At 69.3% G+C, this 56,093-nt stretch carries 54 protein-coding genes (2 of these 54 cut by a window edge); 32 read left to right on the plus strand and 22 right to left on the minus strand.

All coding sequences use genetic code 11. The features are described 5' to 3' along the window. Together CQ042_RS10230 and CQ042_RS10235 are read left to right on the plus strand one after the other, a co-directional pair. Positions 1-654 carry the end of a chitobiase/beta-hexosaminidase C-terminal domain-containing protein gene (locus CQ042_RS10230; protein ID WP_146115378.1) on the plus strand. 1,563 nt of this gene lie to the left of the window's left edge, so only the last 654 of its 2,217 coding nucleotides appear in the window; its start codon lies beyond the left edge, outside the window; it ends in the stop codon at positions 652-654. A 189-nt stretch (positions 655-843) separates the two neighbouring features. Continuing rightward, positions 844-2,142 carry a hypothetical protein gene (locus tag CQ042_RS10235; RefSeq protein WP_105670379.1) on the plus strand — a complete coding sequence of 433 codons (1,299 nt, stop codon included), beginning with the start codon at positions 844-846 and terminating at the stop codon, positions 2,140-2,142. A gap of 14 nt (positions 2,143-2,156) precedes the next feature. Here the strand turns inward: CQ042_RS10235 and CQ042_RS10240 are convergent, their stop codons facing one another. The 4 genes from CQ042_RS10240 to CQ042_RS10255 form a co-directional block, all read right to left on the minus strand. Next, complete coding sequence (locus tag CQ042_RS10240) at positions 2,157-2,384, minus strand: helix-turn-helix transcriptional regulator (protein ID WP_105670380.1); 228 nt, start codon at positions 2,382-2,384, stop codon at positions 2,157-2,159. Then, on the minus strand, positions 2,384-2,872 hold the full coding sequence (locus tag CQ042_RS10245) for a DUF2975 domain-containing protein (protein ID WP_105670381.1): 489 nt from the start codon (positions 2,870-2,872) through the stop codon (positions 2,384-2,386). Before CQ042_RS10245 ends, CQ042_RS10240 begins: the two co-directional genes overlap by 1 nt. 181 nt (positions 2,873-3,053) lie before the next feature. Beyond that, on the minus strand, positions 3,054-4,676 hold the full coding sequence (locus CQ042_RS10250) for a glycosyltransferase (RefSeq protein WP_181157528.1): 1,623 nt from the start codon (positions 4,674-4,676) through the stop codon (positions 3,054-3,056). Between the two features lie 172 nt (positions 4,677-4,848). Continuing rightward, positions 4,849-5,127, minus strand: coding sequence for a helix-turn-helix domain-containing protein (locus CQ042_RS10255; protein WP_105670477.1), 279 nt, complete (start codon positions 5,125-5,127; stop codon positions 4,849-4,851). A gap of 68 nt (positions 5,128-5,195) precedes the next feature. On the opposite strand from CQ042_RS10255, the gene map reads away from it, so the two are divergent. The 5 genes from map to CQ042_RS10280 all read left to right on the plus strand — a co-directional run bounded on the left by map (position 5,196) and on the right by CQ042_RS10280 (position 11,289). Continuing rightward, on the plus strand, positions 5,196-5,969 hold the full coding sequence (map, locus tag CQ042_RS10260; protein WP_105670383.1) for a type I methionyl aminopeptidase: 774 nt from the start codon (positions 5,196-5,198) through the stop codon (positions 5,967-5,969). Between the two features lie 27 nt (positions 5,970-5,996). Continuing rightward, positions 5,997-6,491, plus strand: a complete 495-nt coding sequence (locus CQ042_RS10265) for a hypothetical protein (RefSeq protein ID WP_105670384.1) — start codon at positions 5,997-5,999, stop codon at positions 6,489-6,491. Positions 6,492-6,571: 80 nt separating this feature from the next. Continuing rightward, positions 6,572-7,207 carry a PadR family transcriptional regulator gene (locus CQ042_RS10270; protein WP_105670385.1) on the plus strand — a complete coding sequence of 212 codons (636 nt, stop codon included), beginning with the start codon at positions 6,572-6,574 and terminating at the stop codon, positions 7,205-7,207. A gap of 45 nt (positions 7,208-7,252) precedes the next feature. Beyond that, complete coding sequence (locus CQ042_RS10275) at positions 7,253-8,953, plus strand: AarF/ABC1/UbiB kinase family protein (RefSeq protein ID WP_105670386.1); 1,701 nt, start codon at positions 7,253-7,255, stop codon at positions 8,951-8,953. A 317-nt stretch (positions 8,954-9,270) separates the two neighbouring features. Then, complete coding sequence (locus CQ042_RS10280) at positions 9,271-11,289, plus strand: BCCT family transporter (protein ID WP_105670387.1); 2,019 nt, start codon at positions 9,271-9,273, stop codon at positions 11,287-11,289. Between the two features lie 38 nt (positions 11,290-11,327). On the opposite strand, the gene CQ042_RS10285 is transcribed toward CQ042_RS10280, so the two are convergent. Beyond that, positions 11,328-13,001 carry an SDR family oxidoreductase gene (locus CQ042_RS10285; protein ID WP_105670388.1) on the minus strand — a complete coding sequence of 558 codons (1,674 nt, stop codon included), beginning with the start codon at positions 12,999-13,001 and terminating at the stop codon, positions 11,328-11,330. 161 nt (positions 13,002-13,162) lie between these two features. On the opposite strand from CQ042_RS10285, the gene CQ042_RS10290 reads away from it, so the two are divergent. From CQ042_RS10290 to CQ042_RS10300, 3 genes are all read left to right on the plus strand, one after another. Beyond that, positions 13,163-14,383, plus strand: coding sequence for an MFS transporter (locus CQ042_RS10290; protein WP_105670389.1), 1,221 nt, complete (start codon positions 13,163-13,165; stop codon positions 14,381-14,383). Positions 14,384-14,505: 122 nt separating this feature from the next. Further along, complete coding sequence (locus CQ042_RS10295; RefSeq protein WP_258132215.1) at positions 14,506-14,979, plus strand: SRPBCC domain-containing protein; 474 nt, start codon at positions 14,506-14,508, stop codon at positions 14,977-14,979. After that, the gene (locus CQ042_RS10300; protein ID WP_308736980.1) at positions 14,976-15,293 is read left to right on the plus strand and encodes a metalloregulator ArsR/SmtB family transcription factor; all 318 of its coding nucleotides are present in this window, start codon (positions 14,976-14,978) and stop codon (positions 15,291-15,293) included. The genes CQ042_RS10295 and CQ042_RS10300 overlap by 4 nt, the downstream gene beginning before the upstream one ends. 3 nt (positions 15,294-15,296) lie before the next feature. Here the strand turns inward: CQ042_RS10300 and CQ042_RS10305 are convergent, their stop codons facing one another. Continuing rightward, complete coding sequence (locus tag CQ042_RS10305; RefSeq protein ID WP_105670392.1) at positions 15,297-16,049, minus strand: SDR family NAD(P)-dependent oxidoreductase; 753 nt, start codon at positions 16,047-16,049, stop codon at positions 15,297-15,299. 125 nt (positions 16,050-16,174) lie between these two features. Further along, the gene (locus tag CQ042_RS10310; protein ID WP_105670478.1) at positions 16,175-16,660 is read right to left on the minus strand and encodes a MarR family winged helix-turn-helix transcriptional regulator; all 486 of its coding nucleotides are present in this window, start codon (positions 16,658-16,660) and stop codon (positions 16,175-16,177) included. Positions 16,661-16,787: 127 nt separating this feature from the next. Here CQ042_RS10310 and CQ042_RS10315 point away from each other — a divergent pair, with 127 nt between their 5' ends. Continuing rightward, on the plus strand, positions 16,788-17,579 hold the full coding sequence (locus CQ042_RS10315) for an SDR family NAD(P)-dependent oxidoreductase (RefSeq protein ID WP_105670393.1): 792 nt from the start codon (positions 16,788-16,790) through the stop codon (positions 17,577-17,579). A gap of 72 nt (positions 17,580-17,651) precedes the next feature. On the opposite strand, the gene CQ042_RS10320 is transcribed toward CQ042_RS10315, so the two are convergent. Then, positions 17,652-19,145 carry a hypothetical protein gene (locus CQ042_RS10320; RefSeq protein ID WP_181157529.1) on the minus strand — a complete coding sequence of 498 codons (1,494 nt, stop codon included), beginning with the start codon at positions 19,143-19,145 and terminating at the stop codon, positions 17,652-17,654. A gap of 83 nt (positions 19,146-19,228) precedes the next feature. On the opposite strand from CQ042_RS10320, the gene CQ042_RS10325 reads away from it, so the two are divergent. Continuing rightward, positions 19,229-19,822, plus strand: coding sequence for a TetR/AcrR family transcriptional regulator (locus CQ042_RS10325; protein WP_105670394.1), 594 nt, complete (start codon positions 19,229-19,231; stop codon positions 19,820-19,822). Between the two features lie 104 nt (positions 19,823-19,926). On the opposite strand, the gene CQ042_RS10330 is transcribed toward CQ042_RS10325, so the two are convergent. From CQ042_RS10330 to CQ042_RS10345, 4 genes are read right to left on the minus strand one after another with little or no spacing between them, the layout of a single operon-like run. Continuing rightward, positions 19,927-21,291 (minus strand): sulfatase, encoded by a 1,365-nt coding sequence (locus CQ042_RS10330; protein ID WP_105670395.1) that lies wholly within the window; start codon positions 21,289-21,291, stop codon positions 19,927-19,929. After that, positions 21,288-22,220: a carbohydrate ABC transporter permease gene (locus tag CQ042_RS10335; protein WP_258132216.1), complete on the minus strand. Its 933-nt coding sequence runs from the start codon at positions 22,218-22,220 to the stop codon at positions 21,288-21,290. The genes CQ042_RS10330 and CQ042_RS10335 overlap by 4 nt, the downstream gene beginning before the upstream one ends. 8 nt (positions 22,221-22,228) lie before the next feature. Next, positions 22,229-23,194: a carbohydrate ABC transporter permease gene (locus CQ042_RS10340; protein WP_105670396.1), complete on the minus strand. Its 966-nt coding sequence runs from the start codon at positions 23,192-23,194 to the stop codon at positions 22,229-22,231. After that, entirely contained in the window at positions 23,191-24,486 is a 1,296-nt protein-coding gene (locus tag CQ042_RS10345) for an ABC transporter substrate-binding protein (RefSeq protein WP_105670397.1), read from the minus strand. Before CQ042_RS10345 ends, CQ042_RS10340 begins: the two co-directional genes overlap by 4 nt. Before the next feature lie 236 nt (positions 24,487-24,722). Here CQ042_RS10345 and CQ042_RS10350 point away from each other — a divergent pair, with 236 nt between their 5' ends. From CQ042_RS10350 to CQ042_RS10365, 4 genes are read left to right on the plus strand one after another with little or no spacing between them, the layout of a single operon-like run. Next, positions 24,723-25,823: a substrate-binding domain-containing protein gene (locus CQ042_RS10350; protein WP_258132217.1), complete on the plus strand. Its 1,101-nt coding sequence runs from the start codon at positions 24,723-24,725 to the stop codon at positions 25,821-25,823. A gap of 15 nt (positions 25,824-25,838) precedes the next feature. Then, on the plus strand, positions 25,839-26,837 hold the full coding sequence (locus tag CQ042_RS10355) for a Gfo/Idh/MocA family protein (protein ID WP_105670399.1): 999 nt from the start codon (positions 25,839-25,841) through the stop codon (positions 26,835-26,837). Further along, complete coding sequence (locus tag CQ042_RS10360) at positions 26,834-28,273, plus strand: sulfatase-like hydrolase/transferase (RefSeq protein ID WP_105670400.1); 1,440 nt, start codon at positions 26,834-26,836, stop codon at positions 28,271-28,273. Before CQ042_RS10355 ends, CQ042_RS10360 begins: the two co-directional genes overlap by 4 nt. Then, on the plus strand, positions 28,270-29,658 hold the full coding sequence (locus CQ042_RS10365; RefSeq protein WP_105670480.1) for a sulfatase: 1,389 nt from the start codon (positions 28,270-28,272) through the stop codon (positions 29,656-29,658). Before CQ042_RS10360 ends, CQ042_RS10365 begins: the two co-directional genes overlap by 4 nt. Before the next feature lie 4 nt (positions 29,659-29,662). Here CQ042_RS10365 and CQ042_RS10370 read toward each other — a convergent pair whose 3' ends face one another. Then, entirely contained in the window at positions 29,663-31,096 is a 1,434-nt protein-coding gene (locus tag CQ042_RS10370) for a sulfatase (RefSeq protein WP_105670401.1), read from the minus strand. Positions 31,097-31,204: 108 nt separating this feature from the next. Here CQ042_RS10370 and CQ042_RS10375 point away from each other — a divergent pair, with 108 nt between their 5' ends. The 5 genes from CQ042_RS10375 to CQ042_RS10395 all read left to right on the plus strand — a co-directional run bounded on the left by CQ042_RS10375 (position 31,205) and on the right by CQ042_RS10395 (position 36,859). Continuing rightward, a complete protein-coding gene (locus CQ042_RS10375; protein ID WP_105670402.1) occupies positions 31,205-33,139 on the plus strand; it encodes a DUF2264 domain-containing protein in 1,935 nt (644 codons plus the stop codon). 152 nt (positions 33,140-33,291) lie between these two features. Then, a complete protein-coding gene (locus tag CQ042_RS10380) occupies positions 33,292-33,891 on the plus strand; it encodes a dihydrofolate reductase family protein (RefSeq protein ID WP_105670403.1) in 600 nt (199 codons plus the stop codon). Between the two features lie 94 nt (positions 33,892-33,985). Continuing rightward, positions 33,986-34,375 (plus strand): helix-turn-helix domain-containing protein, encoded by a 390-nt coding sequence (locus tag CQ042_RS10385; RefSeq protein WP_105670404.1) that lies wholly within the window; start codon positions 33,986-33,988, stop codon positions 34,373-34,375. Between the two features lies 1 nt (position 34,376). Next, entirely contained in the window at positions 34,377-35,354 is a 978-nt protein-coding gene (locus CQ042_RS10390; RefSeq protein WP_105670405.1) for an SRPBCC family protein, read from the plus strand. Positions 35,355-35,506: 152 nt separating this feature from the next. Further along, the gene (locus CQ042_RS10395) at positions 35,507-36,859 is read left to right on the plus strand and encodes an FAD-dependent oxidoreductase (RefSeq protein ID WP_105670406.1); all 1,353 of its coding nucleotides are present in this window, start codon (positions 35,507-35,509) and stop codon (positions 36,857-36,859) included. On the opposite strand, the gene CQ042_RS10400 is transcribed toward CQ042_RS10395, so the two are convergent. After that, entirely contained in the window at positions 36,850-37,569 is a 720-nt protein-coding gene (locus CQ042_RS10400; RefSeq protein WP_105670407.1) for a Pr6Pr family membrane protein, read from the minus strand. The two genes, CQ042_RS10395 and CQ042_RS10400, sit on opposite strands and share 10 nt — an antisense overlap. A gap of 65 nt (positions 37,570-37,634) precedes the next feature. Then, a complete protein-coding gene (locus CQ042_RS10405; protein WP_181157530.1) occupies positions 37,635-38,198 on the minus strand; it encodes a TetR/AcrR family transcriptional regulator in 564 nt (187 codons plus the stop codon). Positions 38,199-38,235: 37 nt separating this feature from the next. Here CQ042_RS10405 and CQ042_RS10410 point away from each other — a divergent pair, with 37 nt between their 5' ends. Further along, complete coding sequence (locus CQ042_RS10410; RefSeq protein WP_258132220.1) at positions 38,236-39,420, plus strand: FAD-dependent oxidoreductase; 1,185 nt, start codon at positions 38,236-38,238, stop codon at positions 39,418-39,420. A 21-nt stretch (positions 39,421-39,441) separates the two neighbouring features. Here CQ042_RS10410 and CQ042_RS10415 read toward each other — a convergent pair whose 3' ends face one another. The 3 genes from CQ042_RS10415 to CQ042_RS10425 form a co-directional block, all read right to left on the minus strand. Next, positions 39,442-40,248 (minus strand): ribonuclease H, encoded by an 807-nt coding sequence (locus tag CQ042_RS10415; protein WP_105670409.1) that lies wholly within the window; start codon positions 40,246-40,248, stop codon positions 39,442-39,444. Positions 40,249-40,282: 34 nt separating this feature from the next. Then, positions 40,283-41,065 carry an ABC transporter ATP-binding protein gene (locus CQ042_RS10420; protein WP_105670410.1) on the minus strand — a complete coding sequence of 261 codons (783 nt, stop codon included), beginning with the start codon at positions 41,063-41,065 and terminating at the stop codon, positions 40,283-40,285. A gap of 77 nt (positions 41,066-41,142) precedes the next feature. After that, positions 41,143-42,099: an ABC transporter substrate-binding protein gene (locus CQ042_RS10425; protein WP_105670482.1), complete on the minus strand. Its 957-nt coding sequence runs from the start codon at positions 42,097-42,099 to the stop codon at positions 41,143-41,145. A gap of 40 nt (positions 42,100-42,139) precedes the next feature. On the opposite strand from CQ042_RS10425, the gene CQ042_RS10430 reads away from it, so the two are divergent. Genes CQ042_RS10430 through CQ042_RS10440 form a run of 3 tightly spaced genes read left to right on the plus strand, consistent with a single transcriptional unit; the run spans position 42,140 to position 45,034 of the window. After that, complete coding sequence (locus CQ042_RS10430) at positions 42,140-43,189, plus strand: iron ABC transporter permease (protein WP_105670411.1); 1,050 nt, start codon at positions 42,140-42,142, stop codon at positions 43,187-43,189. Then, on the plus strand, positions 43,186-44,235 hold the full coding sequence (locus CQ042_RS10435; RefSeq protein WP_105670412.1) for an iron chelate uptake ABC transporter family permease subunit: 1,050 nt from the start codon (positions 43,186-43,188) through the stop codon (positions 44,233-44,235). The genes CQ042_RS10430 and CQ042_RS10435 overlap by 4 nt, the downstream gene beginning before the upstream one ends. Further along, the gene (locus tag CQ042_RS10440) at positions 44,228-45,034 is read left to right on the plus strand and encodes a siderophore-interacting protein (protein ID WP_105670413.1); all 807 of its coding nucleotides are present in this window, start codon (positions 44,228-44,230) and stop codon (positions 45,032-45,034) included. The genes CQ042_RS10435 and CQ042_RS10440 overlap by 8 nt, the downstream gene beginning before the upstream one ends. A 23-nt stretch (positions 45,035-45,057) precedes the next feature. Here the strand turns inward: CQ042_RS10440 and CQ042_RS10445 are convergent, their stop codons facing one another. The 3 genes from CQ042_RS10445 to CQ042_RS10455 all read right to left on the minus strand — a co-directional run bounded on the left by CQ042_RS10445 (position 45,058) and on the right by CQ042_RS10455 (position 46,738). Continuing rightward, a complete protein-coding gene (locus CQ042_RS10445) occupies positions 45,058-45,303 on the minus strand; it encodes a hypothetical protein (RefSeq protein ID WP_105670414.1) in 246 nt (81 codons plus the stop codon). A gap of 84 nt (positions 45,304-45,387) precedes the next feature. After that, positions 45,388-45,693 (minus strand): protealysin inhibitor emfourin, encoded by a 306-nt coding sequence (locus CQ042_RS10450; RefSeq protein WP_105670415.1) that lies wholly within the window; start codon positions 45,691-45,693, stop codon positions 45,388-45,390. Further along, positions 45,668-46,738, minus strand: coding sequence for a M4 family metallopeptidase (locus CQ042_RS10455; protein WP_105670416.1), 1,071 nt, complete (start codon positions 46,736-46,738; stop codon positions 45,668-45,670). The genes CQ042_RS10450 and CQ042_RS10455 overlap by 26 nt, the downstream gene beginning before the upstream one ends. 139 nt (positions 46,739-46,877) lie before the next feature. On the opposite strand from CQ042_RS10455, the gene CQ042_RS10460 reads away from it, so the two are divergent. Then, on the plus strand, positions 46,878-48,110 hold the full coding sequence (locus CQ042_RS10460; protein ID WP_105670417.1) for a hypothetical protein: 1,233 nt from the start codon (positions 46,878-46,880) through the stop codon (positions 48,108-48,110). A gap of 67 nt (positions 48,111-48,177) precedes the next feature. Beyond that, a complete protein-coding gene (locus CQ042_RS10465; RefSeq protein WP_105670418.1) occupies positions 48,178-49,386 on the plus strand; it encodes a hypothetical protein in 1,209 nt (402 codons plus the stop codon). A 58-nt stretch (positions 49,387-49,444) separates the two neighbouring features. Here the strand turns inward: CQ042_RS10465 and CQ042_RS10470 are convergent, their stop codons facing one another. Continuing rightward, positions 49,445-49,888, minus strand: coding sequence for a hypothetical protein (locus CQ042_RS10470; RefSeq protein ID WP_105670419.1), 444 nt, complete (start codon positions 49,886-49,888; stop codon positions 49,445-49,447). A gap of 161 nt (positions 49,889-50,049) precedes the next feature. Here CQ042_RS10470 and CQ042_RS10475 point away from each other — a divergent pair, with 161 nt between their 5' ends. From CQ042_RS10475 to CQ042_RS10495, 5 genes are all read left to right on the plus strand, one after another. Further along, complete coding sequence (locus CQ042_RS10475) at positions 50,050-51,360, plus strand: sugar ABC transporter substrate-binding protein (protein WP_105670420.1); 1,311 nt, start codon at positions 50,050-50,052, stop codon at positions 51,358-51,360. Between the two features lie 2 nt (positions 51,361-51,362). Continuing rightward, positions 51,363-52,325 carry a carbohydrate ABC transporter permease gene (locus tag CQ042_RS10480; protein ID WP_105670421.1) on the plus strand — a complete coding sequence of 321 codons (963 nt, stop codon included), beginning with the start codon at positions 51,363-51,365 and terminating at the stop codon, positions 52,323-52,325. Further along, positions 52,322-53,269 (plus strand): carbohydrate ABC transporter permease, encoded by a 948-nt coding sequence (locus tag CQ042_RS10485; protein WP_105670422.1) that lies wholly within the window; start codon positions 52,322-52,324, stop codon positions 53,267-53,269. The genes CQ042_RS10480 and CQ042_RS10485 overlap by 4 nt, the downstream gene beginning before the upstream one ends. After that, the gene (locus CQ042_RS10490; RefSeq protein ID WP_146115379.1) at positions 53,266-54,981 is read left to right on the plus strand and encodes an amylo-alpha-1,6-glucosidase; all 1,716 of its coding nucleotides are present in this window, start codon (positions 53,266-53,268) and stop codon (positions 54,979-54,981) included. Before CQ042_RS10485 ends, CQ042_RS10490 begins: the two co-directional genes overlap by 4 nt. 119 nt (positions 54,982-55,100) lie before the next feature. Beyond that, positions 55,101-56,093: the 5' portion of an ABC transporter substrate-binding protein gene (locus CQ042_RS10495; protein WP_105670424.1), read on the plus strand. 327 nt of this gene lie beyond the right edge of the window; the window shows 993 of its 1,320 coding nt (coding positions 1-993); the start codon lies at positions 55,101-55,103; the stop codon falls past the right edge of the window.

A 56,093-nucleotide genomic window follows, 5' to 3' on the forward strand; every position in this document is an offset into this window, starting at 1 on the left:
AAGGGCACGAGCTACATCGCCGAGGTCACCGCCGTCGACATGTACGGCAACCGCTCCGAGCCGACCTCGGTCGCGTTCGTCGCCGGACAGGTGCCGGACACCACCCGTCCGCAGGTCACGCTCGTCAGCCCTTCGACGGCAGGCCCGTCGAAGGTCATCGACATCCGGGTCGACGCGACCGACGAGGTGGCCCTCGCGCGCATCGTCGCGAACATCTACCAGGGCGGGAAGCTCGTCAAGAGCACGCAGTCCCCTGCCACCGGCGCGAGCGGCTCGCACGTGGCGACGGTGACGCTCCCCGATGGCGCGTACACGGTCAAGTACAACGCGCAGGATGCTGCCGGAAACATCTCGAAGACCTCGACGTTCGATGTGACGGTCGACGCCACGGCTCCCACCGTGACTGTCAAGACCGGCGATTCGTTCACGGTCGGCGATGCGGCGGGCTACGACAGGGTCAGCTACAAGCTCCACGATGCGGGCAAGATCGACCGGGTCGAGCTCAACGGCGTCGTGAAGGATCTGACGGACAACGCCTGGTCCGACCTCAACTTCGTGAAGCCGGGGGTGTTCGGGGGAGTGCAGGGCGAGAACACGCTCCTCGTCCACGACGTCGCCGGCAACGTCACGACGGTCGAGTTCGTGCTGCGCTGATCGGAGAACACGAGGAACCCGTGGTGCGGGGAGTGGGCCCTCTCCGCGCTGCGGGGCTCCGCGCACGGAAGGTCCGTGCGCTCCTTCTGCGCGCGACTGCTCCTGCACGAACGGTCACCTCGACGAGTTCTCGACGGCCCGTGGATCAGTGGTTCAGGAGGGATCCGGTGGCGATCTAGCCTTGCCGGCATGAACCTCTCAGAGCACGTCCACCTCGCCTCGGCCCTGCACGTCGAGATGTCGGTGGAGGGTCGCCCGGAGCTGACGCGGATCATCGGGGTTCCGCGGGATGCGCCGTCTTACTGGATCGTCGAGGCCTATCGCCTGAGCCTCGGCATCGAACCCGAGGGTCCGGAGCTCGATGCCGGGGAGGAACCGGCGCGTCTCATCGATCTCGCACCCTGGAGGCCGAGGGCGCAGCGGGTGGCGATACCGGGGGTCTCGGACGCCGTCGACGTGGTGGTCCGCGGGCCGTTCGAGGCCAGGATGGGCGACCCGCGGGTCACCGTGGTTCCCCGTGGAGGAGTGGATGCCGACGATCCGTCCGGCGATCGAATCGGCGATCGAATCGGTGATCGGATCGGTGATCGGATCGGTGATCGGATCGGTGCGCCGGTGGAGGCCGAAGGGTGGCAGGTGCGCAGGCCTCCCTTCCGTGCGGACCATGTGACGTTCGAACTCGCGCAGCGCTTCGGCCTGGTGCAGCCGCACTTCGACCCGTCCGCCATGGACCGCGCGTACGCCCTCCTCGCCGTTCCGCCGCTCGCGCGCCTGTGCGAGGAGCTTCCCCCGGCGCGTCGGCTGTCCCTCGTCGCGCATCTCGAGGAATCCGGAGTCCTCCGCGAGCCTCGCCTGGAGGACACTGTTGCGGAATCGGCGACCGCGGGATTGCAGGCGCTGATCGCGCGGATCGGCACCGACGGCGTCGAGCAGGATCCGGCCGACGGCTGGATGCCCCGCGTCTTCGTGGCGGAAGTCGCCGGTGCCCTCGGCTGGCCGGAGGCGACGCCGCCGGGACTCGCCGACCCCGTCGACGCGCTCCTCCTTCTCGCACGCCGGACGAGGGCGATACGTCGACTGCGGGGCCGCGTCGTCGTCACGAACCTCGGGCAGTCGTTGGCCGACGGAGAGACGCGGGCGCTCCCGCGTCTCATCGCGGTGGTGCGCGACATCGGTCGAGCGGGGTTCTTCCACGCTGCCCAGCCGCGCGAAGTCACCCTCGCCCTGCTCGCCCTCGCCGATGGAACGGCCGCGACCTTCGCCGACCTCCCCGCACTGGTCGCCCTCGGCGAGGGGGCGGCCACCGTCGGCACCGTTGGCGTGCCGGAGTTCACGGAGTGGTCGCCGCGGTCGCACGGGGCGCGCGGGTCGGACGCCCCGTACGCGGTGCGGCATGTGGTCGAGGGTCTGTGCGCACTCTCGTCGCCGGGGGCGTTCGGCGAGATCACCCCGGCGATGCGCACAATCGCCGCGGCGGCGCTGCGGTGATCAGGAAGGGGCCGTCAGCTCGTGCCCTCGACGGAGGTCCCAGGCTCCCACCGCAGCAGGTCGCCCGGCTGGCACTCGAGCGCTGCGCAGAGCGCATCGAGCGTCGTGAACCGGACGGCCTTGGCTCGACCGTTCTTCAGCACCGCGAGGTTCGTCGGCGTGATGCCTATCCGATCGGCGAGCTCTCCGACGCTCATCTTCCGTCGCGCCATCATCACGTCGATGTCGACCACGACGGGCATCAGATCACCTCGTTGTCGAGCTCGGAGCGCAGGGACCGCGCCTCGGCGTCGCGATCGATCGCCTGGCGCAGCAGCGCCTTCATCACGACGACGAGCAGCGCCATCCCGGCCAGCACGACCCCGGCCCCGCCGGTCAGCGCCACGACACCGGGGGCCATCGACCCGGGTGCGAGGAGTGCCGCCAGTATCCACGTGAGAATCGCGGCGACGATGATCGCGCCGATGATCACGTCGACATATCGGAAGGAGGACTCGGAGAAGATCGATCCGCGCCGCACCTTCGTCAGAAGCATCCACACGCACACCCCGAAGACCTGGAGCGTGCCGACGCCGAGCACGACGAGAGACACGAGGGTGATCCGGCCCCACAGCTCCTCCTCGGCGAGGTCCAGCCAGAGCAGCGGCACGATGAGTGCCTGCACCGCCAGCGAGCCGAGCAGCGCCACCGCGATCACGATGCGCAGGACGACGATCGTCACCTTTCCCATGATGCAACCCTTCATCGAAGAACAATGGAAATCTATCGTTATTCGTTCGATGGGGCAAGCCGTGACACGGCGTGCGTGCCGCGGCGGCGCGTCGTCGGGGTGTCTCGGATCGGGGTGTCTCGGATCGGGGTGTCCCGGGTCGGCGGTGTCTCGGATCGGCGGTGTCTCGGCTCCGGGGAGATCAGTGTCGGCGCGCGAAGCTGCGGAGCCGTCGAGCCGTGCGGCCGGCGAAGTCCTGGGCTGCGCCACCCGGCCACTCGCGGTGCAGCTCCACCGCTCCGCCTCGAGTCGCGGATAGGGTGCACGGGCGGCCCGCCAGGATCGGCGACCGGCCGACGCGGTCGAGAACGGCCGAGCTGGCTTCGAGGGGGACCTCGAAGGTCCAGCCGGCCCGCCGGACCTTCACGGTGAGAGGGCCGCCGTGCGACTCGTCGTCCGGGCCGAACACCTTCAGGGGGTCGATCGCGATACCGACCGCGTCGAGGCGACCGGGACGCCGACCGGCGAGGGAGCGCTCCTCGCCGGTTGCCGCCTCGCGGAGGGCGAGATCAACACGGTCGTTGCGCAGCTCGCGGTCGGCGATCAGGAGGTCGGCGGGCAGGCCCTCGGTCGACGACAGGGGCAGCGAGGTAAGTCGGGTCGACTTCTTCGCCCCCGAGCCTGACGGGACGGTCGAGGTCGCCCCCGAGCCTGACGGGGTGGTCGAGGCCGAGGGGGCGGTCGAGGTCGAAGGTGACGACTCGAACACCAAGGCGTCCTCACCGTCACGGGTGATCGTGATGCGGAGCGTGAGGTGCAGCCCGCCTCCGCGCGACCAGCGGGCCGAGGTCACCACGGCCCGACAGGTGAGACCGGTCTCGAACTCCGCCAGGCGGAGGAGGTCGTCGCGACGATCGGCGCGAAGCAAGGCGGCGCGGACCCGATGCGGGAGGCCGAGGCCGGCATCGACACCGGGACCGAACCTCTTCTGCACCAGCGGTGTCACCACGTCGAGCAGGCGGTCGCGGTACTCGTCGGGGTACTTCACCAGGCGCCGACCTGCCACGCGCTTCAGGATCTTGCCGCGGAACCAGTGCCGCAGGAGCCGATCGCGCAGTCGACCGGGTTCCGTGTGCGCCTCGACGAGGTCGAGCACCGTCTCGAGATGCGGGAAGTAGGTTTCCGGATCGATGCGGGAGGAGCTCGCGCTCCCGGGCTGTTTCACCCACGCGTAGCAGGGTTCACTCGCCAGGATCGAGATCGTCGACGCGGCGAAATACGCCTGCATGACGAAGAGGTGATCCTCCAGCCGCACGCGCCCCTCGGGGAAGCGGATGCCGTTCTCCCGCAGGAACGACGTGCGGAACATCTTGTGCGGCGTGAGCATCTCGAGAAGCGGATCGGTCCCGAGAGTGGCGCGAGGGATGTCCTGCCGGAAGATCCGGCGCGGAAGGGCGCGCTCGATACCCACCTCCTTGCCGACGACGACATCGGAGTCATGCAGATCGGCGTAGTCGCAGAGGCTCTCGAGAGCGCCGTCGAACAGGTAGTCGTCCTGGTCGACGAACTGCACGTACGTCCCGCGCGCAGCATCGATCCCGTGGTTGCGGGGCATGCCCGGCCATCCGGAGTGCGCCAGCGAGAGCACCCGCACATTCGGCCGGGTGCGGGCGACGTCGGCAAGACGCTCGCCGGTCGGCTCGCCCGACCCGTCGTCGCACAGGAGGACCTCGAATGCCGTGGACTCCAGGGTCTGTCGATCGAGCGACGCGATGAGATCGTCGAACGACGGTCCTGGCTGGAACACCGGAACGACCACGCTCACGCGAATGGTTCCCGAGGTGTTGCTGCTCTCCGGCTGAATGCTCTGCGACAAACGTCTCACTCCCCCAAGTCGACAATCCGCAGAGCTAAACATGACTTCCTGTGCGGGGTCACCAGGCTTGCGCTCCGCCCGGGTGTGTGCAGCGGCCGCGGCGAAGCAGCGTCGGCGGCGCTCAGGAGGCGATGCGTCGCGTTCCGGCCTCGCCGGCGCGTGAACCGATCTCAGACCACACCGCATCGAGTGAGATGCCCAGCACGTCCGCGATCGCGGCGATCGTCGAGAACGCGGGGGTGGCCACGCGGCCGGACTCGATCTTCCGCAGGGTCTCCGGCGAGATGCCGGCGTCGAGTGCGACGCTCAGCATCGACCTCTCGCCGCGTGCCTGTCGCAGCAGGGCACCGAGGCGCTCGCCGCGTTCGACTTCCGCCGGGGTCAGCGGCATCCGGACCATCATGGTGCCCATTCTAATACCGGGATAGTATTACCGGGATAGTTATTGGTCCATCACGGAAGAAACTCATGATCGAGATCCTGAATACCGACGAGCTCGCTCGCGCCCGAGCGGCCGGAGCGCTCGTCGGCGACATCCTGCACGCGCTGAAGGCTCGCGCCGTGGTCGGAGTGAATCTGCTCGACCTCGACCGTCAGGCCCGTCGGATGATCGAGGATGCCGGAGCGGAATCCTGCTACGTCGACTACGCGCCCTCCTTCGGGCGGGGCCCGTTCGGTCACTACGTCTGCACCGCGGTGAACGACGCCGTGCTGCACGGGATGCCGCACGACTACCGGCTCGCCGACGGCGACCTGCTCACGCTCGACCTCGCGGTCACCCTGCGCGGCGTCTCCGCCGATGCGGCCCTCAGCTTCGTGATCGGCGCAACGCCGGCGCCGGAGGATCTCGCCATGATCGCAGCGACCGAGCGGGCGCTCGCCGCAGGTATCGCCGCCGCGCGTCCGGGCGCGCGCATCGGCGACCTCTCGCACGCGATCGGTTCGGTCCTTTCCGCCGCGGGGTATCCGATCAACCTCGAGTTCGGCGGCCACGGCATCGGCTCCACCATGCATCAGGATCCTCACGTCGCGAACGACGGGCGTCCGGGGCGCGGATACAAGCTCCGTCCGGGACTCCTGCTCGCGCTCGAGCCGTGGGTCATGGCCGACACCGACGAACTCCGCACCGACGCAGACGGCTGGACCCTGCGCAGCGCGACCGGGTGTCGAACCGCCCACAGCGAGCACACGATCGCGATCACCGCCGACGGCGCCGAGATCCTCACCCTGCTGACCCCCTGAAGGTGGCGCGGGCCTACAGTGGGTGCCATGCCCGGTGCCGTGCCTCCCGAGTGGACCCAGATCGACCTGACGAGCCGTCGGGGAGCAGTAGGACAGCGCATCACGGCGGGTCTCCTGGTCGCCTCGGGGGTGATCGGCTTCGCGGTGAGCGTTCCCGCCCTGTTCGGCTGGTGGTGGTCGTTGGTGCTGCTCGGGTTCGCCTGCCTGCTCATCGTGCTGCTGGGGATCGGGCTCTGGATCAACGCGGGCGTCAGTGCGCACGCGACGATCACGCTGAAGGAGACGGGAGTGCCCGTCGACCTCCCCGTGGTCGCGGCGTTCGAGACGACGGACGAGAGCGTCCGATACCAACTGCAGCTGCGCCTTCCGGAGCCCGCGGGCGGGCAGGAGTATCTGGTGCATTCCTGCGGCTATCACGGGTGCGTCGCCGCCGGACGTGCCGCGCCCCACGCGGAGCTGCCCGTTCTGCTGGATGCGACCAGGAAGACGTGGGGCGTCATCCACGGTTCCAACGTCTCCTGAAACTCCCGCCCGAACTCCCACCCAACCTTCAGCCTGAACGATATATCGTTGAGTATCGTTCACCACAGCAGGAGGTCATCATGAACAACGCATTCCCCTCCAACCCGTTCGGCGGCGACGGCGGCCCCGGGAGCACCGGCGGACCCGGCGGACTCTTCGGCGGATCCGGCTTCGGCACGGGCCCCGGCGGCCCGGCATCCGCGATCTTCGAGGCGATGGACCAGCTCCGCAAGTCTTTCGAATCCCGCCCCTCCGGCGGCTCGCGCATGGCCCGCGGCGACGTCCGCACCGCCGTGCTCTCGCTGCTCGCCGAGAAGCCGATGCACGGCTACCAGATCATCAACGAGATCGCCGAGCGCAGCGGCGGCACCTGGAAGCCGAGCGCCGGCTCCGTGTACCCGACGCTGCAGCTGCTCGCCGATGAAGGACTCATCGAGGCCGAGGAGCAGAACGGTCGCAAGACCTACTCGCTCACCGAGGCCGGTCGCGCCATCGCCGAGGAGAGCTCCGAGAGCCCTGCCCCGTGGGAGACGTCGTCGAACAAGGACGGCAACCGCGACAGCGCCCGCTTCCACGCCCTGCCCAAGGCCGGTGTCGACCTCGCCGCCGCTGCGGCCCAGGTGGGACGCAGCGGTTCGCCCGAGCAGGTGCAGCAGACGATCGAGGTCCTCGACGAGGCCCGCCGTAGGCTGTACTCGATCCTCGCGCAGGACTGACCGCGCAGTGCGGCATCGAGTGAGGACCCGCGAAGGGATCACACGATGACGGATGCTGCGGCACAGGGCGCCCACCGCGCCAGGTACCGCCGCATCCTGTCGTTCGCGGGTCGGGAATTCCTCAAGATCTGGTGGTTCGAACTCGTCCTCCCGCGCTTCGGCATGGGGGGGATCGCGGAGCGCACGCGCGGTCAGCGGATGCAGAAGTTCGCGCGGCGCTTCCACGCCCTCGCGGTCGAGCTCGGCGGCCTCATGATCAAGGTCGGACAGTTCATGTCCTCGCGCCTCGACGTGCTGCCCCCGGAGATCACGAAGGAACTCGAAGGGCTGCAGGACGAGGTCCCCGCCGTGCCGACCCCGGCGATCCGCGCGCTCGCCGAGGCCGAGTTGGGCATCCCGCTCGACCGCGCCTACGCCTGGTTCGACGACACCCCGGTCGCGGCGGCATCCCTCGGACAGGTGCACCGCGCCAGGCTCTCCGCCCTCGATGCCGCTGACACCGGACTCGAAGACGTCGTGGTGAAGGTGCAGCGCCCCGGCATCGACGGGATCGTGGCGGTCGACCTCGCCGCGCTCCGCCGCGTCGGCCGCTGGCTCACCCGTGTGCGCCTGGTCGCCGACCGGGTCGACGCCCCCGCGCTCGTCGAGGAGTTCGCCGCCACCAGCCTCGAGGAGATCGACTACCTGCACGAGGCCGCGAGCGCCGAGCGCTTCCGCGAGAACTTCGCCGACGATCCCCGCGTCGACACCCCGGAGATCGTGTGGGAACGCTCGACACGTCGGGTGCTCACGCTGTCCGACGTCACGGCGATCAAGATCAACGACACCGACGCGCTGCGCGCCGCCGGCATCGACCCGTCGGAGGTCGCCGCGGTGTTCGCCGAGGTCATGTTCGACCAGGTGTTCACGCACAGCTTCGTGCACGCCGACCCGCACCCCGGCAACATCTTCGTGACGCCGGTCCCTTCGGCGCCGGGGGAGTCGGGGCGGGCGTTCCGCCTTACCTTCATCGACTTCGGGATGATGGCCGAGATCCCTGCGAGCCTCCGCGACGGCCTGCGCACCCTTCTGATCGCGGTCGCCGGTCGCGACAGCCGTGGCCTCGTCGCCGCCGCACAGGAGATCGGCGTGCTGCTGCCCTCCGCCGACACCAACGAGCTCGAACGCGCGCTGACCGCGCTGTTCGCCCGCTTCGGCGGTATGGGGTTCGCCGAGCTGAGCAAGGTCGATCCGCGGGAGTTCCGCGACTTCGCCGAGGAGTTCGGCGACATGGTGCGTTCGCTCCCCCTGCAGCTGCCCGAGAACATGCTGCTGCTCATCCGCGCCGTGTCGCTGACGTCGGGCATGTGCAGCGGACTCGATCCCGCCTTCAACGTGTGGGATGCGGCCGAGCCCTACGCCGGGCGTCTACTGCGCGACGAGAGCGGCAACATCGTGCAGGCGTTCGCGAGCCAGGCGATGAGCACCATGAGCACGACCTGGCGTCTGCCCGGTCGCATCGACAGGATCATCACCCGCATCGACGAGGGCAACGTCTCGTTCGACACCTCGCGGCTGGAACGCCGGCTCGACCGCCTCGAGGGCATCGCCCGTCGCATCGCCTCGGGGGTGCTCTTCGCCGCGCTGCTCATCGGCGGGGCGCTGCTGGTTCCCGCCGTGCCGCCGCTGGGCATCACCCTGCTCTGCGTCTCGGTGCTCCCGCTGCTGCACTCCCTGTTCGCGGGCGTCGGTCGACGCCCGCGCTAGTCGCCTTCCGGGTGGGACCCGCTCGGGAGCCTGCTCCCGCCGTTTCCCGTCGTCGTGCGTGGGCGCATGAGGTCAGGCCATCACGCCGGATCAGGCACGTGGCGCGGAAATCGGCCTGTTCTCGCGTGACGGCCCGTTCTCGAGTGACGGCCTGAACCCGACGCGCGAGCGGCCATGGTCGAAGCGGCACGCCCGGGAAACCCGGACCATCCGGCATCCGTCCGGCGCGTCGCGCCCCGATCCGCCGGGGATCGCACGGATCGTCGGGGTTCTCGCACCCCTGCGGGCAGACACCTCACATGACAGGATGGGATGCCATGGAGACCCCTGACGAGAAGCCCCACGCACGCTCCGCAGGAAAGAACCCTCCGCGCCCCCGGACGGACGCCGTCGGCACGGGTACCAACCGCGTCCCGACCAAGGCCGGCGAGACCGCGCGAAAGATCGTGCGCGACATCGTGGCGGTCCCGCCGCGCAGCGTCCATCCGGCACTCGTTCCCGGCGTCTCGGTCGAGGAGACCGGCCGCACCTACCGCACCGACCCGCTCGTGTTCGGTGTCGCACTCACGCTCGTCGTCGCCTTCATCGCCTGGGGTGTGTTCGCCGGCGACAACCTCGCGGGCACCACTTCGGCAGTGCTCGCCTGGGTCGTCGACTACTTCGGCTTCTTCTTCACCACCGTCGCCACGATCGTCCTGGTGTTCATGCTGTTCGTCGGCTTCAGCCGCTACGGCCGCATCCCCCTCGGTCGCGACGACGAAGAACCGCAGTTCTCGATGTTCTCCTGGATCTCGATGCTGTTCGCCGCCGGAATGGGCATCGGGCTCGTCTTCTGGGGCGCCGCCGAACCGCTGACGTTCTTCGAGAACCCGCCGCCCGGAACCGTCGAGGCGAACACCCTCGAGGCGATGCACACGGCGCAGGCGCAGGTGCTCTATCACTGGGGTCCGCAGGCGTGGTCGTTCTACGCGCTCGTCGGCGGGGCGATCGCCTACGGCGCCTTCCGCCGCGGACGTGCGCCGCTGATCTCCTCGATCTTCGCGCCGCTCCTGGGCGAGGGCCGTACTGCCGGGCCGATCGGCCGCACGATCGACATCTTCGCCATCATCGTCACGCTCTTCGGCACCGCGGCCTCGCTCGGTCTGGGTGCGCTGCAGATCGGACACGGCGTCGAGCTCGTCAGCGGGATCGGCGAACTCGGCAACGGGGTGCTGATCGCGGTCATCGCCCTGCTCACCGCGTGCTTCATCGCGTCGGCGGTCTCCGGCGTCTCCAAGGGCATCCGCGCGCTGTCGAACATCAACGCGGTCATGGCGCTCGTCCTCGCCTTCTTCGTGTTCTTCGTGGGTCCGACGATGCTGATCCTGAACGTGATCCCCTCCGTCGCGGTGCAGTTCGTCGGGGATCTGCCGCAGATGATCGCGCGCTCGGCATCTCAGGGTGACGAGGCTCAGGCATTCCTGTCGGGCTGGACGATCTTCTACTGGGCATGGTGGATCTCGTGGTCGCCGTTCGTTGGCATGTTCATCGCCAAGATCTCGCGCGGACGGACGCTGCGCCAGTTCGTGTCGGTCGTGATCCTCGTGCCGTCGGCCATCTCCCTCGTGTGGTTCGCGATCTTCGGATCCACCGCCATCCAGCAGCAGATGGACGGAGCGGGGCTCACGGTCGACCCGCCGGAGGAAGTGCTCTTCGGCGTGCTGGAGAACCTGCCGTTCCCGCTGATCACCAGCATCCTGCTCATCCTGCTGATCTCGATCTTCTTCATCACCGGTGCGGACTCGTCGTCACTGGTGATGGGCACCCTGTCGCAGCAGGGGCGGCCGGAGCCGACCCGCTGGGTGACGATCGTCTGGGGCTCGCTCGTCGGCGTCATCGCCGCGGTCCTGCTCGTCTCCGGTGAGGAGGGGAGCGGCCTGAAGTCGCTGCAGAACGTGACGATCATCGCGGCGCTGCCGTTCGCGATCATCATGGCGTTCATGATGATCACCTTCATGAAGGACCTGCGGCGTGATCCGCTGATCCTGCGTGAGCGCTATGCCAAGGCGGCCGTGCGGCACAGCGTCATGTCGGGGCTCGAAGAGTACGGCGACGACTTCGCGCTGGTGCCCGTCGAGTACGACCATTCCGAGGACGACCTCGCCTGGATCGATGAGTCGACCGTCGACGACACGCTCGCCGAGGTCTACGAGGCCGCCACCGAAGCGATCGACATCATCCCGCCGGCCGAGGTGGATGCCGTCGTGGATGCGGCGCTCGACGATGGCGCCGCCGCCCGGGATGCCGCCGGTGCCGCGGACACCACGGGTGCGACGGAACGGCCGCGCGCGGACTGACTCGACCGCTCCGTGCGGCCGCTCGTGGGATCAGGCGATCACGCGGGATCAGGCAGCGTGCCCGTGGATCGGCCTGAATCGGCGGGACGGCCTGAATCGGCAGGACGGCCTGAGCCCGCGCTGCCGGTGACGCTCGGGGCCGCCTCCGCGTCGGGCGCCGAGGGGGCCATGCCCTCGGCGGCGGCCGTGATGCGCGCCGCCATGCCCGCGAAGATCAGTCCGTGGAAGGGCAGCACGGCCAGCCAGTAGAGCCGGCCGGTGAGTCCTCGGGGGAAGAAGATCGCGCGCTGCTCAAACCGGGCGCCACCGCGGTCGGAAGCGTCGTCGGGCACCGCGCGCAGCTCGAGCCACGCCTCGCCGGGCACCTTCATCTCGGCGCGGAGACGCAGCAGTGATCCGGCATCCGTCGTCTCCACGGCCTCGACGCGCCAGAAGTCGATCGCATCGCCCACGCGTGCGGCGGTGCGGCTGCGCCGCCCGCGGCTGAGCCCGACGCCGCCGACGAGCCGGTCCATCCACCCGCGCACCGCCCACAGCAGCGGGGAGGAGTACCAGCCGTTCTCCCCGCCGATGCCGAGGATCACGCGCCACAGCTCCGCGGGCGAAGCGCTCGTGGTCACCGAGCGCGAGTCGGTGAACACGGTGCGACCCGCCCATTCCGGGTCGCTCGGCAGCGGATCGCTCGGGGCGCCGGAGACCTCGGAGTCCTGCCAGCTCGTCTCGATGGTGTCGCCCCGCACCCGACCGAGGGCGAGGTCGACAGCGCGTCGGTACGGGGTCAGGCCGTCTTCGGGGCGGGGGATCAGCTCGTCGACCGCGTGGTCCTTCATGATGCACTCGTTCTGCAGCGACGCGACGAGCGGTCGGGCGATCGACCGCGGCACCGGGGTCACCAGGTTCACCCAGTGCGAGGCGAGTCCCGGGGTCAGCACGGGCAGGGCCGCGATGGCGCGCTGGGGCAGTCCCGCCTCGACCGCATACCCGTTCATCATCTGGCCGTACCGCAGCACGTCGGGCCCGCCGATGTCGACGGCCCGGTTCACGTCGGCATCCACCCGTGCGGCGCCGAGCAGGTAGTGCAGCACGTCGCGCACGGCGATCGGCTGGATGCGGTTGCGCACCCACTTCGGCGCCGGCATGTAGGGCAGTACGTCGGTGAGATGTCGGATCATCTCGAACGACGCCGACCCCGATCCGATCACGACGCCCGCCTGCAGCACGAGGGTCGGCACGCCCGAGCGCAGGAAGATCTCGCCCACGCGCACCCGCGAACGCAGATGCGGGGAGAGCTCGGCGTCATCAGGATGCAGTCCGCCGAGATAGACGATGCGCCGGACGCCCGCTTCCGCGGCAGCATCCGCCACCGTCGTCGCCGCCCGTTCGTCGCTCTCCTCGAAGCTCTTGCCCGCCGACATCGAGTGGATGAGGTAGTACACGACGTCGACGTCTTCCATGGCCTCGGCGACGGCATCCGCATCGTCCGCCGAGCCCTCGACGATCTCGCAGTCGGGACCCCAGGGGAAGGATGCCGCACGCGCCGCGTCGCGCGCCAGCACGCGCACCCGGTAGCCGGCGTTGCGCAGGCGCGGGGTCAGTCGTCCGCCGATGTATCCGGTCGCCCCGAGCACCAGGACGCGGGGCGCGGATCCGTCATCGCGGGGGACGGCACGCAGGGCCTCTTCGCGGCCGGTGGGCTGGGTGAGTTCGGGCATGGCACGAGCGTAGGTCGAGCCGCGGATGTGAGGAACGGGGTTGCGGGGTGCGGTGACGGTCGGTAGGGAGCGCGAGTGGCGAACCGGGTGCGAGTCGGGAGAGGAGGGGGTCGCGCGACCCGTGTCGGCGGCGACCCCGAGAGCATCGTACGATCGTAGACATGCCTTCCATCGAATCGATTCGACGCGCGGCCCCGGATCGGGCATCCCGACGTGCGCGCGTCGCCGTCTCCGCGCTTTTCCTGACCAACGGGGCGCTGTTCGCGAACATCCTGCCGCGGTACCCGGAGATCAAGTCGGGGCTCGGGCTCGACAACCTCGGCTACGGCTTCGCGATCGCCGCATTCCCCGCCGGCGCGATCGCCGCGGGACTCCTGGCGGCTGTGCTGATCCGCCGATTCGGGTCGGCGCGCATCGCGGTCATCGGCACCGTGCTCACGAGTCTCGGGCTGCTGTCGGCGGCACTCGCGCCGTCGGGTGTGCTGTTCGCCGTCGCGCTGTTCCTCGGCGGAGCGTCTGATGCGATCACCGATGTCGCACAGAACGCGCACGGTCTTCGGGTGCAGCGGCGGTTCGGTCGCTCGATCATCAACGGCTTCCATGCGATCTGGTCGATCGGCGCCGTGCTCGGTGGCGTGATGGCCGCCGTCGCGATCGCGCTGCGGCTGCCCCTGGGGGTGCACCTCGGCATCTCGACGGCCGTGTTCGCCACCGTCGCCCTGGTCGCACTCCGGTTCTGCCTGCCGGGTCGCGACGATGTCGAGACGGATGCCGCGGCTGAACCCGCTGACCTGAAGGGGGCGCTGCGTCGCGGCGTGACGCCCCGCACCGTCATCGCGATCATCGCGCTGACCCTCATCGCGATGGCCGGCGCCGTCGCCGAGGATGCCGGGAACTCGTGGGCCACCCTCTACCTCGCCGATTCTCTCGGGGCCGCGGCGGCGATCGCGCCGCTCGGCTTCATCGCCCTGGTCGGTGCGCAGTTCGTCGGCCGCATCATCGGCGATCCCCTCACCGACCGCTTCGGGCAGCGATGGGTCGCCAGGGTCGGTGGCGTCATCGCGGCGGTCGGCATGACGCTCGCTCTCGCCTTCCCGACGGTGCCGGGCACGATCCTCGGGTTCGCAGCGGTGGGCTTCGGCATCGCGACACTGATCCCCGCGGCGATGCATGCGGCGGACGAGCTGCCGGGGTTGCGGGCGGGCGTCGGGCTCACCATCGTGTCGTGGCTGTTGCGCCTCGGCTTCCTGCTCTCGCCCCCGTTCGTCGGGTACATCGCCGAGAACGAGAGTCTGCGGGCGGGGCTGCTGGTCGCCCCGGTCGCCGCGCTCGTCGCCGTGCTGCTGGCGGGGTTCCTCGAGAGGCGTCGACCCCGGGAGTGAGTAGCCGCCGAATGCAACCCGGGGGTTGTGCTGGCTTTGAGCATGTGCAACTCTAGAGTTGCAGCTGGTCGATCGGCCGGCGGTACATGCGGGAAACCAGGAAAGGACCCATCATGGTGAACATGACCCATAACGAGGCATCCGTCGTCGACGAGGAGACCTTCTCGGTTCGACGCAGCATCCAGATCGCCGCACCCGTCGACAAGGTGTGGCGAGCTGTGGCCGAGCCTGAGCACGTCTCCCGCTGGTTCGGGCGCACCGTGCTCGACGGCGCCGGTGCCGGCGCGACCGGCACGATGACGTTCCCCGACTACGACGTGATCCCGCTGCGGATCGAGGAGTACGACGAGCCGCGGCGCATCACGTACCGCTGGAACAACGACGACGCGCTCGGAAAGCTGCCGGAGAGCATCGACGAATCCACCTCGACCACCTTCACCTTCACGCTCGAGGAGGCCGACGGCGGAACCCGGCTCACGGTCGTCGAGAGCGGTTTCGAGCGCACGTCCGACCCGATCGCCAACCTCGAATCGCACCGCACCGGTTGGGATCTCGAGCTCGACAAGATGGTCGCCCTCGTCGAGGGGGAAGCGTGACCGCAGCAACCCTCCTGCCCATGTTCGCGGCGCTCGCGGACGCGACGCGCTGGAGCATCCTGACGGCTCTCGGCGAGGGGGATGCGTCGGCATCCGCCCTCGCCGGTCGCCTTCCGGTGTCGCGACAGGCGATCGCGAAGCACCTCGCCGTGCTCCAGGAAGTGGGCCTCGTCGAGCCCGTGCGGGTGGGGCGCGAGGTGCGCTTCCGCGTCATCGGTGCGGAGCTCTCCGCCACGGCGGAGAAGCTCGACGTGATCGGGCGCGAGTGGGACCGCCGCCTCGCCGCGATCAAGGAGATCGCGGAAGGGCTGTAGGCGTCAGAGGGCGGTGTAGCCGCCGTCGACCAGGTGGTAGCTGCCGGTGATGAAGCTCGCGGCGTCGCTGGCGAGGAAGACGATGAGGTTCGCGACCTCGTCGGCCTGGCCCAGACGTCCGATCGGGTGCTTGCTCACGAGGAAGTCCTTCGCCTCGTCGCCCATGTTCGCGAGCAGTGGTGTGTCGATGAAGCCGGGGCCGACCGAGTTCACGCGAACGCCCTTCGCGGAGTACTCGAGCGCCGCGGACTTGGTCATACCGACCACGCCGTGCTTGGCGGTGACATAGGCGGGGGAACCGGCGAAGCCGACGCTGCCGAGAATCGATGCGATGTTGACGACCGAGCCGCCGCCGTTCGCGAGGATCGACGGGATCTGCGCCTTCATGTTGCGGAACACCGCGTTGAGGTTGATCGCGATGACCTTGTCCCACGCCTCGTCCTCGTACTCGGCCGTCGGAGCGCTGGCGCCGCCGATGCCGGCGTTGTTGACGCCGATGCGCAGCGGTGCGAGCGAGTTGGCGAGCTCGATCGAGGAGGCGATCCATGCGGCATCCGTCGCATCGCCGACCGACGCCTCTGCGGTACCACCGGCGGCGCGGATCTCTTCGACGACCGCGTTCGCGTGCTCCGCATTCAGGTCGTTGACCACGACCGATGCGCCGTTCTTCGCCAGCAGGAGAGCGGTCGAGCGTCCGATTCCGCTGCCGGCTCCCGTCACGATCGCCGAGCGGTTCGAGACATCGTACTGAGCCACGAGTGACTCCACTTCCGGGCGGGCGCGGTGCCGGGAGATCTTCTCGGACGGTCCGTCCTTCCCTCCAGCCTACGCCGGAAAGGACGAGGTGGATTCACGTGAATGGAAGCTGTCCCGGGTCTCCGTCATGTGGGCGTCCAGGTCGGCTCGGTGCTGATCGCCGCGGAGATGCGCCGGCTGATCGTCCCCAGCTGCCGCGCCTGAGCGGCGGTGAGCGTGTCGAAGACGAGCCGCTGCACCAGCGCCTGATGACCCGGCGTGGACTCGACGACCTTCGCGTGGCCGTCGTCCGTCAGCACGCCGAGGGTGAAGCGTCCGTCGGTCGCGTCGATCTCTCGACGCACCCATCCCTGGGACTCCAGTCGCGAGATCGCACGCGACAGCCGGGACAGTGTGCAGCTCGCATAGGCGGCGAGGATGCTGAGCCGCAGCCGGCGCTCCGGTGCGGAGTCGAGGGCGAAGAGGATGCCGTGCTCGAAGTGCGTGAGGCCGCTGTCGCGCTGCAGCTGCGCGTCGAGCGCCGTCGGAAGGCGCTCCAACAGGGTGGCGACGGACGCCCAGATCTCCAGGTGCTCGTCACTCAACGGTGCGGGACTCGACTGCTCGGGCATGCGTCCAGGGTATGCCATCAGGCCCGGATTTCCGGCATTGCTGACTTTCCTCGGCAAGTCAACTGCTCTAGAGTGACTTTCCTGAGCAAGTGAATAGGCTCTTCGACGGCGGGAACGGGAGAACACAATGGATTTGCGACTGCAGGGCAGGACGGCATTCATCAGCGGGTCGAGCCGAGGGATAGGATACGCGATCGCCGATGCGCTCGCCGCCGAGGGCGTACGCGTGATCGTGAACGGCCGCGACGCGGTGGCGGTCGACGCGGCGGTCGAGCGCCTGCGCGCTGCGCACCCGAGGGTGACCGCATCCGGTGTCGTCGCGGACTTCGCGAAGCCGGAGGAGGTGGCACGGCTCCTCGATGCGCTCGGCGAGGTCGACATCCTCGTCAACAACGTGGGGCTGTTCGGCCTCGCGGAGTTCGACACGGTCGGCGATGACGAGTGGGAGCGCTACTTCCAGGTCAACGTCATGAGCGGCGTCCGGCTGTCGCGGCACCTTCTCGGCGGGATGCTCGAGCGAGGGTGGGGGCGGGTCATCTTCGTCAGCAGCGAATCGGGGGTCAACGTCCCCGCCGACATGGTGCACTACGGGGCGACCAAGGCGGCGATGATCGCCCTCGGCAACGGCCTGGCGAAGCTCACCCGTGGCACCGCCGTCACCGTGAACACCGTGCTGGGCGGGCCGACCTACTCCGACGGCGTGGTGGCGGCGGTCGAGGCGCTGGCCCAGGCGCAGGAGCTGCCGGCGGAAGCCATGAAGCAGGCCATCATCGGCCAGAACCGCACCTCGCTGATCGAACGCTTCCTCGACCCGATCGAGGTGGCGGCTCTCGTCGCGTATCTCGCGAGTCCCCGCGCCTCGGCGACCAACGGGGCGGCTGTCCGCGCGGATGGCGGGGTGCTCACGGCGATGCTGTGAGGATCGGCATCGGCGGCGAGCACGGGGTCGGCGCCTTGCGTCTCGGTGGCGCCGACCCCGCGTTACTCAGAATCAGCGTCGCGCGAGCACGGCGGTCGCGTGCGGCTCGAGGGTGAGTCTGCCTTCGGTCATCTCGCGCTCGTGCGGCTCGTGATCCCCCGATATCACGTCGACGGAGCGGAGGGTCGATGAACCGCTCCAGTCGGCCACCTCGACGTCGACCGGCACGCCCCGCTTGTTCACGAGCACCACGGCACGCGCTCCGTCGGCTCCCGTGAAGGCTTGTGCATGAACGCGCGCGTCCGGGAACCCGGGATACCCGGTGGTCGTCGGTGCGATCACATCGCCGAGGCGCACGCTGTCGACGAGGAGCTTCAGCGCGCGATAGCGAGCATTCGGCTCGCCGGTCTCCCAGTCGACGAGGGACGTGCCCGGGATCATGCCGGGATAGCCGTTGAACTCGGCAACACCGAACAGGTCGGCGCCGATCTCGAGGCTGCGTGCCCAGAGGTAGGACTGCACCGTCGCACTGAGCGGCCAGTACTCCGAGGGGATCGACGGGCTCGGATTCATCACGTCCGAGGGGTAGGTGCCGATCTCGTTCAGCAGCATGCGCGTGTCGGGCGAGAGGCGATCCGCGATCGACCGGATGTAGCGCAACTGCTCGATGAACCCGTCGGCTTGCGTGAAGAAGGCGGTCTCCCAGTGGGCGGGTGGGGGGTTTCCCTCCGGTCCGAACGGGTTCACGATGTCGGGGGAGGCGTAGAAGTGCACCGAGAATGCGTCGAGGGGGATGCCCGGGGCGTGATTGGCCGGGTCGAGGAAGTACCAGAAGTACTCGGGGTCGTGATGCACGTGGCTGAGCGACAGGCCGACGAACGTCATCTCGGGATCGAGGGTGCGCAGGCGTGTCACGACGGCGTCGTAGAGGCGCGTGTATGTCTCGGGGGTCATGCGACGGTTCAGATCGGGCTCGCAGAGCACCTCCCACTGCGCGAACCTGTACCGGTGTCCGGACTCGTGGCGTACGCCGAGTTCGTCGACGAAGCCTCCGGCGATGTACCAGCTCGCGATGCGGAAGAAGTAGTCGGCGACCTCCTCGAGCGTCTCATCGCGAAACTGTTCGCCCTGTTCGTAGTCCCAATGGATGTGGTCCCGATCCGGTCCGATGTCGACCTGATCGCCTCCCACGAACATCCAGTGCGGGATGGTGGCGAAGTTCGCGACGACCGGACGCCCCTCGGCCGCGCTCAGGAAGTCCTCGACGTAGGGGTCGAGTCGCGAGAAGTCCCAGGAGGTGTGCGTCTCGGTCGGCGCGGACAGCGCCGGCACCGAGACCAGCGGATTGGAGAACCAGGGGAGGAAGCGTGCGTAGTCCACCTTCAGGTCCCGGAGCGCCTCGAACGCGCGGTCATGGGCGGGGGCACCGCGTTCGAGTGGGGGAGCCGCCCACAGATGGGTCGTGAGAACCGTCTCGACCGTGCGGGATGCGTCGTCCCAGTCGATCGCGATCGGGATCGCCGGCGCGTGCTGCGGCGGTGCCAGCAGGGAGTGGTCTTCGGGCATGCTGTCTCTCATTTCCGTAGATATACAAATGTATAAGACATATGTATAACACACCTGTACATGAACTGCGCTAGCATCGTCGCATGGGACAGCGGGAGCGTCTGCTCGAAGGAGCACGGGTATGTCTCATCGAGCGCGGCTTCGCGCACACCACCGCGCGGGACATCGTCGCCGCCTCTCCGGGTGCGAACCTCGCGTCGATCGGCTATCACTTCGGCTCGAAGGATGCGCTGATGAATGCGGCCTTGATCCAACTCATCGAAGGATGGGGCGATCGCATCGCCGAGGCGGCCGACGGTGTCGACGTCGGAACGCCGGCCGATCGGCTGGAGCGGTTCCTGAGCGCGATCCTCGCCGCCGATGCGGACGAGCGCCGCGTCGTCGCAGCCAGCGTGCAGGCGTACGCCCAGGCCGAGTTCTCGGCGGAGGTGCGCGACCAGTACCGCTCCACCTACGAGCGCGCGCGGGTGGACCTCACGGCCGTCGTCCTCGCCGTCCCCCGCGATCTCGTGACCGCGTCGGATGCGGAGAAGGTCGGCTCGGTGTGTCTTGCGCTGCTGAACGGAGCCGTGCTCCAGTGGCTGATCGATCCGGCGGCGAAGGCAGGCTTCGAGCACCTCGCGGTGACGTTGGCCACCCTTGCGCGGCCTGCCGGCCGTGAGGGACGGACAGGCTGACTCCGGTGCGCACCGTTTCTTCCCCGCCGAGGCTCGACCTCGACGTCAGGTGAGATCGTTGGCCGGGCGCAGGAACGCCGTCGTCCTGCGCGCCTTCGGTGCGGTCAGTAGGGCTTCGCGAAGATCTCGCGATGCGCCTCGTGCGCGGCGTGGGCGGGCAGCACGAGGTACTTGAGGAAGTCGCGATCGTCCGACGCGGAGCACCACTCGTACAGGTGCCCCCGCAGGTCTTCGAGGACGGCGTCGTATGCGGACTCCACCACGAGGTTGCGCATCTCCCCCGGATCGGCCTCGATGTCGAAGAGCTGCTCGCGATGCCGGCCCCCGCTGTAGACGACGTACTTGTGGCGCCCGTGGTAGAGCGCACGTCCGCGCGTGCGAGGAGGGGAGACGTGATCGAAGAGCGTCTCGACGACGACGCGACGATCGTGTGCGTCCGCGCTGTCCGCCGCTTCGGCGATGCGGAGGGGGACGCCCGTGAGGCCGGGCGGACGAGGCGTCGACGACAGCTGCAGCAACGTCGGCAGGATGTCGATGCTGGCCGAGACCGGGACGGATCGCACCCCCGGAGCGACGCCGGGGCCGCTCACGAGCAACGGCACGCGCACGCACTCCTCGAAGAGAGCCGTCTTCTGATTCCAGCCGTGGGCGCCGTCGCCGTCGCCGTGATCGCTCGTCACGATCACGATCGTCGCATCCGCATGCCCCGACGCTTCCAGGCCCGCCAGCAGATCGCCCAGATGCGCGTCGAAGCGCTCGATCAGCCGGCGGTACGCCGCACGATACTGCCGCCAGTCGTCCGGGCCGTAGTCGAGCGTTCCATACGACAGTGCGGCGCGAGACCGCTCGTCGCGCACCGCCTGTGATTCATAGGGGCCGGGTGCGAAGTTGAGGGGCAGAGCCGGAGCGTCGCGCACATCGCCGAGTTCGACATTCCCATAGGGCAGCGGCTGGTTGCGCGCATACTCGCAGATGGTGTGCGGGTCGTCGAAGGACGCCACCAGCAGGAACGGCGCGTCTGCCACCTCACGCTCCGCCATCCACGAGGAGCAGGCGTCGACGAGACCCTCATCGCCGAAGGGATGGATCACTCGGAAGCCGGCGTCTTCGGGAGGCTCCGGTGTCGTCGCATGCCATTTGCCCGCGTAGGCGCAGTCGTATCCCGCGGCGGACAGGAGATGCCCGAGGCTGTCGGAGCGTGTGCCGGGTTCGACGGCATCCGCAGGACGGTTTCCGTCGACTCCGACCTCGTGGGGCATCCGTCCGGTGAGCAGGCTCGCCCTGGACGGCACGCAGAGCGGGAACGACACGTACGCCCGCGCGAAGTCGGCCCCGGAGGCACGCAGCCGGTCGAGGTGCGGGGTGCGAACGCCTCCGGGATCCCGATCGAGGACGTGGGCTGCGAGCTGGTCCGCCATCACGAGCAGGATGTTCGGGCGACGACCCGAGACGGGCAGCTCTCGCGTCACTTGCCCATACCCAACGTGAGCCCCTCCGTCAGTCGGCGGCCGAGCCACAGGTAGATGGCGAGCATGGGCAGCACCACGATGCACAGCCCCGCGAACAGTCCGCCCCAGTCGGCGCCGGAGTAGGTCTGCTGCTGGATGAACGAGATGAGTGCGACCGGCAGCGTGTAGTTGCTGGTGGACTGCAGAAGCGTGAGCGCGAGCAGCGTCTCATTCCAGTGCGAGATCACCTGGAGCACGAACGCCGTGAGGATCCCGCCCTTCGCGAGCGGCAGGGTGATCCGCCAGAAGGTGCCGAACGCGGTCGTGCCGTCCAGCGCCGCCGCTTCCTCGAGCTCAATCGGCAGCGACCGGAAGAAGGCCGTCAGGAGGAACACGGTGAAGGGCATCGAGACGCCGATGTAGACGAGGTTCAGCCCGATCAGGCTGTCGGTCAGGTAGACCTCGTTCAGCATCACGAACAAGGGGATCAGGATGACCTGCGCGGGGATCCCGAGCCCGAGGACGAAGTACATCGTCAGTGAGCTCGTGAAACGGTTCTCCACGCGGCTGAGGTAGTAGGCGGCCGGGGCCGCCAGGAGCACCGTGAGGAACGACGACACGACGGTGGTGACGACGCTGTTCATCGTGGCGGTGGCGAAGTCTCCGACCGTCCACGCGGTGACGAAGTTGATCGGGTCGAGCGAGGTGGGCATCCCCCACGGATCGCTGAGGATCGATCGCGTGTCGCGGAAGGCCTGGACGACCATCCACGCCATCCAGGCGATGTTCAGGGCGACGAAGGCCCACAGGAGCACGAGACCGATGCCGCGCAGCAGGCTGCGCTCGCGACCGATCGCCGCGCCGGGGCGACGCCGACGCCGCCTCTCGGGCGGGACGACGACGGCTTCGGTGGTCAGCGAGGGCGTGGGGAGCATGTCAGTGGTGGTCACGATTTCTCCTAGAACTCCACCGCGTCGCGCTTCATGACGCGACGCAAAAGCAACACGAGCACCGAGACCAGTGCGAGCGAGAGGACGGCCGACGCCGACGCCGCGCCATACGCGGGGACGGACTCGCCCGAGAAGGCGGTCACGTAGGTGTAGACCGCGGTCGTCCAGGTCTGCGTCGGAGGCATGCCCGCCCCGGTGGACCCGCCGAAGACCCAGATGATCTCGAAGATCTTCACCGAGGAGATCGTCCACAGCACCGCGCACGTGCCGAACACATCCCACGTGAGCGGGAGGATCACGTAGCGCAGACGCTGGAAGGCGTTGGCCCCCGCCAGCGCGCAGTCCTCGTAGTAGTACGGAGGAATCCGGTCGACACCGGCCATGAGGATCGTCGTGAAATAGCCCGTGGTGACCCACGTCATCATCACCATGATCAGCGGGAAGAGGTTGTCGTGGGACAGCCAGGCGGGCGGTTCGTCGACCCCGAACACGGCGAGCAGGCTGTTGACCAGCCCGCCCGGGTTGAAGATGAACCCGGCGAGCACGCCGAAGATCATCGCGTTCACGAGATGCGGGAAGAAGATCACCGAACGGGCGATCTTGCGTCCTGTCATGTCGCGCAGCACCAGCGTGAGGCCGAAGGAGATCGCGAAGATCGCGATGCCCACGACGAACAGCAGCAGCAGCGTGTTGCCGAAGGACTGCAGGAACAGCTTGTCGGAGAACAGGCGCACGTAGTTGCCGAGGCCGACGAACTCCATCGGGCCGGCGCCTGCCCACTTGTTGAAGCTGATCCAGACCGCGTAGCAGGCAGGGACGACGAACAGCACGGTGTAGAGCAGGAACGCCGGCCCCACGAAGGGGACGAAGAGGCGTTTGCGCGCGCGATCGATCGCGTTGCCCCTGGTGCGGATCTGCCGAGGAGCGGTCCGGCTCGCGGTCGGACGCGGCATCGGCGCGGCGACCCGTGTCATGAGTTCTGCTTCCAGTAGTCGATCTGGCCGCTCTTCATCTCTGCCACGAACTCCGCGGCGGAGATCTTCCCGAGCACCAGCTGGTCGATCGTGGGCCAGAGCAGCTTCTCCGTGTAGCCCGGGAAGCTGATCCCGTCGTTCTGCTGGTAGTAGCCGTCGGCGGAGTCGAGAGCCGCCTTGACGGTCGACATCTCCGGGCTCACCGTGGCGTCCGCGCGGATCGGGATGATCTTCGCGTCGCTGCCCAGCTGGTCCTGGTAGGTCTTGCCGAGGAAGTACGCGGCGAACTGCTGCGCGGCAGCGGAGTTCTTCGCGCGGGACGGGACCGCGAACCCGACGAAGTCCGCGCGCTGGGCGTTGCTGCCCCCGTCGACGGTCGGGAACGGGAAGGACGAGTATTCGAACCCCTCCGCGGCGTAGGGGCCGGTCTCGGTGGGGATCCAGGTGCCGTTGAAGAGCAGCGCCGCCTTGTTGTCCGCCCAGGCCTGCTGCTGCGCCGGCCACTTGCTCGCGTTGTAGCCCGAGATGAAGTAGTCGCCCTGCACCAGTTCCTCGACGAGCTCGGCCGCTTCGAGCGCCTCCGGCGAGTCCCAACCTTCCCCGGTCGGGTCCTCGGCGATCTCCTTGAGCGATCCGGGCCCCGCGACGCGGACCATCGCGGTCGTGTACCAGTACGCGTTGTAGCCCGACACGTCGCCGTCGACCGCGAACGGGGTCTCGCCGCCGGCCTTGATCGCATCGAGGGCGCCGATGAACTCCGACCAGTCCTGGGGAGCGCCGTCGACGAACTCGGGGTGCGCAGCCGCATTGAACCAGATCGCGTCGCTCGTGAGCGAGTAGGGGAGCATCCACGGGGCGTCGCCGCCTTCGACGGACAGCGAATCGACGTCGAGGTAGGCGCGGGGGATCAGGTCCGAGACCGCTTCGCCGTCGACCTCGGCGTCGTACGCCTCCTCGAGCGACTTCGCCTGACCGGTCTCGGCGAGGATCGGGGCGAGCTTCGCGAACGAGCCGTCGACCAGGTCGGGCACCTTGTTGGTGTTGAGGGTCGGGACGACCTTCTTGATGTTGTCTCGTCCCTGCCACTGCACGTCGACCTCGATGCCGGTCTCCTTCTCGAAGTCGGCGATCGCGGCTGCCACGACCTTCTGCTGCGCCTCACCCTCCTTCCACATGGACCAGTAGGTGAGGGTCTCGCTCGACGAACCGCCGGCGGCGGAAGCGCATCCGCTGGCGGAGACCGCCAGAACGCCGACGAGAGCGAGTGCAGAGAACGTACGGATCTTCGCCATCGGATTTCCTTTCACGGCGGGGCCACTTCGCCCCGGAAGCTCGACTCAAACAAGTCGCGGAGAGAGTATTCAAGGAGTAATCCGGAAATGGACCCTTCCGATTTCGGGAATCGGCGCGGGTGGGCCTCATGCGGGGGGACTTCTCGCTGCGAATACTTCTTTATTCCTATCTTCTCGGCAGGCAGACTTCAGAGAGGTGAGGCAGGAAGGGGACAGCCGTGGCGGTACGACGATCAGTGATTCGCGATGCGGATTCGAAGGGCCTGAAGTTCGAGGCGCTCGCCGACGAACTGCGCCGCGGGATCCGCGCCGGCACCTGGACCGCCGGAGAGAAGCTGCCGACCGAGCAGCAGCTCACCGATGAGACCGGATACTCCCTGACCACGGTCCGTCGCGCCTTCGACGACCTGGTGGCCGAGGGCGTCGTCGTGCGCCGGCAGGGTGCCGGGAGCTTCGTCGCACATGTCCGCCCGCGTGAAGAGCGCGTGCGTCGGCGCATCGGCGTGCTGCTGCCCGACACCCAGCTCTACTATCCGCGCGTGCTCCAGGGCATCGACGAATCGCTCTCCGCCGCGGGCGCGACACTGCAGCTGGTGACCTACCGCTACGACTGGACGAAAGAGGACGCCGCGATCGAATCGCTGCTCGACGCCGGTGTCGACGGACTGCTCCTCTCGCCGACGATGACCGAGATCGATGATCCCCGCGGGCGTGCGGAGGAGCTGATGCGGCTGCCGGTGCCGGTCGTGATGGTGGAGCGGAGCCTCATGGACGCCGGCCCGCGCGACCGCACCGAGCATGTCTGCTCGGACCATCGCGGCGGGGCCTACGACGCGGTGCAGCACCTCGCTGCTCTGGGCCATGAGCGCATCGCACTGCTGATGCGCGAGCGCACCCCGACCGGACCCGCGATCCTGAGCGGCTACCGGCACGCGATCCAGGAGCTCGGCCTCGCCGCCGGGCTCGAATACGCGCTGCCCAAGTCCGCGTGGGAGGCCGACTCCGCGCAGGGGGCGTTCGAACAGCTTCGTGCGCTCGAGGCGACTGCGGCCCTCGTCTTCGGCGACCGTGAGGCGACCCTGCTGCAGGGCGCGATTCGTCGCGGAGGGCTGACCGTTCCCGGCGACATCGCCCTCGTCTCCTACGACGACGAGGTCGCCGATCTCGCCGAGGTCCCCCTCAGCGCTGTCGCCCCTCCCAAGTACCGCATCGGACGGATGGCCGCCGACGTGCTGCTGCGTCGTCTCATCGAGGGCGACGACTGCCCGCTGCACCAGATCAGGCTTCGGCCGCGTATCGTGATCCGCCGCTCCTGCGGCGCCACCGCGCCCGAGTGAACAACGAGGAGTTTCATGCGTATCGGATTGATCGGCGCCGGCGCCGTCGCGAAGTATCACGTCGCCGCCGCGGAGGCCCTGCCGGGGGCGCGGCTGACCGCCGTCTGCGACATCGATGAGACCGCCGCGGCGAGAGCGGTGCAGGGCGTCGACGGCGTGCGGATCCACACCGACTACCGGGCGCTCGTCGAGAGCTCCGACGTCGACGCGGTGATCGTGAACACCCCGCACTCCCTGCATCTGCCGATGACGGTCGACGCGGCGCGTGCCGGCAAGCACGTGCTGGTCGAGAAGCCGATGGCGACGAGCCTGCAGGATTGCGACCTCATGGTGCAGGAGACCCGCGATGCGGGGGTCGGGCTCGCGATCGGGCACATCCAGCACTTCCTTCCCGACAAGGTGATGGCGCGCGACGTGCTGGCCGCGGGCGATCTCGGCGACGTCGTGATGATCCGCGACCATCGCAGCACCGACTACCGACCGGGCAGACGTCCCGAGTGGTTCTTCTCCCGGTCGATCGCGGGCGGCGGCGCGCTCCTCAACATCGGTGGGCATTGTCTCGACCGCTCTCTGTGGTTCGGCGGTGCGCGGGCGGTCGACGTGAGCGCGAGCGTGGCACAGCGATTCGGCGTCCCCGTCGAGACCGACGGCATGATCGCCCTGCGACTGGCCAACGGGGTCGGTGTGACCATCGCGGTCGTCAGCGACGCGCCGACGCACAGCGATTCCCTCACCATCGTCTGCGAGAGAGGCGTCATCGAAACGGATCCGCGGGTGGGCACGCTCGTCCGCAGCGACGGGCAGACGCGTCGGGTGCGAGAACCGCACCCCGACGACATCCAGCACGCTTTCACGGCACAGCTGGCGGACTTCCTCGGCGTGATCGACGGGGAGGCCCCCGCCGTGCCGCTGGAACACGCGCGACACGTCGTCGAACTGGTCCTGGCCAGCTACGAATCGGCCGTGGTGCAGCGCTCGCAGCAGATCCCGATGCTGTCACGGGTGACTGTATGAGGTCGGCGCGACAGGATTCGCCGAACATCATCATGATCGTCAGCGACGATCAGGGCCCGTGGGCGCTGGGAGCGGCGGGCAACACCGAGATCCGCACTCCCGTGATCGATGCCCTGGCCGCGGGAGGAGTGCGGCTGTCGCGCTTCTTCTGCGCATCGCCGGTGTGCTCGCCCGCGCGGGCGTCGCTGCTCACCGCGCGGGTCCCCTCGCAGCACGGTGTGCACGACTATCTCGACGGTCCGCATGCGGGCGCCGAGAGCACCGACTACCTGGCGGGCATGTCGACGTTCACGGATGCACTGGCCGATGCCGGCTACCGGCTGGGCCTCAGCGGAAAATGGCATCTCGGGGCGAGCGATGTACCGCGCCGCGGGTTCGTGCACTGGTTCGCGCTCCACGGGGGCGGGAGCAGCTACGACCGGGCACTCATGTATCGCGACGGCCTCGCCGTGAACGTCGAGGGGTATCTGACCGACGTGATCGCCGACGACGCGATCTCGTTCATCGAAGACGAGGCGGACGGGGATTCCCCGTTCTTCCTCGCCGTGAACTTCACGGCTCCGCACAAGCCGTTCGCGGGTCAGCATCCCGAGGAGTACACCGCGCTGTATCGGGACTGCGCTTTCGAGAGCTGTCCCCAGGAGGCCGCGCACCCCTGGCAGCAGACCCTCGACGGCGCTCCGATCGGCGGTGAACCCGATGCGCGGGAGGCTCTCATCGGCTACTTCGCCGCGGTCACGGCGATGGACGCCGCGATCGGGCGGATCCTCGACAGCGTGCGCGCCCAGGGGATCGAGGGCGAGACCGTGATCGTGTTCACGAGCGACAACGGCTTCAACGCCGGACATCACGGCATCTGGGGCAAGGGCAACGGGACGTTCCCGATCAACATGTACGACGAGTCGGTCCTGGTGCCGTTCATCGTCAGTGCGCCGGGACGCGTGCCCCCGGGTGGGGTGAGCGATGTCCTCGTGAGCGCCTACGACTTCGCGCCCACGCTGCTCGACCTCGTCGGGCTGGATCCCGCGCCCTTCGAGGAGGGGCCAGGGCGCCGCATGGCGGACGTGCTGCGCGGAGTCGGACCTGAGGGGCACGAGGACGAGGAGCGTGACGTCGTCGTGCACACCGAGTACGGGCCCGCGCGCATGATCCGCAGCGCGGGTCGCAAGTACGTGCATCGATACCCGTTCGGTCCGCACGAGTTCTACGACCTGATCCTCGACCCGGGTGAGCGACGCAACCTGATCGACGACGACGACCGCCGGGGCGAGATCGCCGCGATGCGTCGGCGTCTCGCGGAATGGTTCGATGCCCACGTGCACGACACGCGGCGCGACGGCTCCCGCCTGCCTGTGACGGGCGCAGGACAGGTCGCTCCGCTGGATGATGACCCGTATCTGGCCTTCGGCGCTCCTGCGTGGGACGGTTGCGCATGACGCGGCGTGCTCCCAACATCCTGTTGATCGTCTCGGACGACCACGGCTACGCGGACCGGTCGGCGCTGGGGACCCCGGGTGTTCGCACCCCGGCGCTCGATCGTCTCGCCGCCGAAGGCGCGACCTTCTCGGATGCGTACGTCACCGCTCCCATCTGCTCCCCGTCGCGCGCGGCGATCATCTCCGGGCAGTATCAGCAGCGCTGGGGAGCGCTGTGGTTCGACTCCGCCGAGATCGGCGATGTCCCGACGATCGCCGAGCAGGTGCGCTCCGCCGGTTACGCGACCGGCTACTTCGGAAAGGTGCACTACGGCTCGGAGACCGAGAAGGATCGGGGCGCCCCGCCCCGGCACGGCTTCGACGAGTCGTTCTACGGCCTGGCGGGGCAGTCGATGGGTCGACTGCACTATCGGCATCACACCCCGGAAGCCGTCGAGGCGTACGGGCAGTCCGCCGAGGCCATGGGAGTGCAGCCGTTCTGGTCTGGCACGGAACCCGCCGCGTTCGACGGGTTCACCACGACCGAGATCGCCGAGCGCGCGATCGGCTTCATCGAGCGGCACGAACACGAACCGTTCTTCGCGATGGTCGCCTTCAACGCCGTGCACAACTTCTGCTGGCAGCTTCCCGACGACGAGCGGGCAGCGCGGGGGCTTCCCGAGATCTCCGACTGGGACCCGGGGGCGAGCGAGTATCTGGACTGGTACGACGGTGCGATCAGCCCTCGCCTCCCCGACGGGCGCGCCTTCTACCTGGCACAGCTCGAACTGATGGATCGCGAGATCGGGCGGGTCCTGGATCACCTCGACCAGGCGGGGCTCGCGGAGGACACTATCGTCGTCTACCTCACCGACAACGGCGGATCGCAGTGCAACTACGGCGACAACGGGGCGCTGCGCGGCTCGAAGTACACGGTGTGGGAGGGCGGCGTCCGCGTGCCCTTCCTGGTGCGGTGGCCGGGGGTCTCGCCGCAGGGGGCGACCATCGACGTCCCGGTCAGCGCTCTCGATCTCGCCCCCACGATCGCCGCGGCCGCCGGTGTCGCGCCCCGACCGTTCAGCGACGGCACCGACCTGCGGCCGATCCTGCGCGGCACGCCGCCCGACGAGGCGCGCGATCTGCACTGGGAGTGCGGATGGCAGTGGGCGGTGCGTCGCGGCCCGTGGAAGCTGAGCTGGTTCGATGCGGCCTCCCCGACCGCCCGTTACGTCCGCGCGGTCGAGCACACCGAGCCGGGAGACGGGCTCCAGCTCTTCGACCTTCGCGTCGACCCCGGCGAGCAGCATGACGTCGCGAGCGCGCATCCCGAGATCGTGGATGACCTGCTCGCGCGGCATCAGCGGTGGCGCGCGGAGATGGGGCTCGCCGCGCCAGGACCGGTCTGAGCCGTCAGCTCGCGGCGGAGAACGCCTCCCGGAGCGCCGCGAGGCCCGCGAAGTCGTCGCCGACGTCGTGGAGGACTGTCATCAGCCGGTCGGCGAGCCGCGCTGCGCCTTCCGCGTCTGGGAGGCTGCGGAGTTCGTACGGGTCGTCGGTCAGGTCGAAGTACTCGAGGCGCAGACCGGCGGACGGATCCCAGGTCGCGATGAGCTTGTCGCAGCGGGTGCGGATGCCACGGGCGCTGCTGTCGTCGCCGCGCGAGGGATAGCGGTAGTAGAGCGCCTCCGGATCGGCTGCCTCCGGGGTGGTCCCGCGGAGCGCCCCTGAGCTGTCCCGACCGGCCATGGCCGACGGGATCGCCCGATCGAGACCGGCGAGGCCCAGCAGGGTCGGAGCGAAACCCAGGGAATCGATCAGCTCGCCGCTCTCCCCTTCCGGAATCGTCCCCGGGGCGTGGACGATCAGGGGGATGCGCATCGACTCCTCGTATCCCACGTTCTTGTACAGGAGGCCCTGGCTGCCCAGCTGCATGCCGTGGTCGGAGGTGAACATCAGCACGGGCGAGGGAGCGCTCGAGCCGGCCTCCTCGCGGAGGGCGTCCAGAGCCGCGACGAGGCGGCCGATCTGGGCGTCGACCCCGGAGACGGCGGCGAAGTAGTCGGCGGCGATGCCGGCGGCCTGGTCCACGGCGACCGCCGCATCAGAGCCGGGCGAGGCATCGCGGGGCACGTTGGGACGGGTGAGCAACTGCGCGGAGTCGCGATCGGCGTAGAGGGCGCGATACTCATCCGGCACCTGATCGAAGGGCTGATGGGGCGGATTGAGCGAGACCATGAGAGCGAACGGCGCGTCATCCGTCCGTGTCGTGCGGATGAAGTCGATCGCCACGTCGATCTCGTGCTCCGCCGACCACTGCTCCACATCGATGCGCTCGCCGCGTTCCGCGTCTCCACGCCAGTAGTGGGGTGCCAAGTGCCGATCGGCGGCCCCGTAGGAGTACCAGAAGTCGAAGCCGAAGCGGCGTGCGGGCGGTGACCACGCATCCCAGACCTTGCCGTCGGAGCGCCGTCCCTCGCCGTGAATCTCGTCTTCGGGAGTCGGCTGCTCCAGGTGCCATTTGCCGATGTAGCCCGTCCGATATCCGTGCGATCGGAGGATGCTCGCCCAGGTCGGGAGGTCGTCGCGCAGTCCGACCCCGTCCGTCGCCGTCTCGGAGTTGAGATTGAGGGTGACGCCGTTGTCGGCGGGACGCAGGCCCGTGAGGAACATCGCGCGGTGCGGGCTGCACACGGGGTAGCAGCTGACCGCATGGCGCACGAGGCGGCCTTCGCGTGCGAGGCGGTCCAGGTGCGGCGTCGTGACGGGATCCTCGCCGAGCAGTCCCAGGGCGGACGCGCGGAACTGGTCGGCCATGACGACGACGATGTGGGGGTGCGCGGGCATGTGTGCTCCTCTGTGCAGTGACTCGCCTCGATCCAAGCGGGCACGCACCGGAGGAATCAACGTCCTTTGGTCTGTAATCCTCTGCTCCGCGGCACGCACGATGGAGGGATGCCCCGCCTTCTCCGCCCCTCACCGCACTGGATGCCCGACCTCGACCACGAGCTCTCGCCCTACACCGGGTACGCCCGCGCGCATTGGGAGGCCGCGGCCGATCGGCTGCTCTCCTCCGCTCGCGCCCACGCCCTGGAGGGCGGGGCGCTCGTGGACTTCGCGGGGGACGGGTCGTCGTCTCCCGTCGATCGGCTGGAGGGGTTCGCGCGGACGTTCCTGCTCGCCGCTCTGCGGATCGCCGGTGCTCCGGCGCACACCGGCAGCGAGGCGGCGCACTGGCGTGAGGCGTTGAGACGCGGTGTGGCGGGGCGGCTCTGGCCGCGCCTGTCCGACCACAGCCAACCCACCGTGGAGGCTGCGGCCGTCGCGATCGGCCTGCACGTCGCGCGGCCCCAGCTCTGGGAGCCCCTGGACGACGCCACGAAGGCGGGGATCTGCGCGTGGTTCGACGATGCGGCGGGCACCTGGTGCGCCGACAACAACCATGTGCTGCTCGGCGCGACGCTCGCCGCCTTCACGACGAGCGTCGGGCTCCGGGATCGGCGGGCGCTCGTCGAGAACGCACTCGACCGCATGGAGGACTGGTACCGCGGCGACGGCTGGTACACCGACGGTGACGGTCGGCGGTTCGACCACTACAACGCCTACGCCTTCCACTGGTACCCGTTCTTCATCGCCCGGATGCTCGGCACGCGTCTGGATGACCGCCGAGCGGAGTACCGGAAGCGGCTGGGGGCCTTCCTCGTCGGCTATCAGCATCTGTTCTCGCGTGACGGTGCTCCGGTGCTGATGGGACGCTCGCTCATCTATCGCTGGGGAGTCACCGCGCCGTTCTGGATGGCGCGGTGGGAGGGGGTGGACGCCCTCCCGCTCTCGCGGATGCGACGGATCGCCAGCGGCACGCTGCGGCACTTCACCGACCAGGGGGTGCTCGACGACGGCATCCTGTCCCTGGGGTGGCGGGCGGCGCCTGCGGCTGACATCGTGCAGTCGTACAGCGGATCCGGGTCCCCGTACTGGGCGAGCAAGGGCTTCCTCGGGCTGCTCCTCGCGCCGGACGACGCGATCTGGACGGACACGGAGTCGCCGATGCTCTCGGAGCACAGCGATGTACGCGTGAGCATCCCTGCTCCACGCTGGCTGGTGGAGAGCCGCGACGGGCTCGTGACGCTGCACAACTTCGGCAGCGACGGGCATCCCACCCGCGATGACCATCTGTACCGCCGGCTGCAGTTCTCCACGGCGACCGCGCCGGTGTGCGGGGAGGGGCAGCGGGACTGCGACCTGACGATCGAGGGAGCCGTGCATCGAGCGGCGTCGACCGCGACCGTCACGCCGCGGGGAGGTGCCGTCACGCGCGCCCTCGATGCGGCAGGGCGCCAGGTCGAGACCGCGGTCTCGGCCCACGTGGGCGACGACGCGACGGTGTACGTCGCCCGGGTGCGAGGTGCCGCGGGCCTGCGGCTGACGGTGAGCGGTGCGGCGGTGTCGTGGGAAGAGGACGACGACCGTGGTTCGAGCGTGCAGGTGTCTTCCGACCGCGCGGCTGCGGTCGGCGCGGCCGGTGTGTGGGCCGGGATCCGCTGGCTCGGGGCCTGGAGCGCGACGACGGGATCGGACGCGGAAGGCAGTGGCGCGCCGCTGCCGGTGGAGGCCGGGATCGAGAGGGTCGCGGGTGGCACGGCGCTGGGAGAGCATGCTGCCTACCCTCGGGTGACCACGGCGCCGGTGCGCGGAGACGTCGTCATCGCCTGGCAGTGCGCTCTGCGCCGGGATCGCGGCTTCGAGGCCCTGACCGCGGACGCGGCCGACGTTCGCGTCGCCGAGGACCACGTGCGATTGACGCTGAACGGAGAGGAGCAGGTCTTCCGCTGGTCGGCATCGGAGACCTTCGACGGGGACCGCCACGCGCAGCGTGCATTCCGGCCCTGAGTCCGGTGCAAGGAGACGGCGCGATGTGTCCGACGCCGCCCGGGCGCGCTCATCGGTCTGCACTTGACACCACTTCATCCGTAGTACTACTTTCATATCCAGACGCCAACTACAGCCATAGTGGTTGCAGACAGCACGCCGAGGAGCACCCCATGACGGCCACCCGCAGACTCACGTACTTGATAGCAGCGTCCCTCGACGGCTTCATCGCCGGGCCCAGCGGCGACGATCCCACCGGGCCTGACGGATTCTGGCCCGTGACCGACGACTACATCCGATTCCTCACGGAGGAGTACCCCGAGACGCTGCCGTCCGTCGCCCGCGAGGCGCTCGGCATCACGGAGCGCGGCTCGCGATTCGACACGGTGCTGGAGGGTCGCCGCACCTACGAGATCGGGCTCGCGGCGGGTGTGCCGAATGCGTATCCGCACTTGCGGCACCTCGTGTTCTCGACGACTCTCGAGACGCTCCCCGACCCCGCCATCGAACTCGTCCGGCACGACCCGGTCGAGCGCGTCCGCGCCTTGAAGAACGAAGCGGGAGGCGGGATCTGGCTCATCGGAGGTGGTGCGCTCGCAGCCGCACTCCGTTCCGAGATCGATGAGCTGGTCGTGAAGCTCAGCCCCCTCACGATCGGAACCGGAATTCCTCTCTGGGGAGCAGACGCGACGTTCGAACCGACCATGTGGACACGGGCCGGGGTCACACCCTTGCCCGGCGGAACGACCGTCTTGCACTTCACGCGGGCGTGACGAGCAAGAGGACGACGTTTTCGATGTGGACCGGCTGGTCCGATCCGCGGGCGCCCCTTGACATCCCCTCCGCCCAGGCATAACGTACAACCAAATGGTTACACAACGAGAGCTGAGCGAAGCGGAGGTCGACCGTGTCTTCCACGCACTGGCGACGTCGACCCGGCGCGACATCCTGCGCCGGACGATCGAGCGGGAGCAGTCCGTCTCGACCCTCGCCTCCGAATACGCGATGTCGTTCGCCGCGGTGCAGAAGCACGTCGCCGTGCTGGAGGCCGCGAACCTCATCGTCAAGCGCGCCGAGGGACGCGAGCGGCTCGTCCGCGCGAACCCCGAGATGATCGCCCGCGCCAGGGCGCTCCTCGCCCGATACGAAGAGCTGTGGCGGTCGCGCATCGCCCGGCTCGACGACCTGCTGGCCGAGACGCCTCGGTCCGGGACATCCGACAACAGCGACACCACGAAGAACGAACAAGGAGACTGAAATGCCTGTCACCGACGTCACCACCGATGCCGAGAACCTGACCATGACCGTCGTCGCCGATTTCGCCGCGCCGGTCGAGCGCGTCTGGAGCGCCTACTCCGACCCGCGTCAGCTCGAGCGCTTCTGGGGCCCTCCCGGCTGGCCGGCCACGTTCACCGCCTGGGACCACACGGTCGGCGGACGCGCGGTCTACTCGATGAACGGTCCGCGCGGCGAGAAGTCCTCCGGGGCCTGGGAGTTCGTCTCGATCGACGCGCCGCACAGTTTCGAGGTCATCGACTCGTTCGTCGACGAGAGCGGCAAACCGCTCGACGGCTTCCCGGCCCAGCGGATGTCGTTCTCGTTCGACTCGACCCCCGACGGCACCCGCATGATCACGACGAGCCACTTCGACTCGGTCGACGCGCTGGAGCAGGTCGTCGAGATGGGCCAGGTCGAGGGCATCAAGATGGCCATGGCGCAGCTCGACGCCGTGCTGCAAGACCTCCGCGAGTACGCACAGGGCAAGGGCACGCGCGTGGAGCTGCTCGACGACACCCACGTGCGCATCACCCGCCTGGTCGAGGGGCCGCGCGAGCTGGTCTGGCGCGCCCACTTCGAGCCCGACCTCATCCGCAAGTGGATGCTCGGTCCCGACGGGTGGGAGATGACGGAGTGCGTCGCCGCGACCGAGGTGGGCCAGTCGTACCGGAACTCCTGGGCGCCGGTCGGCGACACCGAGGGGCAGCCGTTCGGCTTCGAGGGGGAGGCGCTCCTGATCGACGCCCCGCGCCGCGCGGTCAGCACCGAGCGGATGCAGGGCCTGCCGACCGAGACCCTCAACGATCTGAATCTCTACGAGGAGGACGGCGCGACGCTGGTCACGCTGCTCATCGAGTACCCCGACAAGGAGACGCGCGACATGATCCTCGCCACCGGCATGGCCGACGGCATGGAGTCGTCGTTCGCTCGCCTGGAGCGGGAGCTGCTCTCGGTCTGAGCGCGGCATCCGTCGTCGCTGCAGGCCCTCACGCTGGATCAGGCGGTTCTCCGAGGAGACCGCCTGATCCGGCGTTTTCGCCTGCGCCGGCGAGTCCGACAACCGGCGCCCGACAGGCGGAACCCGGCTGCGCGGGATAAAGTGGCGACACGATGAGGATCACGCGCCGCACTCTGCTCCTCGGCGCCGGAGCCGGCGTCGCTTCGGTGCTTCTCGCCTCCTGCACGCCGGAACCCGCGCCCACGCCGACGCCCACCCGCACGCGCGAACCCGAGCCTCCGCCCGGCGTCCCCGCCGCAGCCGGCAGCATCCGCAGCACCTGGACCACCGACCCCTTCGCGCTCGGCGCCGCCAGCTTCACACCCGTCGGCGCGCTCGCCGGCACGCGTCTCGCGCTGGGCAAGCCCGTCGACGGACGTCTGTTCTTCGCGGGCGAGGCGACCGATGAGGACGCCCCCGGCACGGTGCGCGGCGCGATCAGCTCGGGCGCGCGCGCGGCCGAAGAGCTGCTGATCCCGGCGACCTCGGGGGAGCGGATCGCGGTCGTGGGTGCAGGGCTCGCCGGGGCCACGGCCGCCGCGATGCTCGCCGAGGGCGGCATGCAGGTGACGGTCTTCGAGGCCAGAGACCGCGTCGGCGGACGGGTCTACTCGCGTGTCGACGATACGTGGCCGCTGCCCGTGCAACTCGGCGCCTGGCTCTTCGGCGCCGACGATGCCGAGGTGCTCGAACGGATGAGCAGCGGAGAGGTCGGCGTCGTCGAGCTGGCCGGTGAACTCTGGCGCAGCCCCGAAGGCGACACCGACCCGGTCGATCCCCAGCCGTTCGACGCGGCGATCACGACGGCGCAGGCCGCCCCCGAAGACTCTTCGGTCACCGATGCCCTGACCGCTGCGGGCGTCGACCCTGCTGACCCCGCGACCGCGGCCCTGCTCGCGATCCTCGCCGCCCGCACCGGCGCGGGCGCCGACGAGCTGTCGAGCTGGTTCGCACCGCCGCTGCCCACGGATGACCTGAAGGCCGCGACCGACGACGTCACGCCGTTCATCGAGCAGGCACTCGACGGCGTCGAAGTGGGGCTCAACTCCCCTGTCGCCCGCCTCGCATACGACGACACCGGGGTGAGCGTCCGCCTCGGCACCGGGGAGGCGCTGTCGTTCGACCGCGTCATCGTGACCGTGCCGCTCGGTGTGCTCCAGGATCGCAGCATCGAGTTCGACCCGCCCCTCCCGTTCTCCAACCGGGGGGCGGTCTCGGCGCTCGGCATGGGCGCGATCGAGACCGTCTGGCTCCGGTGGGACGAGCCGTTCTGGGACGACGAGCATGCGATCTGGCACGCTGTCGGTGCCGACGTGGTGATCCCGACCTGGATCAACCTGCGCCCCGCGACCGGTGAGAACGTGCTCGTCGGCATCGTCGGAGGGGCCGCAGCCGCGGAGTTCGCGGGGCTCGACGAGGAGGAGGCGATCGAGGCCGCACTCGCCTCGCTCGCGCTCTACGTCTGACCCACGCGCTCGCCGATCCGCGCCGCGTCCGGCGCGCTCGGACTCTCCTCGGCATCCGTACGCAATCGCCGCGGCAGCGGCATCCGGCTGATGAGCACGAGCAGGGTGGCCACGACCGCGAACGTGCCGAGGGCGATCGCGGACGACGCCACGAACTCCATCGGCCCGCTCACCTGCCGCGGATCGAGGAAGTAGTACGGATACCAGCCGATCAACGGCCCGCGGATCATCGTGGCCACGCCCCAGAGCACCGGGTAGGCGAGTGTCACCGGGATCACCCTCCACGGAACGGAACGGTGCCCCGGTGCCAGTGCCCACGCGGCGACCGTCACCGCGGGAAGCCAGAAGTGCAGCACCTGATCCGACCACGGCACATCGATGCGGATGCCGCGGATCCCGGCCTGCCAGACGAGGATCGCGAACACCAGTCCCGCCGTGATCGTCCAGGTCAGGACGAGCGCCAGAGCGACGGTGAGCCACCGCGGATCCCTGGCGCGGCGCAGCGCGATGATGCCGGCGATGGTCAGGAGCACGACGAACGCGATGTTCGACTGGTTGGTCAGGTACGCGAAGAAGTTCTGGCTCGCGATGGTGTTCGACGCGAGTCCCCAGCTGAGCCGGTGGATGAGCGCCACCAGGCAGACGGCGGCCGCGCCGAGGCGGAGCAGGCCGAAGACGGTGCGGGCCTTCACCGCTGCGTCACCACCCATTCCGTCATCCGCCGAGTCTACGGATCAGATCTCCGAGCTTCCGCCGTGTCGCGGGGGATCGGCGGTCATCGGATCATCGAGAGGAGGAGGCGGCCGGCATCGTCACGGGAGAGTCCGGCGAACATCGGCAGCGCCAGCACGTAGCGGCCGAAGAGGAATCCGACGATCGCGACCGCCATCCTGCGCGCCTGCTCGCGACCGAAGTCGTCGACGAGCGGCTCGTAGACGGAGGCCTGGATGTAGGCGGTGATCGAGGCGGCCGAGCCGTCGCGGGAGGCGAGTCGTCGTGCGAAATGCGCGAGGCGCGGGCCGTGCTCCGGATGCTCCCACACCGCGAGGATGCCGTGCGCCAGCCGTGAGGGATCGATGGGACCGTGGCCGTCGCGCCCGCGGGACAGCGCGATGACGTCGTGCGGGGCGGCCCGCAACGCGATCGCCGTCGCGACGAGCTCATCGCGCGACCCGAAATGATAATTGACCAGTGTGTGACTGACGCCCACCTCGGCGGCCAGTCGGCGTGAGGAGAGCGCGGCAAGATCTCCCCGCTCGAAGTGCTCCTGAGCAGCCTGCAGAAGCCTCCCGCGCACGGTCGACGGTCCGCGCGGGCGTCCAGCCGATTTATTGACCATGCTCGCATCGTCGCACCCGACGCACGACGCTTTCCCCATGGACACGCGAATCGACACCGACTGCGTCATCGCCGGAGGCGGCCCCGCCGGTCTCATGCTCGGACTGCTCCTCGCGCGTCAGGGGCTCGACGTCACCGTGGTCGAGAAGCACGCCGACTTCCTCCGCGACTTCCGCGGCGACACGATCCATCCCTCGACGCAGGAGCTTCTGGGCGAGATCGGCCTGCTCGACGAGTTCCTCGCGCGGCCTCACGCCGACATGTCGCGGGTCACGCTCAGCTGGCATGGCACCGAGCTCACGCTGGCCGACTTCTCCCACCTGCCGACATCGCGGAAGGTGATGACGTTCATGCCGCAGTGGGACTTCCTCGATCTGCTCGCCGGCGCCGCGGAACGGTTCCCCGGCTTCCGGCTGCTGCGGTCGACCCGCCTCGACGACGTCGTGCGCGAGGACGGACGGATCGTCGGCGTCACCGGCGCCGGGCCCGACGGGACGATCGAGGTGCGCGCCCGACTCGTCGTCGATGCTTCCGGGCGCGACTCGGAGCTCCGCGCCGCGGCCGGGCTGACGCCGGTCGGCGTGGCGGCGGCCATGGACGTGCTCTGGTTCCGGGTGCCGAAGACGGCCGGCGACCATCATCCGTTCATCCAGGCGGGGGCGGGCATGGTGATCACGATCGATCGCACCGACTTCTTCCAGAGCGCGCATGTGATCCCGGCAGGGACGTGGACCGGCTCCGCCGACGATCTGCGCCGGATGAAGGAACGCCTCGGCCGCATCTCCGCACGTCTCGGAGAGGCGACGGCCGACCTCGTCCCGGAAGACGTGCACCTTCTGCGGGTGCGCCTGGAGCGGCTGCGTCGATGGCACGTCGACGGGCTGCTCTGCATAGGAGATTCCGCCCATGCCATGTCCCCGGCCGGTGGGGTGGGCATCAACCTCGCCATCCAGGATGCCGTCGCCACCGCGCGCATCCTCGGTCCTGTGCTGGCCCAGCGCGTTCCGCGCCCCGCCGACCTGCGCAGGGTGCAGCGTCGCCGCGCCTGGCCGGTGCTCGTCACCCAGGCGGTGCAGCGCCGTCTGCAAGGGCCGGTGCTGTCATCGAGCGACGCGGGCTCCCCGCTGCCCCGAGCACTGCGGATGCTGCGCGATCACCCGCGACTGACGCGGATCACCGGGCGCTTCGTCGGGATCGGCGCGCGCCCGGAGCATCCGGGGTGAGGGCGACGCCTCGCCCGCGGGTCAGATCAGGCGACGAAGGGCTTCTTCGAGCGAGACGCCCTGGGACTCGGCGCGGTCGCGCAGCCGTGCGTGCTCGTCGGCAGAGAGCGGGATGCGCAGCTCGATCGGGTCGTCGTCCGGAGCGTCCAGGCCGTCGAGGAGATCGGAGGCCTCGGCCCACAGGGGCTCGGCCAGGCTCGCGGTTGCCGCCGGAGACGGAGCGGATGCCGCGGCCGCCGAGACCGTCGAGGTGCGGCGGTCGTCCGTCGTGACGGCGCGGGAGCCGCCGGTGCGCGCGGAATCCGGTGCAGCGGCGGATGCGGCGATCGGCGCCGACGCGGCCACCGCGCCTCCGGCATCCGTGGCGAGCGTGAAGCCGGGCCCCCTCCGCGGCTCCTGCTTCGCCTGGTACGCCTTGGCCGCGGCGTTCGCGCGCTCGTCGGCGGCCTCGTTGAGCGGGTGCCCGGCATGCCCCTTGACCCAGGAGAACTCGACGTCACGGCCACGGATCGCCTCGTCGATGCCCTCCAGCAGGTCGCGGTTGAGCACGGGTCCACCGTCGGACTTGCGCCAGCCCTTGCGCTTCCACCCCGGCATCCACTTCGTCACGGAGTCGATCACGTAGCGGCTGTCGCACTCGATCAGCAGCTTCTCGTCGGTGCCCGCCGTCGCGCGCAGCAGCTCGAGAACCGCCCGCAGCTCGCCCTGATTGTTCGTGCCGTGCGGGGAACCGCCGGCCGCCCAGTTATCGTCGTCGATGTACCAGGCCCAGCCGTTGGGGCCGGGGTTGCCCAGGGCGGAGCCGTCTGCGGCGGCGGTGATCGTCATCCTTCCACCGTAACGGTGGGCGACGAGCCCCTTCTCACCGGCGCACCACCATGGGGGTCCCGGTGACGGGGTCGGGGGTCACGACCGCGTCGATGCCGAACACCTCGCCGACGCGTTCGGCGGTGATCAGTGCGGAAGGGGTACCGGTGGCGACCACCCGGCCCTCCTTCATGAGCACGAGGTTGTCGGCGTAGCGCGCGGCCTGGTTGAGGTCGTGCAGCACGGCGATCACGGTCTTGCCCTGGCGGTTGAGGGTGCGCAGCAGATCGAGCAGCTCGTACTGGTGGGCGATGTCGAGGAAAGTGGTCGGCTCGTCGAGCAGCATCACCGGGGTCTGCTGGGCGAGCAGCAGGGCCACCCACACCCGCTGCCGCTGTCCACCGGAGAGCTGGTCGACGTAGCGCTCCGCGAGGTCGGCGGTGTTCGTCGCGGCCAGGGCGTCGCGCGTGGCCGTGTCGTCGGTGGAGGTCCAGCGCTGGAGCGCCGAGTGGTGGGGGTATCTGCCGCGTGAGACCAGATCGGCGACTCGCATCCCTTCGGGGGCGATCGCGTCCTGCGGCAGCAGGCCCATCCGTCGAGCGAGCTCCTTCGAGCCGTACTCGCCGAGCGCGCGGCCGTCGAACAGCACGTCGCCGGCTTCGGGCTTCAGCACACGGGCGAGGGTGCGCAGCACGGTCGACTTGCCCGAGGCGTTCGGGCCGAGGATGACGGTGAACGAGCCTTCGGGCAGCGCGAGGTCGACGCCGTCGACGACGACCTTGCCGTCGTAGGCGACGACGAGTCCGCGGGCTTCGACGGCCGGATGCGGCGTGGTCATGGTTCCTCCGGGTGTCCGAATCGCCCGAACCGCTCCGTTTCGCGGGGAGAAGGAGTCGTTCGGGCGATTCGAAAGGGTCAGCCGAGCAGGTCCTCGACCTGGTCGATCACCAGGTTCGCACCGATCACGCCGATGCCCACCATCCACGTGTCGTCCTCGACCTCGAACGCCTTGTCGCCGGCGGGTCCGGGCTGTGCGCCCCACAGGCCGGTGATCTGCGCCTGCGTGGTCGCGGTCGGGTCGCCGCCCGGGCTCATGTAGAACACCACGTCACCGTCGACCTGCTCGTAGAGCTCGGGGCTGAGCTCCATCATGGAGTACTCGTTCCAGTCACGGTCGGCACCGAGGTCGAAGCCCATGTCGGTGAGCAGCGAGCCCGAGAACGTGCCGGGGCCGTACAGACGGAAGTTGTCGGCGCGGAAGCGCACGATCGACGCGGTGGTGCCCTCGGCCCCGACCGCCTCGCCGACCTCGGCCGCACGGTCCTCGACGCCCTTGATGAGCTCGTCCATCTTGTCGCTCTGGTTCACGGCGGCGGCGGTCAGCTCGGCCTGCTCGGTCCAGTTGGTGCCGGTGTCCTCCGAGAAGACGGTGGGCGCGATCGCCGACAGCTCCTCGTAGAGCGCCTCGTGGCGCACCTTCGACCCGATGATCAGGTCGGGGGCGAGGTTCGCGATCGCGTCGACGTCGGGCTCGGCGATGAATCCGATCGATTCCGTGCCCTCGAGGTCGTCGACGAGATAGGCCGGGAAACCACGGCCGGCGCCGATCTCGGGGGCGCCGACGGGCGTGATGCCCAGCGCAACCAGGGCGTCCATCTGCGGGGAGTCGAGGACGACGATCTTCTCGGGAACCTTCTCGAAGTCGGTCTCACCCATCGCGTGCTCGACGGTGTAGCCGGCATCGTCTGCGGCGGGCGCGGATTCCTCGGCAGCGGGAGTGCTGGAGCAGCCGGTGGCGATCAGAGCGATCGCAGCCAGGGATGCGGCGGCGGTGGCGAGCGGACGGAATCGAGTTCGGAGAGGTCTGTTCACGTGCAACGACACTACCGATAGTTGGTTAGGCTAACCAAATATGAGTTCCGCACCCGCCGTCGTCGAGCGCCGTCGCGCTCCGGTCGCGGCGTCCCGACTCCCGATCTGGATCAGCATCGCGCTGGTGGCGGCCGTGCTGGCCCTCTCGCTGGCACTGAGCCTCGCCGTCGGTGCGCGCTTCGTGCCCCTCGACGAGGTCGTGCTCTCGCTGTTCGGCACGGGCGACCAGAACGTCCTCAACATCGTCGGCGAGCTGCGCGTCACCCGCACGGTGAACGCCGTGATCTGCGGCGTCGCCCTCGGCGCAGCGGGTGTTCTGATGCAGGCTCTCACCCGCAATCCGATCGCCGACCCCGGGATGCTCGGGGTCAGCGCCGGCGCCTCCTTCGGCGTGGTCGCGGGCATGAGCGTGCTCGGGGTGCTCGGCGTCGGCGGCACGATCTGGCTTGCTCTCGCCGGTGCCGCCCTGGCCTCCGCGGTGATCTTCTGGTTCTCCGGCACCCGGTTCGCCGCCGGTTCGCCCGTGCGGCTCATCCTCGCGGGAGTCGCCTTCTCCGCCATCCTCGCCGGTGTCTCGCAGGCGATCGTGCTGACCGACGAGACCGTGCTCGACGCGTTCCGGTTCTGGCGGGTCGGCTCGCTCACCGCACGGCCGGTCGAGGAGGCGCTGCCGCTGGTCGCGCTCATCGTGGTCGGCGTGATCCTCGCCCTGCTGCTCGGCCCCGCGCTGAACCTGATGGCGCTCGGCGACGACAGCGCCGTCGCCCTGGGGGTCAAGCCGGGGGTGGTGCGTGCGCTCGTGCTCGTCGCCGTCACGCTCCTGTGCGGCACGGCGACCGCGATCGCCGGACCCATCGCGTTCGTCGGCCTCGTCATCCCGCATCTGCTGCGCCGACTCGTGGGCCCCGACCTTCGCGTGGTGCTCCCGCTGTCACTGCTCGCGGCTCCCGCGATGCTGCTGCTGGCCGACACGCTCGGCCGCGTGATCGGCGGAGGCGGCGAGGTGCAGGTCGGCATCGTGACCGCGCTGATCGGCGGGCCGCTGTTGATCGGCTTCGTCGTGGGCAAGCGGACGTCGGGGCTGTCGTGAGTCTGCGCACCGAAGCCCTCACCGCCGATGACCGCGTGCTGCGCGGTGCGCGCTGGTCGTTGCGGTTCAGTCATCGCACGGCGGTCGTGTGCGGCATCCTCGCCGCTGCCCTGCTCGTGCTGCTGGTCGCCGCGCTCATGATCGGCGAGTACACCGTGACCCCGGTGGCGCTGATCGAGACGCTGCTCGGGCGCCCGCCGGAGCGGCTCGACGGATTCTTCGTGCTCGGGCGGCGCCTGCCGCGCAGCCTCGTCGCGATCGTGGTCGGCGCGAGCCTGGCCGTCGCCGGCGCCGTGTTCCAGAGCCTCACCCGCAACCCGCTCGCCAGCCCCGACGTGATCGGCATCAGCAGCGGCGCCTCGGTCGGTGCGGTCGTCGTGATGCTGGTGCTCGGTGGGTCCTTGGCGCAGGCGGCCCTCGGCGCCGTGGTCGGCGCCCTCGTGATCGCCGGGGTGATCGTGCTGTTCACCGCGCGATCCGGACTCCACGGCGTGCAGCTGATCCTCACCGGTGTCGCACTGTCGGCGACCGCCATGGCCGTCGTCGACTACGTGCTGACTCAGGTATTCGTCGCCAGCGCCACCACGGCGCAGACCTGGCTTGTCGGCTCGCTGCAGGGGCGCGGGTGGGGGGATCTCCTCCCGGCTCTGATCGCGCTGCTCCTGATCATCCCGTTGCTCATCAAGGCCGCGCCCGATGCTCGCATGATGGCGCTCGGCGACAGCGTCTCGACCGCGCTGGGCGTGCGGACCGTGCGGGCTCGGTGGATCCTTCTCGCCGCCGCCACGCTGCTCGTCGCCGTCGCGGTCGCCACCGCCGGTCCGATCTCGTTCGTCGCGCTGATCGCCCCGCACATCGCGCGACGTCTGACCGGCGCGACCAGCTTCCTCGCCTCGGGGCTCGTGGGCGCGCTGCTGCTGCTCACGAGCGACCTGCTCGCGCAGAACATCTTCCCGGCGCCGATTCCCGTCGGCGTCGTCACGATCACCGTCGGCGGCGCGTTCTTCCTGTGGCTGCTCTGGAGAGAGGGGGCTCGGCGTGGCTGAGCACACCGTCAACCGCGTCCGTCCTCCGCAGCGTCCTCGCCGCACCGGAGCCCGCGTCTTCGCCGCCAGGGTCACCGCGGTGCGCGATCTCACCCCGCACATGCGACGGCTCACGATCACGGCCGAGGAGCTCGCCGACTATGCGCCCGCTGGACCCGACGAGTATCTCGGTCTCCTGCTGCCGCGCGAGGAGAGCGCCCCGCTCGTGCTGCCCGTCAACGACGGCACGGAGAACATCCGCGCGGCGGTCGCGGCCATTCCCGAAGAGGAGCGGCCCGATCTGCGCTGGTACACCCTGCGCGACCACCGCCCCGATGACCGCGAGATCGACGTCGACTTCGTCGTGCACGGCGACGAGGGTCCGGGAACGCGATTCGCCGGGCGGGCGCAGGTGGGCTCGGCTCTCGGCATCCGCGAGTGCACGGCGCTGTATGCGCCTCTGCCGGAGACGCGTGCGCGGGTGATCATCGGCGATGAGTCGTCTCTCCCGGCGATCGCCCGCATCCTGGAGACGACCCGGACGCCCGAGACGCACGTCTTCATCGAGATCTCGGATGCCGCCGAGAAGCAGGATCTCTTCGGCCACGTCACCTGGGTCGAGCGTCGGGGGGAGGCCCCTGGTGTCCGGCTGCAGCAGGCCGTGCGGGCCGCCGACCTCCCCGAGGTGATCGACTACGCCTGGGTCTGCGGCGAGCGTCTCGCCGTGCAGGAGCTTCGCCGGTACCTCGTCGATCTCGGTGTCTCGAAGGATCGCATCACGTTCTCGGGGTACTGGCGGCTGGGCGAAGCCCGAGGCTGAGCCCGGGAGGCGACGGCGCTCGATCAGTCGTCTGCGGGATCGTCGTCCTCCGGAGCGGCGTTCTCGGTCGACTCGCCCTCGGGGGCGGGAGGTGCGACGGGGAACAGGACCGAGCTCAGATCACCGCTGGTCTCGGCGCCGAGGCCGATGGAGAGCGGATCGACGACGGGTGCGGTGTCGAGCACGTCCGCCTCGGAGCGCTCGAGCGGCTCAGAGGGCAGAACCCACTGGTTCTCTTCTTCTTCAGGCTTGTGCTGGAACAGTCCCATGGGTTCCATTGTGAACCCGTGCTCCCTCCGCGAGGCCGGATTCACACGGGATTGATCGGATGCCGCGGCTCGCGGTCGACGCCCTCAGCCCGAGGCTGCGCGCACCGCTTCGACGAGCGCACGCCAGGGGCCGTCGAGCGCGGAGTCCGGCAGTTCGCGCTCCCGACGCTCCGAAGGCGTGCGCGCCCGGATGCTCCACACGAATCGGTCGGCGCCGGAGCCGGCATCCGCCTCCTGGTCCCACGGGCAGCGGTCGATGAGATCGATCCACTCCACGGCGTCGTCGGACTCCGCTTCGACCCGCCACTGACGACGGATGCCGGCGATGCCTCCCGAGCGCACCACCGCGATCACGACCTGCGCGTCAGTCGGTGGAGGGGCCTCGCTCATCCTCATAGACTCCCACGGTCCTCCAGGCGCGTCGAGCCGCGGCGGCCGTGGCGGCGTCGATCGCGGTGGCCGTGGCGACCGTGGCATCGGCGAAGTCCGTGAAAGTCGCTGTGCTCGAGAGCCCCCCGGTGAGTGCCCGGTACCAGACGGTGCCCGCGCGCTCCCAGGCCTTGCCGCCGAGGTCGGTCGCGAACAGGGCGAACGCGCGATTGGGGATGCCGGAGTTGATGTGCACCCCGCCGTTGTCCTCGGTCGTGCGGACGAAGCCGCTCATGTGGTCGGGCTGCGGGTCTCTGCCGAGTTCGTCGTCGTCGTAGGCGGTGCCGGGCGCGATCATCGAGCGCAGGGCCGCACCCTCGACGGCGTCGGTGAAGATCTCGGCGCCGATGAGCCACGTCGCCTGGTCGGCGGTCTGGCCGAGGGCGTACTGCTCGGTCAGGGCGCCGAACACGTCGGCGATCGACTCGTTCAGCGCGCCGGGCTGTCCCTGGTACTCGAGGTTCGCGGTGTGCTGCACGACGCCGTGCGCGAGTTCGTGTCCGATGACCGTGAGCGAGCCGGTGAAGTGCTGGAACACCTCGCCGTCGCCGTCACCGAACACCATGCGCTCGCCGTCCCAGAACGCGTTGTCGTAGTCGATGCCGTAGTGCACGGTCGCGTCGAGGGGAGCGCCGGCATCGTCGAGGGAGTTGCGGTCGAACGCCGACAGCAGCATCTCGAACGTGGCCCCGAGTCCGTCGAAGGCCTCGTTGACGGCCGAGTCGTCGACCGGGGCGTCGTCTTCGCCGCGCACCACGGCACCGGGCAGCTGCTGCGTGTTGCCGGCATCGCTGATCGTGCGGTTCGGGGCGTCGGACAGCTGTGCCACGAGGTCGCCGTTCTCGTCGATCGACAGGTCGATGCGGGCGCGGAACGGCGGGCGACCGGCGGTCAGCGTCTGTCGCGCGGCGGCGGCGGCCTTGGGGAAGCGCCCCGACTCGGCCAGGCGCGCGAGCAGATAGGAGGGGACGACCCCCGGACATTCGACGGCTGCTGTGCTGCTCATGGTGCGACCCTACGCCGGGGTATGGACGTTCGAGAGCTTCGCGCGCCTGGCGGGTCGGACGGGAGACCTCGCCGGCATCCGGGCCTCCGCGGAAACCCGATTTGATAACGAGAATCGTTCTCAATAAGGTGACAGAGTCATGAACCTCCCTCCTTCGCATCGCACCGCCTCCGTCGCCGCCGCGCTCGCGCTCCTGCTCGGCGCCACCGCCTGTGCGCCCGTCGCGACTCCCCCGCCGTCGGCTTCCGCCGCGCCGGACGCGCACGGCATCGACGACGGCGGCGCCGCCGAGGTGCCCGCTCCGGCGACCGCCCTGGTGATCGCGGATCGACGTGGCGGCGTCACGCTGCTCGATCTCGACACCGAGGAGCGCTCCGAGCTCACCCGCGGCCGGCACGACGTCAGCGGTGTCTTCGGGGACGGGCGACTCGTCTACCGCGCCCTCGATGAGGAGGGCGCCATCTCCGTCGAGGTGATCGACACCGCCCGTTGGACCGTCCCGCACGGAGACCACACCCACTCCTTCCTCGGCCGGCCCCGCGTGCTCGGGGTGCTCGACGGCGAGGGCGACGTGCGCGTCGCCGGGGGAGGACGGCTGACCTCCGTGTCCTTCGAGGGAGGGGAGGTCGTCGTCATCGCCCACGACGAGCTCGCCTCGGCTCTGACGGATGCTCCTCGTGTGACGGCCGCCGCCACCGGGCCCGTCGTGCCGTTCGCCGGGCATCTGCTCATCCCCACCGGAGGCGAGACGATCGAGGTGCTCGACGTCGCCGGCGACTCCTCGACCGGCGACTCCTCGGCCGGCGCGGGCGCGGCGTGCGCCGAGGCGAGTGACGCCGACGTCACCCGCGTCGGGGTCGTGTTCACCTGCGGGGAAGGCGCCGTGCTGTTCACCCGCGACGTCGGTGGGGTCATCGCCGTCGAGACCGTCCCCCACCCTGAGGGAGCGACGCCGGCGATGCTGCTGTCCGGACGCCCTGATCGCCCCGATCTCGCCGGGACTGCGGGCGATCGGGGGGCCTGGCTGCTCGACGTGCGGCAGCGGCAGTGGATGCTGCTGCCCTCCGATGTGCCGCTCCTGCGTGCGTCCGCTCTCGGCGATGACGACAGTCGCACGGTCGCGATCGACGCCGAGGGACGCGTGCGGGTGCTCGCCGCGGATGGTGTGGTGCTCGTGCGCAGCGAGCCCGTACTGGCGGCGTCCGTCGCCGACTCCGCGTTGCGAGACCGCGTGCAGCTGATCATCGACGCACGCCATGCCTACGTCACCGACCCCGCGACCGGAGCCGTGCACGAGATCGACCTCGCCGATGGGCGCGTCACCCGCACCTTCGCCGAGCTGGACCCGTGGTTCGTCCAGCAGGTCGGCTGAACCCTCGACGCCCCCGATCGTCGTCGCGCATCCCGCGCACCCACCCAGAAGAAAGAGAGACCATCTCATGACCCGACCCCGCAGCCGCCTCGCGATCGGCGCCCTCGGCGTGATCGCCGCCATGGCGCTCGCCGGATGTGCGACCCCAGGACCCGACGCCGAGAGCGCCGATACCGCCGCATCGGAAGACCACCATGAGGGGGACACCCGCATCGCCGTGACGTACGACGGCGGCGTGCTCGTGCTCGACGGCGAGACGCTCGAGACCATCGACGGGGTCGAACTCGATGGTTTCCTGCGCGTCAACGGCGCCGGCGATCACGACGGTCACGTGTTCGTCACCGCTGAAGACGGTTTCCACGTGCTCGACACCGGTCTGGCCTCCGACGCCGTCGAGTTCACGGGCGAGGTGTTCCCCGCCGTCGCGGCCGGGCATGCGGTCCCGCACGCCGGCCGCACCGCGCTGTTCGACGACGGCACGGGTGAGGTGCGGGTGTTCGACACCGATGCCGTCGGCACCGGCGCCGAGCCCGAGGTCGACACGATCGCGTCGGAGGCCGCGCATCACGGCGTCGCGCTCGAGCTCTCCGATGGCACGGTCCTCGCCACCATCGGCACCTCCGAGGAGCGCACCGGAGTGCGGCATCTCGCCGCGGACGGCTCCGAGCTCGCTCGCAACGAGCAGTGCCCGAGCGTGCACGGAGAGGGCGCGCTGAAGGGCGAGGTCGTGATGTTCGGGTGCGAAGACGGCGTGCTGCTCTTCGCCGACGGCGCCTTCACCAAGATCGAAGCCCCCGACGAGTTCGGGCGCACCGGGAACGCCTACGTGACCGACACGAGCGCGATCGCGTTCGGCGACTACAAGACCGACCCCGACCAGGAGGGCTACCTGCTGACGAAGCTCGCCCGGATCGACACCACCGACCGGACGATGTCGATCGTCGACCTGCCGGAAGGCACGGAGTACACCTGGCGCGGCGTCGGCCGTGACGGACACGGCCACGTCGTGGTGCTCGGTGCCGACGGCTCCCTGTCGCTGCTGGACGAATCCGGTGCTCTCGTCGACGCCTGGGACGTCATCGATCCGTGGGAGAGCCCCACCGAGTGGCAGCAGCCGCACCCCGGATTGCACGTGGTGGGCGATATCGCCTACGTGACGGAGCCGGCGAAGGACCGCATCCTCGCGGTCGACCTGCACTCCGGCGAGGTGTCGGCGGAAGCGACTCTCGACGTCGTGCCGAACGAGTTCGTGGTGGTCGGCGCCGCCGGGCACTGAGCATCCATCCGGAGGGCGGGTCGCGAAAGCGGTCCGCCCTCCGGCGTGCCCGGGTGGGTCATTCCTGTTCGATGCTCAGCACCGTGGTGCGCATACCGTCGGCCTCGTACTGCACCGGCATGCCGGGATGGTCGATCGAGAACCAGAAGACGCCGTCGTCGGTGTCGTATCTGCGGCAGGTGAGCTCGCCGAGCGGGGCGCTCAGCGCCACCGTCGAGACACTCGTCGTGCCGGCATCGAACGCGGCGTGGCCCTGCAGCTCGGCCCAGGTCACCCGATTCGAGACGACGGCGTTCGGATCCTCCGCCGCCCAGCGATCCAGGGTCGCGCCCTCCTCGTCGGTGTCGCGGAAGCGGTTGACATGCTCGCCGAGCGGGCCGTCCGGACCCTCCAGGAGAAGCCGGATCAGCTTCCCGGTTCCGGTGGCGTCACGGATCTCGGCGGCGGTGAACGGCGTCGGCAGGAGGTCGGGGCCGAGCAGGTGCGGGTCGGAATCGGTCATGAGACAAGTCTGCGGCCTGCGCAGGTCGCACGTCACGAGAAGGTCTCGATGCCGGAACCGAGCCGTGCATCCTTGACAGGATTGCGTTCTGTATACAGAATACCAGTACGCCCGAAGGGGCGATCCCGACCTGATCTTCCAATGATGAAAGAGGTAGCGAGATGGCACGTGCGAACGTGACGCGGTATCTGGCACTGGGTGCCGCCGGCGCTCTGGTACTCGGACTCGCCGCGTGCAGCGGTGGGGGCGGCGGAGGCGGCGTCGACGCGGATGGCAACGCCACCGTCGTCTGGTCCACCTGGGGCACCGCAGACGAGCTCACCCGTTACCAGGAGTTCAACAAGGACTTCATGGAGCGCCACCCCGACATCACGGTCAAGCTGCAGCCCGTCGCGAGCTACGGCGACTACCACTCCAAGCTGCTGGCGCAGCTCACCAGCAACACCGCGCCGGACGTGTTCTACGTGGGAGACGACATGATCGGCCAGTTCGTCGACTCGAACCGTCTCATGCCTCTGGACGACCTGATGGAGTCGAAGGACAGCAAGACCAAGAAGGACGACTTCTTCCCCGGCCTCTTCGGCGCCGCGGAGCACGACGGCGAGGTGTACGCCGCACCCAACGACTCGAACCCCGACGTGTTCTGGTACGACAAGCAGGCTCTCGCCGCGGCCGGCATCACCGAGGACCCGGCGACTCTGGCCGAGAACGGCGAGTGGACCACCGACAAGTTCCTCGAGATGAACGCCCAGCTCCACGATGCGGGGTTGGCCGGCACCATGTACTGGAACTACTGGGCGACGCACTGGAGCTGGCTGTCGTCGCAGGGCCTCGACGCCCCGTACGACGACTCCGGCACGTTCGTCGCGAACGACGACCCCGCGACCGTCGCGGCGATGCAGCAGTTCGGCGAGCTGTTCCAGGACGGGACCTTCGTGGTGGCGGACACCCTCCCCGACGGCGCCGGCGCCGACAGCATGTTCGTGACGCACAAGGCCGGCTTCTTCGTGCAGGGCCGGTACACGATCGGCACGGTCAACGCGACGGGCGAGCAGGACAGCTACGACATCGTGCCGTGGCCGACGCCCGACGGCGTCGCCGCGCCCACGGGCGTCGCCACCTCGTTCCTCGCGATCAACGGCAAGACCAAGGTGAAGGACGCGGCCTTCACGTTCTGGACCGAGTTCCTGTCGGCCGAAGGGCAGACGTTCCGCCTGGAGGGCGGCGGCAACGCCGTCCCGTCCATCAAGGGCGCCGACGACGTCGTACTCGAGGGGGACTACCCGGCACACGCGCAGACGTTCCTCGACATGCGCGACATCGGCTTCGAGGACTACCCGGCGGAGGCCAGGGTCCCCGGACTCCCCGTCGCGATCGCGGAGGAGTTCCAGAAGCTCTACGAGGGCAAGACCGACGCTCAGGCCACGCTCGACACCATCGCCGACGTGATCAAGGAACGGTCGGAGAAGTAGGAGTGACCACCCTCACCGAGAACGGACGGATGCCGCAGGCCGGCCCTGCGGCATCCGCCCTCCCCCTCCGCGCGGAGGCGGCCTGGCGTCGCCGTGACCGGCGATGGGGATACGTCTTCGTCGCGCCGCAGTTGATCGGCATGGGGCTGTTCGTCGTGCTGCCCTTCGCCGCGAGCCTCGTGCTCGCCTTCGCGGAGTGGGACGGACTCAGCGACCTGAAGTGGGTGGGTCTGGCCAACTTCGTCGAGCAGCTGCAGGATCCGCTGCTCGGCCGCTCGATCATCAACACCCTGCTGATCGCCGTCATCACGGTGCCGATCGGCCTGACGCTCGCGGTCGTCGTCGCGATCGCGCTGGAGAGGCTCAAGACCCGCACGCTCTACCTGATCCTCTTCTTCGCGCCGGTGGTCACCTCGACCGTCGCCGTGGCGATGATCTGGCAGCAGATGTTCCGCGCCGACGGGCTGCTGTCCACGACGATCTCGAAGATCTTCGGCATCACCCCGCCGGACTGGCTGCAGGACCCGAAGCTCGCGCTCCTCGCCGTGTGCATCGTCACGATCTGGTCGTCGGTGGGCCTCAACGTCATCATCTTCCTCGCCGGCCTGCAGAACATCTCACCCTCGGTCATCGAAGCCGCCCGCATCGACGGCGCCGGCGCCTGGCGGCTGTTCGTCAGCATCCGGCTCCCCCTGCTGTCGCCGATCATCTTCTTCTCGTCGGTGATCGCCTTCATCTCCTCGCTGCAGACCTTCGACACGGTGTACGTGCTCGTCTCCGGCGGCGGCCCCGACAACGCCACGCGCACGATCGTCTATCACATCTTCGATCTCGGCTTCGGGCGGTTCGAGTTCGGTCTGTCGAGTGCGGCCAGCATCATCCTGCTCGTGCTGACGCTCGTCATCACCGCCATCCAGTTCGCCGCGCAGAAGAAGTTCGTCCACTACGAGGATGACCCCGCATGACCATCCAGACACCGCCCCTCACCCAGCCCGGCGGGCCGCCCACAGACTCGACGGTCGCGATCACCGCCCCCGGGTACCGACCGCGCGGACGCGGCGGTCCCGGTGTCGACCGCGCGCGACGTCGCGCCGGCTCGACCCTGCTGCACGTGGTCCTGATCGTCGCCGGCATCGCGATGGTCTTCCCGTTCGTGTGGATGCTGCTCACGTCGTTCAAGACCCTGCCGCAGCTGTTGAAGAACCCGCTCGAATTCCTGCCGAACCCCTGGACGGTGCAGAACTACACCGACGCGTGGAACGCCGTGCCGTTCGGGCAGGCGTATCTGAACAGCGCCTACATCGCGGTGCTCGTGGTCGTCGGCACGCTCATCACGGCGTCGATGGCCGGCTATGCGTTCGCGCGGATCCGGTTCAAAGGCAGCAAGGTGCTGTTCATCGTGTTCCTCGCGACGCAGATGATCCCCGCGCAGGTGACGCTCATCCCGTTCTACCTGCTGATGTCGCAGCTCGGGTGGGTGGACTCCCACCTCGCCCTGATCGTTCCCGGCATGATCGCGAACCCGTTCGCCGTGTTCCTGATGCGGCAGTTCGTCCTCGCCCTGCCGCGGGAACTCGAGGAGGCCGCGCTCGTCGACGGCGCCGGCCGCTGGCGCATCTTCTGGAGCATCGTGCTGCCGAACCTCAAGCCCGGTCTCGCGGCGCTCAGCATCATCACCGCGCTCGGCGTCTGGAACGCCTTCCTGTTCCCGCTGGTCCTGTTGAACACGCCGGACCTCTTCACGGTGCCCCTCCTGCTGACCTCGTTCCAGGGGCAGTTCGGTTCCATCAACTACGGACTCGTGATGGCGGCCTCCGCGATCGCGACCGTACCGATGCTGATCGTGTTCGTGATCGGTCAGCGCAAGATCCTCAACAGCATGGCCGCCTCGGGACTCGGAGGACGATGATGACGGATGCCGCCGCCCTCGCAGGGCGTCACCTCGACCTGGTCTCCGCACCGTTCACGCTGCCGCGGTCGCGCGTGCTCGTGTTCCGGGCCGAAGACGGCGAGGGCGTGCGCGTGCACACCTCGGAGTACGAGCGGCGCCTGTCGGAGTGCCGGGTGCTCGATGGTATCGAGATCCTGGATGCGGACGGGACCGTGCTCCCGGTGACGGACGTGCTTCCGGCGCGGGTGTCGTTCGGCGGGGCCCTTCGTCTCGTCGCTCCGCTCCTCGCTCAGGAACCAAGCGCCTCTCCCCGGTCCCTGAGCGAGCGGAGCGAGACGAAGGGCGCCACCCTCACGTTCGCCGACCCCTCGACGCTGAGTGTGGGCGGAGCCCCCGGCCTGCGGGTGCGCCTGACGCACCCCGACGGGCGGACGGAGGAGCATCCCCTCGGCGACGGCATCCTGCTCCGGATCGCCGCCGACCGCACCGTCGCCGTCGAGCCGGGCGACCACGCCGCGGCGCTCATCGCGACCGAGGCGATCTGGGCCGACTGGTTCGCGAAGTGTCCGACCGTGCGCGACGACCTGCAGGAGATGACCGCCTTCTGCTGGTGGGTGCTCGGTGCGAACATCGTCGAGCTGCCCTCCCTCGGAGACGCCAGGGCGATCGTGCCGTCGAAGATCGGCTACGTCGGCCTGTGGCAGTGGGACGCGTACTTCATCGCCGTGGGACTGCGGCATGGCGACCCGGAGCTCGCGCGCGAACAGCTCGACATCGCGTTCCGGTTCCCGCAGCCCGACGGGCAGCTGCCCGATGTCGTGCACGAGCTCGGAGTGCTGGCGACCAGCGATGACCTGCCAGAGAGCGACCGCGCCAACCTGCGCCGCGCCGGATCGCAGATCGCCGATCCGAGTGCGCCGGTGCCCTTGACCAAGCCTCCGCTCGCCGCGTGGGCGCTGCGCAAGGTGCTCGAGATCGAGGATGCGCCCGACTATGCGCGCACGCAACTGGCGCGCATCGTGCGTTCGCAGGACTGGTGGTTCGCGGGCAGTGACCTCGACCATGACGGGATGCCGGAGTACGGGCATCCGTATTCCTCCGGCCTCGACGACAGTCCGATCTTCGACGGTCCGCTGCCGACTGCGGCCCCCGACCTCGGCGCCTACCTCGTGCGGCAGGATCTGGAGCTCGCCTCCCTGCTGCAGAGGTACGAGCCGGCCGCCGACGTGGCGCGGTTCCGCGAGCGGGCGGCTGCCACACAGGAACTGCTGCTGCGCATGTGGGATCAGGGCCGGGGGCGCTTCCTCGCGTTCGGCAGCGGTGAGCCGCAGCTCAGCGACACGGTCGTCGGGCTGATGCCGCTGCTCACGGGCACGCTGCCGGCTCCGATCGCCGAGGCACTGCGTTCCGCCGTCGACGACCCGGAGCGCTTCGGGCTGGAGTGGGGTCTGCCCACGGTCGCGGCGTCCGACCCGGACTTCTCGGACGAGCGCATGTGGCGCGGTCCGGTGTGGGTGAACACGAGCATGCTGGTGGCCGAGGGGCTGGAGGCGTCGGGCTATGCCGAGCGGGCGCGGGAGCTGCGGGAGCAGATCGTCGCCCTCGTGATCCACGGCGGCGGCCCGCACGAGTACTTCAATCCGCGCACGGGCTTCAAGGCCGACCGCGCGACCACCGCGTTCGGCTGGTCGGCGGCGCTGTTCATCGACCTCGCCGTGCAGCTCAGCTGACGGCATCCGCTCCGGTCGCGATCTCTGTCGCTCGCCGGGTCGGGCGGCGGCAGGAAATGTGACCGGAACACTGCGGAACTCAGCTGTATTCAATATTCAGGACGACGAAGGAGTCAGACATGAAGAAGAAGATCACAGGCATCGCGGCGCTCGCGGCGATCGGGATCGCGCTCGCCGGATGCGCTGCCGGAGGTGTGCCCACCGGCGGTTCCACGGTGGTCCTGGACCCGGATGCGAAACTCGACGGGGACATCACCGTCTGGTCGTGGGATGTCGGCGCCGTGGCATTGGAGCGTCTGGCCGCCGACTTCGAGAAGGCGCACGAGGGCACGAGCGTGAACGTCGTCGACGTGGGCTACGACAACGCCTACGACAAGATGTCGGTCGGCTTCCAGGCCGGCACCGGGCTGCCCGACATGGTCACGATCGAGACGGATGCCGCGCCCGGTTACATCACGCAGTTCCCGCAGGGCATGCTCGAGCTGAACCCGATCCTGGGCGACGACGAGGCCGACTTCGATCCGTTCAAATGGTCGGCGGGGTCGGATGCCGACGGCTCGCTGCGCATCGCCCCCTGGGACTCCGGCACCGTCGCGCTGTACTACCGCACGGATATCGTCGAGCAGGCCGGGGTCGACATCGAGGCCGTCGAGACCTGGGACGACCTGATCGCGGCAGGCACGGTCATCAAGGAGAAGGCCGGCCACACGCTGCTCTCCACCGACCTCTCCGCGGGCGGCGGCTTCCAGATGCTGCTGCAGCAGCTGGGGCAGGGGCTCTTCAACGAGGCGGGTGAGATCACGCTCGACTCCCCGGAGGCCGTGCGCGTGCTCACGATGCTGCAGGGGATGAACCAGGCCGGCCTCATCAAGAACGTCACGGGATGGGATGGCCGGGTCACCTCCGCGAAGGACGGCGACTCCGCCGTGACCGCCGATGCCGTCTGGTGGATCGGCACGCTGCAGGGCGATGCTCCCGAACTGTCGGGGAAGTACGCGGTGCTCCCGCTGCCCGTGTTCGACGAGGGTGGCGCCCGCACCTCGAACAACGGCGGCTCCGGGCTCGCGGTGCCTGCCCAGGCGAAGAACCCGCAACTCGCCGCGGCCTTCGTC

Source organism: Microbacterium sp. MYb62 (assembly GCF_002979475.1).
Lineage (GTDB): Bacteria > Actinomycetota > Actinomycetes > Actinomycetales > Microbacteriaceae > Microbacterium.

Excerpts from the sequence above, each read along its gene's own strand:
- CQ042_RS10235 (WP_105670379.1), top strand. The coding sequence starts at position 844 with ATGAACCTCTCAGAGCACGTCCACCTCGCCTCGGCCCTGCACGTCGAG.
- CQ042_RS10240 (WP_105670380.1), bottom strand. The coding sequence starts at position 2,384 with ATGCCCGTCGTGGTCGACATCGACGTGATGATGGCGCGACGGAAGATG.
- CQ042_RS10245 (WP_105670381.1), bottom strand. The coding sequence starts at position 2,872 with ATGGGAAAGGTGACGATCGTCGTCCTGCGCATCGTGATCGCGGTGGCG.
- CQ042_RS10255 (WP_105670477.1), bottom strand. The coding sequence starts at position 5,127 with ATGGTCCGGATGCCGCTGACCCCGGCGGAAGTCGAACGCGGCGAGCGC.
- map (WP_105670383.1), top strand. The coding sequence starts at position 5,196 with ATGATCGAGATCCTGAATACCGACGAGCTCGCTCGCGCCCGAGCGGCC.
- CQ042_RS10265 (WP_105670384.1), top strand. The coding sequence starts at position 5,997 with ATGCCCGGTGCCGTGCCTCCCGAGTGGACCCAGATCGACCTGACGAGC.
- CQ042_RS10270 (WP_105670385.1), top strand. The coding sequence starts at position 6,572 with ATGAACAACGCATTCCCCTCCAACCCGTTCGGCGGCGACGGCGGCCCC.
- CQ042_RS10275 (WP_105670386.1), top strand. The coding sequence starts at position 7,253 with ATGACGGATGCTGCGGCACAGGGCGCCCACCGCGCCAGGTACCGCCGC.
- CQ042_RS10280 (WP_105670387.1), top strand. The coding sequence starts at position 9,271 with ATGGAGACCCCTGACGAGAAGCCCCACGCACGCTCCGCAGGAAAGAAC.
- CQ042_RS10285 (WP_105670388.1), bottom strand. The coding sequence starts at position 13,001 with ATGCCCGAACTCACCCAGCCCACCGGCCGCGAAGAGGCCCTGCGTGCC.
- CQ042_RS10290 (WP_105670389.1), top strand. The coding sequence starts at position 13,163 with ATGCCTTCCATCGAATCGATTCGACGCGCGGCCCCGGATCGGGCATCC.
- CQ042_RS10295 (WP_258132215.1), top strand. The coding sequence starts at position 14,506 with ATGACCCATAACGAGGCATCCGTCGTCGACGAGGAGACCTTCTCGGTT.
- CQ042_RS10310 (WP_105670478.1), bottom strand. The coding sequence starts at position 16,660 with ATGCCCGAGCAGTCGAGTCCCGCACCGTTGAGTGACGAGCACCTGGAG.
- CQ042_RS10315 (WP_105670393.1), top strand. The coding sequence starts at position 16,788 with ATGGATTTGCGACTGCAGGGCAGGACGGCATTCATCAGCGGGTCGAGC.
- CQ042_RS10320 (WP_181157529.1), bottom strand. The coding sequence starts at position 19,145 with ATGCCCGAAGACCACTCCCTGCTGGCACCGCCGCAGCACGCGCCGGCG.
- CQ042_RS10325 (WP_105670394.1), top strand. The coding sequence starts at position 19,229 with ATGGGACAGCGGGAGCGTCTGCTCGAAGGAGCACGGGTATGTCTCATC.
- CQ042_RS10340 (WP_105670396.1), bottom strand. The coding sequence starts at position 23,194 with ATGACACGGGTCGCCGCGCCGATGCCGCGTCCGACCGCGAGCCGGACC.
- CQ042_RS10345 (WP_105670397.1), bottom strand. The coding sequence starts at position 24,486 with ATGGCGAAGATCCGTACGTTCTCTGCACTCGCTCTCGTCGGCGTTCTG.
- CQ042_RS10355 (WP_105670399.1), top strand. The coding sequence starts at position 25,839 with ATGCGTATCGGATTGATCGGCGCCGGCGCCGTCGCGAAGTATCACGTC.
- CQ042_RS10360 (WP_105670400.1), top strand. The coding sequence starts at position 26,834 with ATGAGGTCGGCGCGACAGGATTCGCCGAACATCATCATGATCGTCAGC.
- CQ042_RS10365 (WP_105670480.1), top strand. The coding sequence starts at position 28,270 with ATGACGCGGCGTGCTCCCAACATCCTGTTGATCGTCTCGGACGACCAC.
- CQ042_RS10370 (WP_105670401.1), bottom strand. The coding sequence starts at position 31,096 with ATGCCCGCGCACCCCCACATCGTCGTCGTCATGGCCGACCAGTTCCGC.
- CQ042_RS10375 (WP_105670402.1), top strand. The coding sequence starts at position 31,205 with ATGCCCCGCCTTCTCCGCCCCTCACCGCACTGGATGCCCGACCTCGAC.
- CQ042_RS10380 (WP_105670403.1), top strand. The coding sequence starts at position 33,292 with ATGACGGCCACCCGCAGACTCACGTACTTGATAGCAGCGTCCCTCGAC.
- CQ042_RS10385 (WP_105670404.1), top strand. The coding sequence starts at position 33,986 with ATGGTTACACAACGAGAGCTGAGCGAAGCGGAGGTCGACCGTGTCTTC.
- CQ042_RS10390 (WP_105670405.1), top strand. The coding sequence starts at position 34,377 with ATGCCTGTCACCGACGTCACCACCGATGCCGAGAACCTGACCATGACC.
- CQ042_RS10395 (WP_105670406.1), top strand. The coding sequence starts at position 35,507 with ATGAGGATCACGCGCCGCACTCTGCTCCTCGGCGCCGGAGCCGGCGTC.
- CQ042_RS10400 (WP_105670407.1), bottom strand. The coding sequence starts at position 37,569 with ATGGGTGGTGACGCAGCGGTGAAGGCCCGCACCGTCTTCGGCCTGCTC.
- CQ042_RS10405 (WP_181157530.1), bottom strand. The coding sequence starts at position 38,198 with ATGGTCAATAAATCGGCTGGACGCCCGCGCGGACCGTCGACCGTGCGC.
- CQ042_RS10410 (WP_258132220.1), top strand. The coding sequence starts at position 38,236 with ATGGACACGCGAATCGACACCGACTGCGTCATCGCCGGAGGCGGCCCC.
- CQ042_RS10415 (WP_105670409.1), bottom strand. The coding sequence starts at position 40,248 with ATGACGATCACCGCCGCCGCAGACGGCTCCGCCCTGGGCAACCCCGGC.
- CQ042_RS10420 (WP_105670410.1), bottom strand. The coding sequence starts at position 41,065 with ATGACCACGCCGCATCCGGCCGTCGAAGCCCGCGGACTCGTCGTCGCC.
- CQ042_RS10430 (WP_105670411.1), top strand. The coding sequence starts at position 42,140 with ATGAGTTCCGCACCCGCCGTCGTCGAGCGCCGTCGCGCTCCGGTCGCG.
- CQ042_RS10445 (WP_105670414.1), bottom strand. The coding sequence starts at position 45,303 with ATGGGACTGTTCCAGCACAAGCCTGAAGAAGAAGAGAACCAGTGGGTT.
- CQ042_RS10450 (WP_105670415.1), bottom strand. The coding sequence starts at position 45,693 with ATGAGCGAGGCCCCTCCACCGACTGACGCGCAGGTCGTGATCGCGGTG.
- CQ042_RS10455 (WP_105670416.1), bottom strand. The coding sequence starts at position 46,738 with ATGAGCAGCACAGCAGCCGTCGAATGTCCGGGGGTCGTCCCCTCCTAT.
- CQ042_RS10460 (WP_105670417.1), top strand. The coding sequence starts at position 46,878 with ATGAACCTCCCTCCTTCGCATCGCACCGCCTCCGTCGCCGCCGCGCTC.
- CQ042_RS10465 (WP_105670418.1), top strand. The coding sequence starts at position 48,178 with ATGACCCGACCCCGCAGCCGCCTCGCGATCGGCGCCCTCGGCGTGATC.
- CQ042_RS10470 (WP_105670419.1), bottom strand. The coding sequence starts at position 49,888 with ATGACCGATTCCGACCCGCACCTGCTCGGCCCCGACCTCCTGCCGACG.
- CQ042_RS10475 (WP_105670420.1), top strand. The coding sequence starts at position 50,050 with ATGGCACGTGCGAACGTGACGCGGTATCTGGCACTGGGTGCCGCCGGC.
- CQ042_RS10485 (WP_105670422.1), top strand. The coding sequence starts at position 52,322 with ATGACCATCCAGACACCGCCCCTCACCCAGCCCGGCGGGCCGCCCACA.
- CQ042_RS10490 (WP_146115379.1), top strand. The coding sequence starts at position 53,266 with ATGATGACGGATGCCGCCGCCCTCGCAGGGCGTCACCTCGACCTGGTC.